Origin of the sequence: Nitrobacter sp. 62-23, assembly GCF_001897285.1 — a bacterium.
Classification (GTDB): Bacteria; Pseudomonadota; Alphaproteobacteria; order Rhizobiales; family Xanthobacteraceae; genus Nitrobacter.
This window is the reverse complement of sequence record NZ_MKSM01000134.1, coordinates 1-49,872: the sequence shown is the minus strand read 5'-3', so window position 1 is coordinate 49,872 and position 49,872 is coordinate 1. Positions and strand designations below refer to the sequence as shown.

The window sequence follows — 49,872 nt, the reverse complement described above, 5'->3', positions numbered from 1 at the left end:
TGTCGGATAGCCGGTGCCCGGCTTGGTCTCCACGTTGTTCCAGTACATGTACTCGGTGCCCTTGCGATCGGTCCAGATGTTCTTGCACGCAATGGTGCAGGTGTGGCAGCCGATGCACTTGTCCAGGTGAAAGACCATCGAAACTTGAGCTCGAATGTCCATGTGCGGTGCTCCTTCGTTCCTATAGCTCGTTGCTATGGCATCTGATTTTTGGTTTCTGATTTCGGTCTCTGATTGATTTTTTTATGCCTCATGCACGTGCGCTTATTGCGCTTATGCGACTGCGCTGCCGTCGGCCGTACTGTGCGAGCGGTAGCGAATTCACCAAAGCCAAGGCTGGCCCGTCCAGCATTGGCGCTGTGCCGCGCGGACGGCCCCCGGACCGTCGATCCGTCGATGCCGCGACTTGTCACGCTCTCGACGTGAGCGTTTCCAGTGGCGGCGTCGCTACACCGGCGCCCACCTATCGAACTTCTTGACGCGGACTAAGCAGGTTCGGCCAGACAGCGTGTCCACTAACTAAACAGCAGACTTGACCTTCTCCTCCCGAGTCTGATCCGCGGAGTTCCTCGGCAAAGCCGTCGTCGATACGCCATTCCGGAAATTGATCTGGAATGCTCCAGAATCCGCAGGCGTCGTCGCTTCGGAAAGCGATCGCTGCTTGTGAGCCGCCAAACGCCGGAATGACTGGGTCAACGCAAACGAAAGATCAGCGGTCTTGCCGCGAACCGCATCCCACAGCATCATCGTTTCCAGGCTCGGCACCCACATTCCCGGTCTGGCCGAAGCCCGATCCAGGGCGACCCGAGAATGGCGCGCGCGCTCACCATGCCCGACGTGCGCATGATCGTGGTCGTCGCGCTGTGCATTGATCGGCAACTGCAGCACCGTCGCGGTCTGGCCGGGAACGAGCTGCGCGACTTTGAGGATTTGTCCGTCCGGAAATTCCAGAGCGTCGTGCTGAACGTGCAGATTGTCCTCGTCAATCTTTCGGAAGCTCGCCACCTTATGATCCACCCGCGCCTTGCCCCAGAATCTCATGCCAAAAAAACGGAGCTGGCGCCTGAACCGAACATTTTCGTCGAAGGCAAGTTCCGTTCCCGGCAACAGGCAGACTGCCAGTTCGGGCGGACTGTCATGAATGACAAGCTTGGGACCGAGTTCCCCCACGGCAACGAAGCCGTGCACGTTTGATTTTCCAAGTTCCATCGTGACCAGCTTATCGGCGACCTTGGCAGGCCGAGAAGCAACGTGATGCAGACTGTAGTCGCACATATATGAGCTCCTCCAATACGACCGTGCGTTCTTTGGCCTCAACATCAACGTGCCCGCTCAGTTCCTCCTATTCCATGGAAGACGATCACTTTTTCGACAAGCGGGAACCGGGGCCGAATTAGCGGCGTGGCAGCCTACAAAAAACGACTGCAGATACGATTGCTGCTGATCTTGACGGGAACCGCGCGTCGAAGTTTGCGGGATCGAAAGGCGCGAACCCGATAACCTCCAGCCCGGTCTCCCGGTCAAGGAATTCAATCGCAGGTCTTGTCCGGCTACACGCTCCATCTCCGAGGGCTCTCTTTCGCCGAGAGAGTTATTTTCTCCGTTGGTTCGTCTTTGCGCGCGCAGGATCGCGTCGAGAACCGCCTCCTCCACATGCACATGCAGCAAACAAAAAAACCCACCAAACTGGTGGGTTCGAGGCAAGCGCGTGAGCGCATGGAAGGCTGTCTGGTACAAGCGCGCGCGCCCCGCGCAATTCTGCGCGGGGCGCGAGTTCGTACTCTTATGGCTGGTTATGCGTCGCGATGTCGCGCTACCATTCCAGCTTCTCCATCTTGCGCACGACAACGTGCGTGTCGCGCGTGAAGATGCCTGTCGGACCCCAGTAGTTCCAGCCATACGTGAACTGGGCATATCCACCCGCCAGGAACAGCGGGTTGATGCGAATGCGCGTCAGACTGTTGTGACCGCCGCCGCGCCACTGACGCTCCTGCGACTTCGGAATGTACACCGTACGCTCAACCGCGTGGTAGTACATGCAGATGCCCGGCTGAATTCGCCGGCTGACGTTGGCACGGGTGACGACCACACCGTTGTCGTTGTAGACCTCGACCCAGTCGTTATCCTCGATACCCACCTTCTCCGCATCCCGGTCATTGATCCACACTGGATCCATGCCACGAGACAGCATCAACATGCGGTGGTTGTCCTTGTAGGTGGAGTGAATGTTCCACTTACCATGCGGCGTGATGTAGTTCAGCACCAGCGAGCGGTCATCCACCAGGCTCTTCACGATATCGCCGGTCTTGCGCGGGTTGAGCCGCGGCTTGTAGGTCGGGATGTGCTCGCCGAAGTCGAGGTACCACTGGTGATCGAGGTACAACGATTGCCGGCCGGTCAATGTCCGCCACGGCACCAGCCGTTCGACGTTCATGCACCAGGCGGAGTAAGCACGGCCATCGTTGACCAAACCTGTCCAGCACGGGCTCGTGAGAATCCGTCTCGGCTGACGCGTCAGGTCGTAGAACGTCGACGAGACGCTTCGGGTGGGTTCGGCCAGATCAGCGAGCGGCAGACCGATGTGTTGCTCCTCGTTCAAGAAGCCCTGATAGCTCACCTCGCCGTTCGCTTCCGGCGCGCACAACAGCACGGTGTTGCAGGCATCGAGAACGTCTTCAAGGCTCGGGTAACGCTTGCCACCCCATTCCACGCACCGCATGTGTCTCGGATCCGGCATCGGCATGACCGGATTCTCGAGCATCTGGTCGTACTGTTTCCTGATCGGAATTTGCACGCCAACCGCAGAGACACCTTCCTCCCGCGCCTTGGGGCCGAACGAGATGAACTTGTTGTACAAGTTCGCGTAGTCACGCTCGACCACCCGCACGTGCGGAAAGGATTTGCCCGGCACCGGTTTGCACTCGCCCTCGGCCCAGTCCAGGATCTCCGGCTGCGACATCTCGTCGGGAGTATCGTGCATCAGCGGTTGAAGAACCACGTCACGTACCGGCTTGGAGAACGCCAGCGGCGCCATCTCGCTGACCTTCTTGGCGATCAGCTTGAAGATCTCCCAGTCGGTCTTCGATTCCCACACCGGCGGAACCGCCTGCCCCAGCACGTGCAGGAACGAGTGCAGGTCCGTCGTGTTCAGGTCGTTCTTCTCGTACCAGAACGCCGTCGGCAAGATGATGTCGGAGTATAGTCCTGTCGTGTTCATCCGGAAGTTGATGTCGACAACCAGGTCGTACTTTCCGCGCGGAGCGGTCTCGTGGTACTTGACGCTCGTCGACTTGCCCTTCGCACGATCTTCCGCGACCACGTTGTCATGCGCACCGAGATAGTGACGCAGGAAGAACTCGTGCCCCTTGGCGCTCGACTGGATCGCGTTGCCGCGCCAGATGAACCACACGCGTGGCCAGTTCTCCGCTGCGTCGGGATCGTCGATCGCCAAATTGACCTTCTTGCTGGCAACCTGGTCGACGACGTAAGTCGCAATATCTTCCGTGGTCTTCGCCCCACCACGCTCAGCGTCCGCCACAACCTCGATCGGATTGCGGTTGAAGTGCGGGGTGAACGGCATCCAGCCACAACGGATCGCCTTCGCCTGGAGGTCGATCGCGTGACCCTTGGCCCAGCGCGGGTTCGGCGCCGTCAGGCCATATTCGGTGAACTCCTGCTCATAACGCCACTGGCAGCTATGGGCATAGTGCCAGGTCGACGACTGCACAAGCCGAGGCGGCTTGGCCCAGTCGAGAGCCAAAGCAACCGTGGCCCACGGCGCAACCGGCGCAAGCTTTTCCTGGCCGACGTAGTGGTTGATGCCGCCGCCGTTGACGCCGCAGCAGCCGCACAGGATCAGGGCAACCGTCGCCGAGCGGTAACAGAGGTTATTGTAATAGAAGTGGTTGGCGCTGGCGCCCACGATTACCATGGACTTGCCATTGGTGAGTTCCGCGTTGGTCGCAAACTCACGCGCAAACCGGATCGCAGTTTCACGGCCGATACCGGTGTGACGCTCCTGCCAGGCCGGCGTGTAAGGTGCATCCTCGTCGTCGTAGCTGGTCGCAAACGAGCCTTCCAGCCCGCGGCTGTGACCGAACTGCGACATCATGATGTCGAAGCCGGTGGCGACCAGCACATCGCCCTTGTCCGTCGCGATCCGCTTCACCGGAACGCCGCGCGAAACAACACGACCGTTCGCAAAGTCGTCGAAGCCAACCTGAACCACTCCGTCAGATTTATCGATGAAGCTCAGCACCGGATCGATCGGGCTGTTGTCCAGCGTATCCTCCGCCGACAGGTTCCACTTGCCGTGCGTGGATCCCCAGCGATCGCCGACCTGACCCTTGAGCGCCCGGGGCTCGCCGCTCTTCTCGTCGATGACGAGCATCTTCCAGTCGGCGTTCTCGACGTCCTGATAACGCGCAATGCGCTTCGACCGCAGCAAGCGTCCGGTCTTGTAGGTATTCCCGTTGGGCTCCAGTTCGACAAGGAACGGAAGGTCGGTGTAGCGCTTGACGTAATCGATGAAGTACGGGACCTGGCGGTCGATGTAGTACTCCTTGAGGATGACGTGGTTGGCCGCCATCCACAGCGCCGTGTCCTGCCCCGCCTGGACCGGAATCCATTCGTCGCAATACTTGGCGACCATGCTGAAGTCCGGCGATAGAACCACGAACTTGGTTCCCTCGGTGCGCGCTTCGGAGATGAAGTGCACGTCCGGGGTGCGCGTCATGTTCAGGTTCGATGCCATCGAGACGATGAACTTCGAATTGTACCAGTCGGCGCTTTCGCACACGTCGGTCTGGTCGCCCCAGATTTCCGGGAACGATGTCGGCAGATCGGCGTACCAGTCGTAGAAGCTCATCGAACAGCCGCCGAAAAGCGACAGGAAGCGCGTGCCGGCCGCGAACGACAACATCGACATCGCAGGGATCGGCGAGAAGCCCATCACCCGGTCCGGCCCATGCTTGCGCGCGGTGTACAAACAAGCCGCCGCAATCATCTCACTCAATTCTTCCCACTTGGCGCGGCGAAAACCACCCTTGCCGCGCGCCTTCTGCATGCGCAGGCGCTTCTGGTCGTCTCCGACCAGCGAGGCCCAGGCCTGCACCGGATCCGGGAACGAGGCCTTCGCTTCCTTCCACATGTCGTAGAGCGGACCGCGGACGTAGGGATACTTGATCCGGATCGGGCTGTAGACGTACCAGGAGGCGGAGATGCCGCGCTGGCAGCCACGAGGCTCGTAAGGTGGCAGGCTGCGCTCAAGCAGCGGATAGTCCGTCTGCTGCATTTCCCAGGTGATGATTCCGTCCTTGACGTAGATCGCCCAGGAGCAGCCGCCGGTGCAGTTCACGCCATGCGTGCTGCGGAAGACGTTATCGTGGGACCAGCGGTTGCGATAGAACTCTTCCCACTTGCGCTCCCGTGGGTTAACGAGATCCAATATCCAGCTCATAAGCGTCTCCTCGGTGTGTTCGTCCGGCCGCGCGGCCGTCACTCACATTCTGTCACTTAGATTCTTTTATCTTGCCCATCCGGCCGTTGGCGTACTCATCCGTAAACCAACCGCCGTCGTACGGAGCCGTACTTCGTCCAGTCTCTGGTTCTCGCCTGGCCGCTATATCGACACCGCTCATCGCGCCTCTACCTTCTCCAACAGACTATCCTTCGCCGGGAGGTGTTATTCCTCCCGTCGTTCGTCGCGCGCAGGATCAGTCGCGGCGAGAGTCCGCCCGCTCATTTGCAGGCAAACGAAATCCACCACTCGGGTGGTGTTAGAGGTGAACACTTCCACCGCGGTCAAGACCGCAGTGGAAGTCATCAGCCTTGCGGCAGTTGGGTGGAATCTATCCCAGATGATGTTTTAACATAGACCGGAGTTTTTGGTTTTTGCAACGGCGCAACCCATGCGCGATGCGACGACCTCCTCTGCGGTAATCGCGACCGGTCGATCAACTACACAACATTGAGCACGCGCGATCGGTGATGCCGATGTCGATTGCGCACAGAGGCACTTCGTCGTCTTAGCAATTCAAACAGTCGTCTTGTTTAAGCATAAACGCTATTATTAGCGGGCAAATCCCAACACAAAAAACAGGATGGAGTTTGCTGCGAGCGCTGACGAGGCTGACGACTTCTGCTGACGGAAAGCGCAGCAGCATCTTATGTGATAACTAGATGACTAAGTTTGCAGCGCGCGCATTGTCATGGGCGGACTACGTGACTCCGTTTCGTAAAGGTTTCCTAAACAAGCCATTTGTCGTTGAGGCCGCCTGCCCGCGCACGAAACCGCCGCCAGCGCTTCTGCTTAGGCTGCAGAGACGAAGCGATACGATGTGGACTTACGAACTTTCACAGGATGCGCGAGTTGCGCGAAGGCGGCGCACTGCGCGGTTGCGTCAGGCTGAACACGTAGTCGAAGGCTGGTTGGCGTCCGACGCGCACGTCAAATGGTGTCGGTGAGGTGATGTCTTCCTGGTCGCAGAGGTAAAGGCATCTGCATTGCATCTTGAGAAAGGCAAAGAAACTTGCCCGTGGGTCGATCCTGTTAAAGCCGCCGACCTGTATATGTATGAGTGTTATATGTATGAGTGTTGGCGAAGACGCGGTGATTGTCCGCGGTTTCATCTTGCTATCATCACCCGCACGTCCACACCGGTCCGATCGGCGTTTGCGTCCAGCACGGGCCGATGCTGCCGCCGTTATAGCGGCCGCGGTAAAAGCCGGGGCGGCCGAAGTAATACGGCGTGCCGTCATACCAGTAGTAATACGGGGTCGGACCGATGAACCAATGGCGCCGCTCGCGGCGTGCGTTGCGCAGCACGACCGGCTCCTGCTTGAACAGCGGCGCGGCGTTGTTCAACGGCTGGCGATAGCCCGGCAGAAAGCCATAATTGTGCTGGCGCTGCACCTGCTTTTTGTGACGCGGCGCAGCTTCCGCCGCAACAGACGAGAGCGACAGGACGATGGCGATCGATAGGCACAGAAGTCGCGACATGGGCTGACCATAAACGGTCGACGACCGCAGGGCCATTCAAATTCCGACGAACGCGCGCGCCGAACCGGCGCGCCGTCCCTGAATCTATTTGTCATCGTCATCGCGCTTTTTCACGCTCAGACCTCGTAGGGTCGATGGCGCAAGCTCATCCGCCTCCCGCAAATGAAGGAAGAACGCGCTCCGCTATTGCGGCCCACGCTTAACACCACTTGCCCTTCCACAGCCGGAATCCGCCCTCGAACGCATCGGCGTTGTCACCGCGGCGCGATTTCGCCGGCAGCGTGTCGAGATGTTCGACATTACCGCCGCCGATCAGCACCTCGTCGGGCTCCAGCGCGGCGGTAAGTTGCCTGACGATATCGGTCACATGCTTGCGCCATTTTTTGTCGCCGCGACGCTCGCGCCCGGCCTCTCCGGCATAGTCCTCGTAAGTCTTGCCCTTCCGATACGGCAGGTGGCCCAACTCCATCGGCTCCAGTTCGCCATCGGCGATTATCGCGGAGCCAAGGCCGGTGCCGAGCCCGAGAAACAGCATCCGCCCTCCCCGGTAACCACCGAGCGCCTGCATCAGCGCATCGTTGACGACCCTGGTCGGTTTGCCGAACGCCTTCTGGAAGTCAAAACCCCTCCATCCCTTGCCTAGGTTGAAGGGATCGCGCAGCGGGCGATTGCCGGCGACAGGACCGGGATAGCCAATGGAGATGACGTCGCAGGACCAGTCCTTCGTCAGCGCCTTGACCTTGCGCACCATTTCTTTCGCGGTGAGGTCGGGTCCGGATTCGAACGCGCGTTTGACCCGATCCTTGCTGGTCATCACCTTGACGTGAGACCCGCCGACATCGATCGCGAGAATGGTCCGGGCGGATTTTGAGGTACGGCGTGTTTTCATCTTGGCTTTTCCGTCAACGTGCGACCTTCTTCATTCGTTCCGTCTCGCGCCCGTGTGCTTGCACGTTTGGCCATTCAGGTCTAACTGACCCCTCAAAAATCGCGCTTTTTTCCGGAGCTTCCTTGATGACCGATGCACCTTATACGCCGCCCAAAGTCTGGACGTTTGATAAGGAGAACGGCGGCAGATTTGCGTCCGTCAACCGCCCCACCGCGGGAACGACCCACGAAAAGGCGCTGCCCGTCGGCAAGCACCCCTTCCAGCTTTATTCGCGGGGAACGCCGAACGGCCAGAAGGTCACGATCATGTTCGAGGAGTTGCTCGCGCTTGGCCACACCGGCGCGGAGTATGACGCCTGGATGATCCGGATCGACGGCGAGCAGTTCGGCTCGGGTTTTGTCGAGATCAACCCGAACTCGAAGATTCCGGCGCTCATGGACCGCTCCGGACCTGAGCCGTTCCGCGTGTTTGAATCCGGCGCGATCCTTCTGCATCTTGCGGAGAAATTCGACGCCTTCATTCCGAAGACCCCGGCGGCGCGTGCCGAATGCCTGTCGTGGCTGTTCTGGCAGATGGGCAGCGCGCCCTATCTCGGCGGCGGCTTCGGCCATTTCTACAACTATGCGCCGGAGAAGATCGAATACGCCATCAACCGCTTCGCCATGGAGACCAAGCGGCAGATGGACGTGCTGGACCGCCGGCTCAAGGACAACGAATACCTTGCCGGCCCCGAATACACGATCGCGGATATCGCGGTATGGCCATGGTACGGCGGCCTCGCCCAGGGCCTGCTCTACGGCGACAGCGCCACCTTTCTCGACGTCCAGAGCTACAGAAACGTGCAGCGCTGGACCCGGCAGATCGGCGCGCGGCCCGCGGTGAAACGTGGCCGCATGGTCAACCGTTCCTCCGGCGATCCTGCGAGCCAACTCCACGAGCGCCACGACGCCTCCGATTTCGAGACGCGAACGCAGGACAAACTGGCGAAGCCGGCCTGACGCGCCCGCATCATCTGCCGTCGTTACCGACCTGGGAGACTCCTTCATGCACGGAAAAGTCGTCGTCATCACCGGAGCCTCTGGCGCGCTCGGCAAGGTCGTCGCGGATGCCGCCATCGCGTGCGGCGCGCGCGTGGCCTGCATCGACCGGACGGCGGCGGACGGCGACGCCACGACCAGCCGGATCCACCTCGGCGGCGTCGATCTGTCCGATGCGGCGCTGGCCATGAAGGCTATCGATGCGGCGGCTTCACATTTCGGCCGGCTCGACGTCCTCATCAATATCGCCGGCGCGTTCGCATTCGAAACCGTCGCTGATGGCGACCCAAGCACCTGGCAGCGCCTCTACGCGATCAACGTGGCCACGGCGCTCAACGCCTCGCGGGCCGCGATCCCGCATCTGCTTGCATCCGGCGCGGGGCGCATCATCAACATCGGCGCGATGGCGGCATTGCAGGCTGGCGCCGGCATGGGCGCCTATGCCGCCTCGAAAGCCGGGGTGCATCGTCTGACCGAAGCACTCGCCGCGGAACTGAAGGGCAAGGTCACCGTCAATGCCGTGCTGCCCACCATCATCGACACGCCCGCCAATCGCAAGGACATGCCCAAAGCAGACTTCGCGACCTGGGTAACGGCGGATGAACTGGCGAACGTCATCCTGTTTCTGGCAAGTGATGCGGCAAGTGCGGTGACCGGAGCACTGGTTCCCGTGCGTGGACGTATTTAGAACTTGACTACACGTTATATCATATTGAATACAACATCGCCGTAGTAACCCGATGTTAAGGCTCCCGTCCTTCAATCGAGCGGCACCGTCGCGGGTACCTTAATATCCCGGCCGGCAACTTAGAAATCGACCAATCTTGCTGTTGACCGTTTCCTTTTCCTCAGTGTTTCCTGCAGGATCAGCAACGCATGTTAAATCTCCGCAGCAGCTACGACTACGAGGATCTGCTGGCCTGCGGCCGGGGCGAAATGTTCGGCGCAGCGGAACCGAAACTCCCGCTGCCGCCGATGCTGATGTTCGACCGCATCACGGAGATCACGGAAAACGGCGGGCGGTACGGCCGCGGACTGGTGCGCACGGAACTCGATATCAAACCGGACCTTTGGTTTTTCCGCTGCCACTTTCACAACGATCCGGTGATGCCCGGCTGCCTTGGCCTCGACGGACTCTGGCAGATGGTGGGATTTTATCTGGTCTGGCTCGGCCGCGACCGGAACGTGCGGGCTCGTGCCCTTGGCGTCGGCAACCTGAAGTTCACGGGCCAGATCCAGCCGGACGTCAGCACGGTTTCCTACACCGTGGACATCAAGCGCGTCCTGCGTTCGAAACTGGTGATGGCGATTGCCGACGGCACAGTCTGCGCCGATGGCGAGGTGATCTATCGCGCCAGCGGTCTCAGGATGGGCCTGTTTAAGCACCTTCCCGACTCGTCAGTTGAAACGACTGTCTGATAACTTCAAGTCGTGAGTCGTCCGGAGTGCCGCAACGTGGAAACCGCTCTTTATCTTCCGGTTAAACGTCATCTTGAAAGCCTTGGTTTCACGGTCAAGGGCGAAGTCGGCGGCTGCGATCTGGTGGCGCTGAGCGGCGACGATCCGCCTCTTGTGGTGATCGGCGAATTGAAGCTCAGCTTCAATCTCGAATTGATCCTTCAAGGCGTCGAACGCGCCGGCGCCTGTGATGAGGTCTGGCTTGCCGCCAGGCTGTCAGCGCGCGGCAAAGGCCGCGAGAGCGATGCTCGCTATCGCAACCTGTGCCGGCGGCTCGGCTTCGGGATGCTCGGCGTAACTGACCATGGCGGCGTCGAAGTGCTGGTCGCGCCGGCCACCGTCAACCCGCGCCGGAATCCCAAAAAACGTTCCCGGCTGGTCACGGAACACCAGCGCCGCAAGGGCGATCCGGTTGCCGGTGGCACCTCACGGATGCCGATCATGACGGCCTACCGCCAGCAGGCGTTGAGCTGTGCGGCCGCAATGGCCGTGGGTCCGCGCCGCGTGCGGGAGCTGAGGCCGGAAAATCCGGATGCCGGAAAAATCCTTCTCCACAACGTCTACGGATGGTTCGACCGCGTCGACCGCGGAATCTATGCCCTGACCGACGCGGGCCATGCCGCGCTGAAACGATGGCCGCAGCATTTTCCCGAAGCGGCACCAGTCCCGGCTGACGATGAGCGGCGGATGAAGGCACCTGCTCCCGGCGCCGGGACGTCGAAATGCACAACCGAATCCGGCGGGAAAAGCCCACCGGCGCGTCAAAATGCATAGCTGTATTGCTACGGCAAATCCCGTATTGAGATGCAGCTTAGGATTTCCTGGGGCATGATTTCGACTCGAAGAGTCGCGCTCACGCAAAGTGGAAACCGAAGAGGCTGATTTAACGCAGGTGAATCGGACTCAAGCGATGGCGTTAGATTGAACGGTTCGCGCCGCTTTATGCGTAGGTTCCGATTTTGAATCGAATCAACGACGTTGTGTACGGAACAAGCGGAAGAAGCGGCGTTCTTTGAAAAGTCAGGCACGCGCTGAAGCGCGATGCTGTCAATGTCATTGAGGTGAATAGAGGCACATGATGAGTGAAGGCTGGCAGACGAAATATGGCATCCGGCGGGTTCGCCGCGATCCTCCCACGCTGGAGGAAGCTATCTTCGCGGCCACCGGGATCACCGATGATCTCGACTCGCAGGCCGAGATCGCGGCATCGCTGATCGGAATGCCGCTTCATATCGTTCACGCCGAGGTCAAGAAAACCGCCCGGACCGTCGCGCGATCGCCTACGACACGCGTGATCGCCGGCGAGCAAGGCGCGTTGCGCTCGGTCGTGGTCGAGCGCCGCATGGTCCGCAGATTCGGCAACGATAAACGAGTCTGATCCGGATCCTGCACCTGCCCGGTCGAGACATGATGGGAGGCCTGGATTGCCGGATATCCGCGACACGCTGCTTCTCGCGATCGGCGTGCTGATTGTTGCAGCGTCCGCAGCAAATGCCGCGCAAGTGTCGCGCGAAGCCGACATCGTCAATCTGCGGCTGGGCGAACGCATCCTTGTCGACGACGGGTCGTGCCCGGCTGGACAGATCAAGGAAATCTCGGGCGCAAAGCTCGCGCCGACCGGTGTCATTCCCGCGCGCAAGTGCATATCACGCACCGGCCCGAAGCGGTGAATGCCGATCGCAATCACCGCTCGCAAGTTCTGACCAAGCCTGTTTGGACAAGCCTATTTGGAAATGAAGTCCGCGCATTTCTGCACGTTCGTATCCGCGGCGCCCCATGGCATGATCGGCACCGAGGAGGTCGAATTCTGCGGTGAGCCCTCGATCAGCCGGTCCGAATAAACCATGTAGACCAGTGTGTTTCGTTTTGCGTCGCAGCCGCGCACGATCTGCATCTTCTTGAAGAACAACGAGCGCCGCTGCTGGAACATGTCCTCGCCCTGTTTCATCTTTCCCTTGAAATGGATCGGCCCGATCTGACGGCATGACAGCGAAATGTCCGAAACCTGCTCCGCCACTCCCAGCCAGCCCTTGATGCCACCCTTCTCCGGCACGGTAAAATGACACGCGACGCCCTCGACCTCCGGGTCATCGACGCCATAGGTCGCAAGCTTGTCATTCGGGGTCAGGAGATTGAATACCGTCGAGCGGCGAAAGATCAAATCGGGTTCTTCCGCCGCATGGGCATGAGTTCCGGCGAGCACAGCGACCGCCAGAATGGCGAAGACCCAGGGGGTCCAGGTCCTACGGTGCCTGTATTCAGTCTGACCTTGAAATGTCATCATTCGCTCCGTTTGCTGGGTCAGGCCAATGTAGGATCGCTAGGTTCCCGCGGAAAGATACCCCGACTGCCCAAAATGGCCGGCATCAGACTCATGTGAACGGATTCACACGGTTTAACCGGAGCGACGCCATCGATTTGCGCGCGGAGTAAACGTGTGATGGAGGGGCTGTCAGACGAACGTCCGAAAGGATTCGCTGGAAGCGAAGGCGCGAGCGAACATTGATCTTTGCGTCCAGCGCCAGGCGCTGGCACTCATCAGGTGTCCCGCCCGGGCTGTCCGCTCCTGCTGGCGAACCTCCGGACAGGGACCCGCGTTCGCGTTGAATCAAAAGGGCGGGATCAATCCCGCCCTTTTGATTCAGTCGTTTACCCGCCACGAGGTTCGTCCGGTCGCAGCGTCTTGGAGACTTCCCCGTTCCACGGAAACAGTACAAGTCTCCAGCTTCTTGATCAGACCCGTTTCACGAGTCCTCAAATCGGATGCTAGTGGAGTGAATTTGACATTTGCTACCCACTTTGCAGCAAACCCGTCAGGCGAATGTCAAATTCAAAACTCCACTAGAAACCTGATAGTTGCTAGTGGTCCTTTGATTCTAACATTTGCAGGAACTCCCTGCCGCAACGGGATGCAAATGTTAGAATTGGACCACTAGTGCGCCAGAACCGCCAGCAACAATAGCGCCACGATATTGGTGATCTTGATCATGGGATTGACCGCAGGGCCCGCCGTATCCTTGTAGGGATCGCCCACGGTGTCGCCGGTCACCGCCGCCTTGTGCGCGTCGGAGCCCTTCCCGCCGTGGTGGCCGTCCTCGATATACTTCTTGGCATTGTCCCAGGCGCCGCCGCCGGAGGTCATCGAGATGGCGACGAACAGACCCGTCACGATCACGCCGAGCAGCATGGCGCCCACCGCCGAGAACGCAGCGGACTTGCCGGCAGCACCGCCGCCGGCGATCGCGTAGATCGCGAAGTAGACAACGATCGGCGACAGCACCGGCAACAGCGACGGGATGATCATCTCCTTGATCGCGGCCTTCGTCAGCAGGTCCACGGCCTTGCCGTAGTCGGGCTTGTCGGTGCCTCGCATGATGCCGGGCTTCTCACGAAACTGGCGGCGCACCTCCTCGACGATCGCGCCCGCCGCGCGTCCCACCGCGGTCATGCCCATCGCGCCGAACAGATAAGGCAGCAAACCGCCGAACAGCAGGCCGACCACGACGTAGGGATTATTCAGGGAGAAATCCGGATTGACGCCCTGGAAGTAGGCGTGATTTGCGGCGTCGCCGATGAAGAACTTGAGGTCCTGATTATAGGCCGCGAACAGCACCAGCGCGCCGAGGCCGGCGGAGCCGATCGCGTAGCCCTTGGTGACGGCCTTCGTGGTATTGCCGACCGCGTCGAGCGCATCGGTCGCCTTGCGCACTTCCTTCGGCAGGCCGGCCATTTCGGCAATGCCGCCGGCATTGTCTGTGACCGGACCGAAGGCGTCCAGCGCCACGACCATGCCGGCCAGCGCCAGCATCGTTGTGGTGGCAATCGCGATGCCGAACAGGCCCGCGAGGCTGTGGGTGACGAGGATGCCGGCGATGATGACGATCGCCGGAAGCGCCGTGGCTTCCATCGAGATCGCAAGGCCCTGAATGACGTTGGTGCCGTGTCCGGTCACCGAGGCCTGCGCGATGGACTTCACCGGCCGATAGTCGGTGCCGGTATAGTATTCGGTGATCCAGATGATCAGCCCCGTGACGACCAGGCCGGCGACGCCGCAGGCGAACAGTTCGAGGCCGGTATAGCTGACGCCGTCCAGCGGGCCGAAGCCGACCAGCCAATAGATGGCGGCGCCGACCCCGATCAACGACAGGATGCCGGTGGCGATCAGGCCCTTGTAGAGCGCACCCATGATCGATTCGCTGGCGCCGAGCTTGACGAAGAACGTCCCGATGATCGAGGTGATGATGCAGATGCCGCCGATGGCGAGCGGCAGCGTCATCATGTTCACGAGCAGCGGCGACGTCGCGAAGAAGATCGCGGCCAGCACCATGGTGGCGACCGCCGTCACCGCGTAGGTTTCGAACAGGTCCGCGGCCATGCCGGCGCAGTCGCCGACGTTGTCGCCGACGTTGTCGGCAATCGTCGCCGGGTTGCGCGGATCGTCTTCCGGAATGCCGGCTTCCACCTTGCCGACGAGGTCGCCGCCGACGTCGGCGCCCTTGGTGAAGATTCCGCCGCCGAGACGGGCGAAGATCGAGATCAGCGACGCGCCGAAGCCGAGCGCGACCATCGCATCGACAACCGTGCGGCTGTTCGCGGCGTAGCCGGCGAAGTGAGTCAGATAGGCGAAATAGATCGTCACGCCGAGCAGCGCGAGGCCAGCGACCAGCATGCCCGTGATCGCGCCGGCCTTGAAGGCAAGCTCAAGCCCGCCCGCCAGCGATTTGGTCGCGGCCTGCGCGGTGCGCACGTTGGCGCGAACCGAAACGTTCATGCCGATGAAGCCGGCCGCTCCCGACAGGATCGCACCGATGGCGAAGCCGACGGCCACCAGCACGCCGAGGAAATAGGCGAGCAGTCCGAAGATCACGATGCCGACCATTCCGATCGTGGTGTACTGCCGGCGCAGATAGGCCTGCGCGCCCTCGCGCACCGCGGCGGCGATTTCCTGCATCCGCGGATTTCCCGCATCGGCCCCCAATACGGACGAGGTCGCCCAGATGGCATAAACGATCGAAAGCGCTCCGCAGAGCACGATCACTACTAGTGCTGTCATTGAATTTGCCTCGGAATCCCTGAAGTTGCCCCGACAAAGCCGCGAGCCCGCGAACGGACATACCGGAAAACGAAGTTCGCCTCGTTGCAAGGCGACCTTAAATCGGGCGGGACCATGCCAAAATCGAACCTCCGGCGCAACGCCGCCTTGCGGCTAAACCGCCGAATTCCGTAAGGAATTGCAATAAAATGCTGGCGCTTGCGGAGGACCGCAGAGCCTCAGGCCAGCCACCGCGCAATCCGCGCCACCGCCTCGCGCATCTCGGCTGCCGAGCGGGCATAGGAAAAGCGCACAAAGGAGCGGCCGCGCACCGGATCGAAATCGATGCCGGGGGTCGCGGCGACATGCGCCTCCTCCAGCATCTTCCGGGCAAACTCGTGGCTGTCGGAGGTAAACTTCGAGACGTCGGCGTAGAGGTAGAAGGCGCCGTCCGCCGGCAGGAATTCGCTCAATCCGGCCTGAGGTAAACCCGCGATCAGGAGGTTTCGGTTCGCCTCATAGCCGTGCTTGACGATCTCCATCTCCTGGCGACCCGAAAATGCCGCCTCGGCTGCGATCTGCGACAGCGTCGGCACCGAAATCGACAGGTTCTGCTGCAGCCGCTCGATCGGCCGCACCAGTTGCTCGGGCACCACCATCCAGCCCACCCGCCAGCCGGTCATGCAGAAATATTTCGAGAACGAATTGATCACCACCGCGTGCGGCGAAAGCTCGACGGCGGTCACCGCGGGAAACGCATAGTCGAGGCCGTGATAGATCTCGTCGGAAATAAAACGGATGCCTTCGCTTTCGGCGGCCGCCATCAGATGCGCCAACGCCTCGCGTGATATCATCGTGCCGGTCGGGTTGGCCGGACTTGCGACCAGCACGCCCTTCAGCGGCGTCCTGCGATGAGCGTCCAGCAATGCCTCTCCGGTCAGGGCGTGACGGTTCTCGCTCGACGTCTCGATCGGCACCGGCTCGCAGCCGAGCGCGGTCAGGATATGCCGATACGGCGGATAGCCGGGCACCGTCACCGCGACCCGGTCGCCCGGCTCGAACATCGCCAGGAACGCCAGGATGAAGCCGCCCGACGACCCCGTGGTCACGACAATGCGTTCAGGATCGACCGTGCAGCCATAGGCGTCGCGGTAGTGTTGCGCGATCCGCGTCCGCAGCGAGGCAATGCCGAGCGCGGAGGTGTAATCGATCCGGCCGCGATCGAGCGCGGCGCGGGCCGCATCCAGCGCGGTACGGGGCGCCGGCGCCGAGGGCTGGCCGACCTCCATGTGGATGACATTGCCACCCGCGGCCTCGATCCGCGCCGCCGCCGCCATCACGTCCATGACCATGAACGGCGGAACCCGGCTGCGGCCAGATGCCGCCAGCAAGCCTTTGGCCTGGTCTCTCAATGTCGCATCGAGCATGGAAATCTGTTAATGCGCTCTCGCTGCGCCCACGTCACTGAAGCCGCGTTACCGCCGTATTCGGCGGGTTGTTAGGACATATACCGTATTCGAACCAGGTCCAATGATTCCAAAAGCGGTTACCAAAGAAACGACGACCCGGCGGCCCCCTGCCCCCGCGCGTCGCGTCTTGTCAAAGCTCACTGCGCTGGTCACCGCCTGCGCGCTCGTGAGCGCCTCGCTGCCGGTTCGCGCCCAGCAGGCCAAGGGACCGCCGGTGCTGCGCGATACCGAGACCGAGCAACTGCTGCGCGACTATACGCGCCCGATCCTGCGCGCGGCGGGACTGGAGAAGCGGAATATCCAGATGGTCATCATCAACGACAAGACGTTCAACGCCTTCGTCGCCGACGGCCGCCGCATCTTCGTGAACTACGGCGCGATCATGCAATCGACGACGCCGAACCAGTTGATCGGCGTGCTCGCACATGAGACCGGGCATCTCGCCGGCGGGCATCTGTCCAAGTTCCGCGAGCAACTCGCCCGAACCCAGACCCAACTGATCATCGCCATGTTGCTCGGCGCCGGCGCCCTCGCCGCGGGAGCCGCCAACGGGGGCAGCAACAGCGCCGCCAGCAATATCGGCGCAGCCGCGATCAGCGCGCCGCAGGAGATCGCGCGCCGCAGCCTGTTGTCCTACCAGCGCCAGCAGGAGGAGAACGCCGACCGCGCCGGCGTGAAATTCCTGACCGCCACCGGTCAATCCGCGCGCGGCATGTACGAGACCTTCAAGCGCTTCACCGACGAAAGCCTGTTCGCCGCGCGCGGCGCCGATCCCTATGTGCAATCGCATCCGATGCCGGCTGACCGCGTCGCCGCGCTCGCCGAACTCGCCAGGACGAGTCCCAATTGGGACAAGAAGGACGATCCGGCCCTGCAAATGCGCCACGACATGGTGCGCGCCAAGATATCGGCATTCATGGAACGGCAGGACACCGTATACCGCCGCTATCCGCTGTCGGACACCAGCCTGCCCGCGCGCTACGCCCACGCCATCAGCACCTACCTGCACGGCGATCTTCGCGTGGCCATCGAACAGATCGACGCGCTGATCAAGCTGCAGCCGCAAAATCCCTATTTCCACGAGGTGCGCGGCCAGGCGCTGCTTGAGGGAGGCCGCCCGGCGGAAGCGATTGCGCCGCTGCGGCGGGCGGTCCAGTTGTCCCACAACGCCCCGCTCATCGAGATGCTGCTCGGGCAGGCGCTCGTGGCCTCGAACAATACGGCCAACACCGATGAAGCCATCGCAATCCTGCGCGCTGCGCTGGCTCGCGAGCCTGAAGCGCCGCTCGGATATATGCAGCTTGCAATGGCCTACGGCCGCAAGGGCGATTACGCCCAAGCCGACCTCGCGTCGGCGCAGGCTGCATTCCTGCGCGGCGACAACAAGACTGCGCGCGAGCTGGCATCGCGCGCAAAGACCCGTTTCGCCATCGGCACGCCCGGCTGGGTCAAGGCCGACGACATCGTTTCAGCTAAAATGCCCGACAAGAAAGACTAGTGTGGTGGTTCAGAAGTTCGCTTCAGTGCTCAATCAAGTCCGTCAAGCGAACTTCTGAACCTAAACCACACTAGAATCATAAAGTTGCTAGTGTCCCTTTGATTCCGAAGTTCGCATCAGTGGTTGCTGCAAGGGTATACGAACTTCGGAATGGGGACACTAGCGAAGTGGATTTGACATTCGCGACCCGCCTGCCGCGAGCCTCGCGACGCAAATGTCACGACCAGACCAACAGGCGGCGCCAAGCCGGCGCCTTCGAACAACGCAACGAGACTTGAATTGACCAAAGGATTTTGACAATGCAACCGCATCGGTTTCTCGCTTCTGCCCTCTTTGCGCTTGCGCTCGGAGCTGCACCCGTTTCGGCTTCGGCGCAGGGTTTCTCCGACAGCCAGCGCGGCGAGATCGAACAGATCGTCAAAAGCTATCTGCTCGCCCATCCCGAGGTTCTCGAGGAGGTCTCGGTCGAACTCAGCAAGCGCCAGGCGACGGCCGACGCACTCAAGCACGAGGCCGCGGTCACCGAGAACGCCGACGCCATCTTCAATTCGCCGCGCGGCGTCACCCTCGGCAACAAGGACGGCGACGTCACCCTCGTCGAATTCTTCGATTACAATTGCGGTTACTGCAAACGCGCGATGGCCGACATGCTCGATCTCCTGAAGGCGGATCCAAAGCTCAAGGTCGTCCTGAAGGAATTTCCGGTACTCGGCCCCGGTTCGGTCGAAGCCGCACAGGTCGCGGTGGCCGTGCGCATGCAGGATCCCGGCGGCAAGAAATATCTCGACTTTCATCAACGGTTGCTCGGCGGACGCGGCCAGGCCGACAAGGCGCGCGCCCTCGCCGCCGCCAAGGAAGCCGGTCTCGACATAGCGCGCATCGAGAAGGACATGAACAGTCCCGAAGTCCGGGCGACGCTGGAGGAGAATTTCAAACTTGCCGAAGCGATGGGCATGAACGGAACGCCGAGCTACGTGATCGGCAAACAGGTCGTTGTCGGCGCGGTCGGTCTTTCGACACTCAAGGAGAAGATCAACACGGCGCGCTGCGGCAAGGCGTCCTGCTGATCGCTCTGCTGTCGAACGAAAGGCCCCGCTCGCAGCGGGGCCTTTTTCGTTGGACGGCTTGAGATACTTTGCAGGACTGCCATGGGTTCGGGCAACAGCCGTTAATCCCGCGTTCAGAAAACAAATCCGGCGGAACCCGGATCGCATCGGAACATAGCTCCTTACTGCACCGTTGTCGGGCGGGCATGCAACAAGTGAGGAGACATCGATGACCAAACACTTTCTTCTTTCGACAGCGACTGCGGTGCTGATCGCGGGAACGGGATTCGCCTATGCGCAAGGAACCGGCATGGGCCGAGAGGGCGGCGGCAGTGGCGGATCGACCATGCAGCAAAACGCGCCATCGACGGAACAGGGCCGCGGCTCCGCGACCGCTCCGATGCGCAACGACGCTTCCAGCGGCATGTCGAATGAGGGCACGGGCCGCGGAAGCGCGTCCGGACAGCGTGCGCATGACACCCATCCCGGCAAGATGAAGAACGAAAGATCCGCCGAAGATCACGGAAAAGGCGGCGCGGGCAACGACCACTCCAAGGGCATGCGCTCGGAGCGCAACGAATCGGGCAAGCGGACCGAGGAGCGGCACCAGCGAACCGAGGACCGCAATGAAAAGACCATGGATCATCACCGCAACGCCGAAGAGCGCAACGGAATGAAGTCCGATTCCTCGCGGAACGCGGTCGACACCAACAGATCATCGACCACGACGACGGGTCAGGCAGGTTCCGGCGCCAAGCTTTCGACGGAACAGCGCACCAGGATCACGACCGTCATCAGGGACCAGCATGTGCAGCCGATGACGAACGTCAATTTCTCGGTCGCTGTCGGGACGCGGGTGCCGCGCACGGTGAGTTTCCATCCGTTGCCGTCCCAGATCGTCGACATCTACCCGAGCTGGCGCGGGTATGAATTCTTCCTGGTCCGTAATGAGATTGTTGTCGTCGATCCAAGGACCCTTGAGATCGTCGCGGTCCTTCCGGCCTGATCTGGAATCCTTCATAACAGCGCATAAGCGGGGCCGGTCCTGGCCCCGCGGCGCCTGGCGCGACCGGCCGAATCGCGCGGCAGGCCGCCGTCTTCCGCCCCCGGTCGCGGGTTCCGGCCTTTGGTTAACAAGCAATTTCCGTATGTTCTGCCTCGCATTTCGTGGAAAAAGCGAGGTTTTTGAAGCCGAATGCCAGAGCGTTCAGGCTTCCCCTTGGCTCTCTTGTTACATATAACGACCCGAAACCTCGGTGCATGGCGCCGGAACGACCGCTTTCGGGATTTCAGATGGCCAGGACTATTTACGTGCTCAACGGCCCGAACCTCAACATGCTCGGGACCCGTGAGCCGGAAATCTATGGCCGCGCCACCCTTGCCGATGTCGAAAAGCTCTGCGCCGCCACGGCTGCGGGCTTCGGACTGACCGCGGATTGCCGCCAGTCCAATGGCGAGGGCGAGCTGATCGACTTCATCCATGACGCACATGCGAAGCGGGCGGCCGGCATTGTCATCAATGCCGGCGGCTATTCTCATACCTCAATTGCGCTTCACGATGCGCTGGTCGCCGCGAATATCCCCACCGTCGAGGTTCACATCAGCAACATCCATGCGCGCGAGAGCTTCCGTCACCATTCCTTCACGGCAAGCGCCGCTTTTGCGAGCCTTTGCGGCTTCGGAATCGACGGCTACCGGCTCGCCATCGACGGTCTTGCCGCCAGGATCGGCGCGGTGAAGTCCGGCGAAAAAGTCAAACCCTGACGTAGCAGCGTCATCCCACAGAGAAAGTTTCGGATCGAGAACATGGCCCCGCAGCCTGGAGACGCAGCAAAGACCACAACCGGTGATGAACGACGCGAGGAAAGCGAGGTGATCCGCGAACTCGCCGCACTGCTGGACGAGACCAAGCTCACCGAAATCGAGATCGAACGCGACGGACTCCGGGTGCGGGTCGCCCGCAACGTGGGCACGGCAATGCCCGCGAACTATCAGGCCGCAGCGCCCATCCCTGCCGCAGCGCCGGCGTCCGGCGCCGCCGATGTCAGCAAGCATCCGGGCATGGTTCCCTCGCCGATGGTCGGCACCGCCTATTGGGCCTCGGAGCCCGGCGCCAAGCCTTTCATCGAGGTCGGCTCCAAGGTCACCGTGGGCCAGACACTGCTGATCGTTGAGGCCATGAAGACGATGAACCAGATTCCGTCGCCGCGGGCCGGCACGGTCACGCAGATTCTCGTCGAGGATGGCCAGCCGGTCGAGTTCGGCGAGCCGCTGGTCATCATCGAATGATGCAGGCCGCATCGCCAGACGTTTTCAAGCGTCCCGGGCGCGACTCCCGGCCTGGCGGCGCACCGCTCCGCTGCGCTGCGCGCTGCACCGCATCCGGGATACGGGTCAAAGATGTTCGATAAGATCCTGATAGCCAATCGCGGCGAGATCGCCCTTCGCATCCTGCGCGCCTGCAAGGAGCTTGGCATCGAGACCGTCGCGGTGCATTCCACCGCCGACGCCGACGCCATGCATGTGCGGCTTGCGGACGAAAGCGTCTGCATCGGACCGCCGCCGGCGAAGGACAGCTACCTCAACATTCCGGCGCTGCTGGCGGCCTGCGAGATCACCGGCGCCGACGCCGTGCATCCCGGCTACGGCTTTCTCTCCGAGAACGCCCGCTTCGCCGAAATCCTCGCCGACCACCGCCTGCATTTCATCGGTCCCAAGGCCGAACACATCCGCCTGATGGGCGACAAGATCGAGGCCAAGAAAACCGCGAAGCGGCTCGGCATCCCGGTGGTTCCGGGCTCCGACGGCGGCATCGGTCCGGACGACGACGCCATGGCGATCGCCAAGGCGATCGGATTTCCCGTGCTGGTGAAGGCGGCCGCCGGCGGCGGCGGACGCGGCATGAAAATCGTAAAAACGCCCGACGACCTGATGATGGCAATCTCGACCGCGGGCAACGAGGCCAGGGCGGCGTTCGGCGATGCGTCCGTCTATCTGGAGAAATACCTGCAGAAGCCGCGCCACATCGAAATCCAGGTGCTCGGCGACGGCCGCGGCGGCGCCATCCATCTCGGAGAACGCGACTGCTCGCTGCAACGCCGCCACCAGAAGGTCTGGGAAGAAGGCCCCTCGCCCGCCCTGACAGCCGCCGCCCGCAACAAGATCGGCGAAACCGTCGCCAAGGCGATGCGCGAGATCAAATATCTCGGCGTCGGCACCGTCGAATTCCTTTACGAGGACGGCAAGTTCTATTTCATCGAAATGAACACCCGCATCCAGGTCGAGCATCCCGTCACCGAGATGATTACCGACATCGATCTGGTGCTGGAGCAGATCCGCATCGCCGCCGGCGGCGACCTTCCCGCGACGCAGAAGGAAGTCGTCGTGAACGGCCATGCGATCGAATGCCGGATCAACGCGGAGAATCCCGTCACCTTCCGCCCCTCGCCTGGCAAGATCGTGCGATTTCATCCGCCCGGCGGGCTCGGCGTGCGGATCGATTCCGCCGTTTATCAGGGTTATGTCATCCCGCCCTATTACGACTCGCTGGTCGGCAAGCTGATCGTCCACGGCAAGACTCGCGCCGAATGCCTGATGAGGCTGCGGCGGGCGCTGGACGAGATGGTGGTGGACGGCGTCGAGACCACCCTGCCGCTGTTCCGGGCTCTGGTCCGCGAGTCCGGCATTATCGACGGCGACTACCACATCCACTGGCTGGAGCAGTACCTCGCCAGCGGCGACATGACGGGAACTTGAATCCGCCCTCCGCCGGTCCGTATCCGTGGAGAACTCGCGACCGACGGCTGCGACATCGGCTGTCGATCGACGGTGACGGCGCGCCGTGCACTCCGGCAGATTATCGGCGCGGCTGCGCTTCGGTTCTGCTATAAGACGCACGATGTCACGCGAGACCGCAGCTTCCGAGATCACGCCCGAGTTGCTGCTGCGCGCCTATGCCTGCGGCATCTTCCCGATGGCGGAGAGCGTCGACGATCCGACGCTGTTCTGGGTCGAGCCGAAGTTGCGCGGCGTGATTCCGCTCGAAGGTTTTCGAATCCCCTCGCGGCTCGCGCGCACGGTGCGATCGGACAGTTTCACCGTAACGGTCGATACCGCATTCAAGGCGGTTATCGACGGCTGCGCCGCACCACAGCCTGGCCGTGACAATACCTGGATCAACCGCCGCATCCGCGAACTCTATATCGCCCTGCACGAACTCGGCCATTGCCACAGCATCGAGGTCTGGCAGGACAATCAACTCGCGGGCGGCCTTTACGGCGTCAGGCTCGGCCGCGCGTTTTTCGGCGAGAGCATGTTTCATGTCGTGCGGGACGCGTCGAAGGTCGCGCTTGTGCATCTGGTCGCCCGATTGATCGCAGGCGGCTTCGTGCTGCTCGATACGCAATTCGTGACCGATCACCTGCGCGGGTTCGGCGCGATCGAAATCCCGCGCAGGCGTTACCGGGCGCTGCTGGATGCCGCGCTGGAAGGCGTCGGCGATTTCGGGGCGCTACCGTTTGACCGGCCGGTGCCGGGCGCGGACGTGCTCGGCGTGATCATCGGCCGCGCGTAAGGCGAGCTCGCTTCTGATTCCATCAGAAGCGAGAGACCCTATAGCGTTTTCGAGCGAAGTGGATACCGGTTCGCGTGAAGAAAACGCGTCTAGGGTCAATCAAAATTGCTCAGCAGGGCCTTCCTGATTTTGTCGTCCGGATTACCAAAGAAATTGTAACCCACCTTTCTGGATGGAAACGCGATCGTGCGCTGGGCCATCCAGATGTCGTATGTCTTTGGATCTGCCAGAATACTGATGCTGTTGTCCTGACAGTTGTGCGGTTCGCACGACCTGTCTTTTATAAGATCTTGTCCATCTATGCTCACGAACTTGACCGCAGACCGAAGGCCGCTCAATCGTGGAATCCATTTATCGTAAGGCCCAAATGTGTGATCGCTGACAAGCTTCGACCAGCTTTCTTTGAACCCCGGACTTTTTACCAATTCGGAGAAATAGACGTCCTTGGCGAACGCCGGGTTTATAAAAATCAATAGTAGAACAATGAAAATCCGCATTACCCCCTACCCTTGCCTCTCGCTGGAGCAGCGAGCAGCGTAGCGGTTCGGATGTGACAATCAAGTTTGAAACAGATGTTTTTGGAGAGCGGGATGCGCGCCCTGTTCATAGTCCTTGTTGCCCTTACCCTTCCAGCAGTTACGGCCATCGCCCAAGGCATCCCGGAGGACGCCATGGAAGTCCAGCGCTGCATCTGGCGTTGCGGCCATGAGACCGGCAGGAAGAACCCGGGCTATGACCAATGCATTCTTCGTGAATGCAACGACGCGCCGACCGACAAGAAGCCCGCACCTGTCAGTTCGACGAAGCCATCGGCTCAACCGGGCGCACCAGGCTGGATATTCGGTGACCACCCCGTTCTGGGCCGTTCCGCGCACATCGAAACATCGGACGGAGCGATTGGACTGGCCTGCGCCTATTTTGGCGACAGCGTAGCGATGACGCATGTTCTGGCTCTGCGGGTAACCCCCGGCCTTGCACACGACAACCAATTGGCTGTGGTGTTCGATCCGACGTTCCGCTCAGGAGGAGTCACCTTGCAGTCCAAGGGAGCATATCTCGAACATCCCGACGACACCTGCTCGGTCTTTCTGGACGATTTCAAGCGATCCAGGTCCCTGCTCGTCGTTGACGGGACGTACGGTGGATTTGATTATACAAACGGCAACAACGCGATCACCGTTGTTCAAGACGGCCGCAAGACCGAACTCCATTCGGTGGACGAGGTCCGCCAGAAGCTTCGCTTCCGGACATTTCCGCTCGATGGTTCAGGCGCCGCGATCAACCGTCTCATCGCTTCATGCAAAGCTGCCCAGAGAGACATCAAGTACAACTGTGGTCGGGATTAAACCCGAAACCAGAGAGCCTGACCCGACCGCGCTCGACAACTGCTTCATCGAGCCGGGTACGCCCGGCCTGCCTGTTACCCTTACAGCAATCCCAGATCGCGCAACTCGCGTCGCAGCTGCTCGGGCATCGCGGCAACGCTCGCCGCATTGCCGCCGAGGTCCGGAGGCGCATCGGCGGCAGACAGATAGCGCCAACCCTGAAACGGGCGCATCGGGCGCGGCCTGACGGCGATCACCCGCGGTTGCATGACAATGCGGCACCGGCCGATCCCGTCGGAATCGCGGAAGGGCTCGATGCCGATCAGCTTCTCACGGGCAGCGACTTCACCCCTGATAACCCAATAGAGCGAGCCGCCCGCGAGCAGCTCGTCGTTGCGCTTGGGTGTCATCCGGGTGACGTGGATGTGGTGACGCGGCAGGCCCTTTCGCCTGGCCTGCTTCATGCGATCAGCGATCCAGTCCCTGAGATCTTTCACGGAGTCGCAACCGACCGCCAGCTTGACGAGATTAAGGTGCATGTCAGCAAAGCCTTCGAACAGTCCGCTAATCCTGCTGGGGGTTCGCCGAGGGCGGTTCAGGCGTCAGGCGAACCGGCGCCACCGCGTGCGCCTTGGGGGCCGCCGGCTTTTTCACCGGCGCCGGACGGGGCTTCGGGACCGCTTGTTGCGTGGCTGCCAAAGGGGAAGCCGGTGACGGCGCGGCGGCTCCGGTCGGCGGCTCGGGCGTCATGATGCTGACCGGCGGAATGGATGCGGCCGACGGAAACTCGGCTGTCGTCGGCTTGCCCGTCGGCTCCGATCCAAGCGCCGGCATCAGCGGCATGCCGGGCCTCTGGGTATCGGCCATTTCCGCATGCGCGTTCCACGACGGCGCGTAACGCGCCACCAGTTTCTCGTAGGTCCCCGCCTCCATGTTCGCCGCGATCCGGCTGCGATCGGTCAGCACCTGAAACGCGGCGCAATCCGATGGCCGGCAATGGTCGCGGACCGCCAGCACGTGGGCGACCAGGCCATAGCGGTCACGCTCGATCGCCCGCCGCAGCGCCTGCAACTCCGGCGACATGGCGCCGTCGGCGCCGGCGACCTCGCCGAACGACCTCAGCCGGCTGAGCTTCGACGCGGCGTAGGAAACGGCGGCGGCCGCCGCATCCGGCGTCGCGAACAACGCCTTCTCGCAAGCGACCTCGACCACATCGCCGGCAAGGCCGTCGATGCAGGCCAACGCCGGCATCGCAACATTGAGCGGAACAGCCGGGTTTTTCGACTCGAACGCCCGACCGCCGCCAGGACTGATGGTGACGGCCGCCGCTATTCCGATCGCGAGCAACGCGATGACGGTCAGGACGACGTTCGCAACCGACTTGTCGGCGCGAACCAGCGTCAGAAACACGAGGACCGCGAGAAGTGACGCCAGCGCCAGCGTCAGCCACATCGGGAACGGCGACGAACTCCAGACTCCATCGAGCGTTGTTACCGGCGTCCAGCTCATGCGCGATTGTTCCTCATGCCGAGTGGGAGCAGCATAAAACGCAATCGACGAATGCCAATGCAGATTCCCCTGTTATTCACTGACCGGGGAATGCGGCAAAATCAGCCCGCACCGAAGGGTTGAGTCCCCTTGCTCAGAGAGAGCCTGGCAAAATCACGGCGGAGAGTGGTCCGATTCTACATTTGCATCCGGTCCGGCAGATGCCCGCGCAAACGCTGGAATCAAAGAACCACCAGCAACGTTCTGCAGCTTTGACATTCGCTTTCCGGATCAGGCTGCGATGTGGGAAGCGGGTGCGGGAAGCGAATGTCAATTCGCCCCACACCGGTGTCTTCGAGCGAAGCATGTCCTCGGGCTTGACCTGAGGATGGGATCCGGTTTGCGTGAAGAAGACGCGTCACATCAAGAATTTAGAGTTTGTCACCGTTTCCCGGAAACGGCGAAAATCTAGCCGGCAGCGAGTTGACTTTCCTTCGCGACGCGCTCGAAAGCTTCGGCCGAATTCTTGATACGATACTGACAGTCGTCGCCGTCGGTAGGAAGTAAACGGATCACCTCATAAGTGCCGCTCGCAGCCGGCCGCGCCACGTTGCTCGCGGTGAAATAGACCGTTTCTCCAACGAGAAATTTATGCTTCAACGCCTTCTCCATCACACAACGCCAATACTCGCCTGCCCGCGTTCCGTGCGGCTTTGCGGCCAGTCAAGATGCCAAGATTTTGCTAGGTATAGCATGCGGTCGGGACCTTTGGCCAGCCATAAACGACATGACCGAACTGCGGATTTTGCAGATTTTCCAGTGATGTAACTCGTTTCCGGGTTGCCAGAAACAAGACACTGCGAGTTTTGGTTGTGGGCGATCCCGTGGCCCCCGAAATCAGCTTGGCCACCGCTCGCCCTGCCCGGCGGAATACGAACGGCGGCGTTCAACCGCCCTCCAACCTCTCGATCACGCCGGTTTCCGCGAGCCCCTGTTCGGTCCACTGCTGAAACGCCGGCAGCGACATCATGGCCTCCATGTACGCCCGCATCAGTGGCGTCACATCGACCGCATAGGTGCGGAAGCGATAGACCACCGGGCCGTACATGGCGTCGGCCGCGCTGAAGGCACCGAACAGGAACGGCCCGCCCTTCGCAAACCGCTGACGGCAATCGGTCCAGATCTCCCCGATGCGGGCGATGTCGGCCCGCGCATTGTCGGAAAGCACTTTCGCGCCGACCGGTCGATGCAGGTTCATCCCGCATTCGCTTCGCAGCGCCGCGAAGCCTGAATGCATTTCCGCCGAGATCGAGCGCGCATGCGCGCGCTCGGCCGGGTCCGCCGGCCACAGACCCGCCTCCGGAAACCGTTCAGCGATGTATTCGATGATCGCGAGCGAATCCCAGACCGTCACGTCGCCATCGATCAGCGCCGGAACCTTGCCGGACGGACTCACGTCCAGAATGCGCTTTTTGTCAGCCGCGCCGGTGTAAAGCGGAATTGACCTCTCTTCGAATGCTATGCCGCCAGCCTTGAGCGCCAGCCAGGGCCGCATCGACCATGACGAATAATTCTTGTTCCCGATCACCAGCGTCAGCGTCATCCCGGTTCACTCCTATATCGTTTCACTCCCATGCCCTTTCACTTTCATGTCGTTTCGCTCTCATGCCGGTTTCATTCTCGCGCCGCAGGCAGAAGCTCACGTATTGGACACTTGCTCTTGCAGAGCAATTCTCATTGCGTCATGGCATCAGCCCATGACCGCACAAGATTCGCAGCCGGCGCTCTCCCTCGAAGACAGCATTCTCAAGGTCCTGACGCGCGATGTCACCAGAACGCTGAGCGCGCCGGAGATCGCGCAGGCGATTGCCGCCGGATCCGACTGGCACGCTCTGCTGATGCCAATCCGGCGCGCGGCCGTGGCTTTGGCGCAATCCGGGCGCCTCGTGATCTATCGCAAAGGCAAGCCGGCCGATCCGCTGGACTTCCGCGGCGTCTACCGGTTGGGCTTGCCGCGGCAGGATTGAGCACGCGAACCGCCTAATCGGGGCGCGGCGACGGCAACAACGCATCGCTGCGCCCGGTCAGCCAATAAGCGACCAGACCAGCCCATTCATGCACGGCGGTGTCGCTGGAGGCGAGGCCCGCGCTCAGCCTGTCGAACGGCACCCAGGCATCGACCCAACCGCGCGTGCGCCAATCAACCGGATAGGCTTCGACGTCGAACCCCGCCTTGCGGAACACGCCGATCGATCGCGGCATGTGATACGCCGACGTCACCAGCAGCCAGCGTTCGCCGGGTTTCGGCGAAACCATCTTGCGGGTGAAACGCGCGTTCTCGTCGGTGGTGCGGGAGTCGCTTTCCAGGATGATGCGCTCGGGCGATATCCCAAGTGTCTCCATGAGCCGACCGGCGATCGGCGCCTCGGGAACAAGGTCCGCGACCAGATTTCCGGTTCCGCCGCTGTAGACGATACGTGCCTTGGGAAACCGCCGCGCCAATTCGAGCGCCGCGATCAGCCGTTCCGCGGAGCCATTGGTCTCCACGGCGCCGCGAGCGGCCGATATCCCGGCATCGATAGCGCCGCCGAGGATGATAATCCCGTCCGGATCGCGGCCGCCGTACTGCCATGCGGGGAAGCGATCCGACAATGTCAGCAGCAGCACATTCCCGGCCGGTGAATATCCGAACACCAACAGCGAGACGATGCCGACCGTCAGCAGGCTTGCGCCGGCGCGGCGACGTTTGAGTAACAGCAGGCACAGGCCCAGACCGCAGACGATCGCGATCGCGTTCGACGGCAGCGCGACAAATCCGAAGATTTTGGAGAGCAGGAAGAACATGGGATCATCCGGCAAGCGGAAGGGCGACATCCATGAGCGAGCGGCGCGCCGAAATCAACCACCGCGGTTCATCGCTGTGAGCTAATCCCATTTCGGAGCGAAGCCGAAATCCGTCAGCCGACCCCCGGCGCTGCCCATCGCCGAGATCCGCGCCATCTCGGCATCGCCCAGCGTGAAGTCGAAAATATCGATGTTCTCCGACAGTCGTTCTATCCGCGAGGTGCGCGGGATCGCCGCAACGTTTTGCTGGACCAGCCAGCGCAGGCAAACCTGTGCCGCGGTCTTGCCGTGAGCGGCCCCTATCCGGCTCAGCACGTCATCGGTCTTGATGCGCCCCTTGGCGATGGGACTGTAGGCCACCAGCGCCATGTCGTGGCGTCGGCACGCTTCCAGCACTTTGGCCTGATCGAGATAGGGATGATATTCGACCTGATCGCAAACCAGCGGCTCCGGACAGAGTGCGACCGCCTCCTCGATCAACGCGACGGTGAAATTCGACACGCCGATGTGGCGCGCCATGCCGAGCCGCCTGACGTTGGCAAGCGCACCCAACGTCTCGGACAGCGGAATGCGCGGATTGGGCCAGTGCAGCAATACGAGATCGACCTGGGCGAGCCGCAGTTGCCTGAGACTTTCCTTCACCGAGCGTTCGAGATCGTTAGGCGCGAAATGCGTGGTCCAGACCTTGGTGGTGACGAAAACAGCGTCGCGATCGATGCCGGATGCGCGCAGGCCGTCGCCGACTTCGCGTTCGTTCTCATACATCTGCGCGGTATCGATATGGCGGTAGCCGAGCCGGAGCGCCTGCTCGACGAGACGCGCGCAGGCGCGGCCGCGAAGCTCCCACGTGCCGAGTCCGATGGCCGGAATGCGCGCGCCATTGGCTTCAACGTACTGCATCGCAAATCTCCTGCGGCGATGTCACCGAGGGTAAGCCGATCTTTGCGCAAACATTATGCCGCTGGAGCCGCCAGGCGCGGCCGAATGCCTAGCCGCCCGGGCGTCCGTCGAGAGCAGCGAACACGGTTTCGGGCGCGTGCGCAATGACGGCAAGGAGGGCGCGCGCAGGCCCGCGCGGCATCCGCTTGCCCTGCTCCCAGTTCCGGATGGTTTCAACGGGGACGCCCAGCCGCGCCGCGAATTCGACCTGGGTCAGACCCGCCCGCCGACGCAGGCTTCTGACCTCGGGTTCTGCATCGGGAGGTATTCCTGCCACCGCAGACCCGGCAACGAGAGGGGCCGAAGCGGAACTCGCAGTCGCGACGGATATCGACGGCGCCAGCGGAAACTCCCGCCCGTCGCGGATCTCCACGATCCGTCCGTCCGCCTTCAGTCGCAACCGCTGCATGACCACCCCACGATTCGGACGATGGTCGATGATGCGCGTTAAGGCCCGGTGAACAGTTGGAGCGTGTGGCTGCGAATAAGCTATACTCGACACGGATACACACGTGATGAGCCGTCGCATGATGGGCAAGTTGAAGGTCGCGCTTCTCGTTCTTGTTGCATGGACCGTCCCGGCATGGGCCGGCGACTGCCCGCGCCCCGGAACGCTCGGTACATCGCGCATCCTTGAGGTCGATGCCGCCAGGTATCCGCGTGTCGGCCTCAAGAGCTTTCCCCAGACGCTCCCGCTCGACGACAAGGAAGTGGTCCTCACTTTCGATGATGGTCCAGCGGCGCCAACGCCGCGCATTCTGGCCGCGCTCGCGCGCGAATGCGTGCTTGCGACGTTTTTCCAGGTCGGCAGGAATTCGCAGGCGTTGCCGGGCATGGTCAGAAAAGCCGCGGCGCTCGGCCATACGCTGGGGCACCACTCCTGGTCGCACCCGCACCTCAACGCGCTGAGCTTTGAAGCCGCCAAGGACAATATCGATCGCGGCATCGCGGCGGACGAGGCCGCCCTCAACGGGAAGGCGACCACTATCCCGGGCACGCCGTTTTTTCGCTTTCCATACTTCGAGTCCACGCCTGAACTTCTCGCAATGCTTCAAGCGAGGGGAATCGTCGTGTTCGGAGCCGATTTCTGGGCCAGCGACTGGCTGCCGATGACCCCGCAGGATGAATTGAAACTGGTCACCGGACGGCTCAAGGCCGCGCGGAAGGGCATCATCCTGTTTCACGACATTCGCGCGCAAACCGCTGCCATGCTGCCCGATTTTCTCAAATACATGCGGGTCAACGGCTACCGTGTGGTGCATGTCGTCCCCAAGCCAAAAAGCGCCGACAAGCATGCGAACGCCGATGGCAGCCCGAACCATTCCGCCAGATCACGATGATTTTGGACCAAATCGATCAAAAATCGTGAATGATCGATTTCGATGGTCCGGAGCGGGCGGGCGGGAAACCGCTAGACGTTTTTTCTCCTGCCGCTCCAGCCGACAAGTTAAGGCGGCATTCATAGCCCGGCGAGTAGTTTCGGACCGAAACTGGCGGCGCGAAGGTGTTTTCGAATGGCAAAGATATTCAATGGAGCCTGGCTGAGGCCACAACGGATTCTTTGCGTCGGCCTGTTCGCCGCCGTCCTGGAACTGACGGCATCTCCCGTCTTGGCCGGCGATTGCCCCGGCAATCCGGATGCGCTCGGAACCTCGCGGACGCTGGTCGTGGACCCGCGCGAACACCCCCGTATCGGCGGCATGCAATACCCGGAAACATTGCCCCTTAGGGATCACGAGGTGGTGTTGACCTTCGACGACGGTCCCCTGCCGCCGCACAGCCTCCAGGTGCTCGATATCCTCGCGCGGGAATGCGTGAAGGCGACCTTCTTTACCATCGGCAGCATGGCGCACGCCTATCCGCAAGACCTGCGCCGCGTGCTGGCGGCGGGTCATTCCATCGGCACCCATTCGCAAACCCATCCGCTCAGCATGAACCGGATGCCGATCGAACGGGCGCGAAAGGAAATCGACGACGGCATCGCTTCCGCGACGGCGGCATTGGGCGATCCTGCGGCTGTGGCGCCCTTCATGCGCATTCCCGGTCTGCTGCGGGCGAAAGAGGTCGAGGATTACCTCGCGTCGAAAGGCATTCAGGTCTGGAGCGCCGATTTCCCGGCGGACGACTGGCGTCACATCTCGGCCGATCGTGTCTACCAGCTCGCGATCAGCCGGATCGAGGCCAAGGGCAAAGGCATCCTGCTGCTGCACGACATCCAGGCAAGGACGGTCGCCGCGCTGCCAAGGATTCTCCGCACGCTGAAGGAGCGCGGCTATCGCATCGTCCATGTGGTGGCGGCCACGCCCGATCGGCCAGCGACCCCGACATCGCCGCGGGACTGGCAGGTGCATCCGGCGTCTGGCGCGGTCGCTTCGGCGCGTTGGCCCAAAGTGCCGCGTTTCAGATTTGCAAACACCAAAACCTTCCCCGCTCCGGCGGTATCGGATTCCGGCTTGCGCGACGGCAAGCTGCTTCTGTTGCCGGAGGCGTTCAGCGGTTCGCGCCGTTTCGTGCATGGCGCCGTACCGCTGCCGGACGAATCACCCTGGCCGCGCCAATCCGCGGTGGCGATCGGCAACAGCGCCGACACGTTTCCCGTGCCGGCACCGACTGTATTCGCGGTCCAGGAAAAATCCGCCGTGCCGCTCAAGGTCGTCGTTCCCCTGCAGCGCCACGCCAAGCCAATCGTCAGGGCAAGTCGCCACACCAACGAGGTCGATGATAACGTACAATCGATTTCCGTCGATGCGAGCGCGGCGAAACGCACCATTCCCGGAAGCCCGCTGGTGCTGCGACCCGGTTTTCATTAGAGCTGGAGCGTTTTCGAGCGAAGTGGATACAGGTTCGCTTGAAGCGTTGTAACCAGCTTTCCGCCTCCGACGGGATCAGAAGCAGGCCCTGCAAAGTTGTGAAAGCCCTTCATCAAGCGGCCTGCTGAGCCTGGTTCGTCCATCAGTGCCGGTCGCGCGTAGCGCGGAGCCGGACGATTTCTTCGGCTTCCAGCTGCGCCATGTCGAGCAGGTAGCCGAGAGTTTCCAGGCCGTGGCGCCGGGCAATCAATCCGAGATCGGCGACCGCTGTCGCCAGGTAGCGCACTGCCTCATCCGGCCCGCCGTCGCCAGCGGGTTCGTCCGCGCCGGTATCGGGACCACGAGACTCCACGTTCCGGTCCGGTCTCCCTCTCATCCCGGCCGCTCCTCTCATCATGACCAGCCCCATCATGCCAGAGTGAAAGCTGTGTTTTGCTACACTACCCTTCATGAGTGCACAACTATAGGTTATGCAACACGATAAATACAATCATTATGAGGTCATGGAATCCCCGCCTCTCACACAAGTCTATTTGACTTAAGGGCGCGCTGCACCCATGTTCGCCCCGAAACAGCCGGGGCGTTCCTGCGGGAACCAGCTTCGGGCTTTTACGTAAACTATTGGAATAACATGAATATCGTCATTGTCGAGTCGCCCGCCAAGGCCAAGACGATCAACAAGTATCTCGGCGCGTCATATGAGGTATTGGCCTCGTTCGGCCACGTTCGCGACCTCCCTGCCAAGAACGGATCAGTCGATCCGGACGCCAATTTCCAGATGATCTGGGAGGTCGATCCGAAGGCCGTCAGCCGACTCAACGACATCGCCAAATCGCTCAAGGGCGCCGACAAGCTCATCCTCGCCACCGACCCTGATCGCGAGGGCGAGGCGATCTCCTGGCATGTGCTGGAGGTGATGAAACAGAAGCGCGCGCTCAAGGACCAGAAGATCGAGCGCGTCGTCTTCAACGCCATCACCAAGCAGGCGGTCACCGACGCGATGAAAAACCCGCGCCAGATCGACGGCGCGCTGGTCGACGCCTACATGGCGCGCCGCGCGCTCGACTATCTGGTCGGCTTCACCCTCTCCCCGGTGCTATGGCGCAAACTGCCCGGCGCGCGCTCGGCCGGCCGGGTGCAGTCGGTCGCCCTGCGGCTGGTCTGCGACCGCGAACTCGAGATCGAGAAATTCGTGCCCCGCGAATACTGGTCGCTGATCGCGACGCTGGCGACGCCGCGCGGCGAAACCTTCGAGGCGCGCCTCGTCGGCGCCGACGGCAGGAAAATCCAGCGGCTCGACATCGGCAGCGGCACTGAGGCCGAGGACTTCAGGAAGGCGATCGAGGCCGCCCGCTTCACCGTCTCGACCGTCGAGGCCAAGCCGGCGCGCCGCAATCCGCATGCGCCGTTCACCACCTCGACGCTGCAGCAGGAGGCGAGCCGCAAGCTCGGCTTCGCGCCCGCGCACACGATGCCGATCGCGCAACGGCTCTATGAAGGCATCGACATCGGCGGCGAGACCACCGGCCTCATTACTTACATGCGAACCGACGGCGTGCAGATCGATCCGTCGGCGATCACGCAGGCGCGCAAGGTAATCGGCGAGGATTACGGCAATGCCTACGTGCCGGACGCGCCGCGCCAGTACCAGACCAAGGCCAAGAACGCGCAGGAGGCCCATGAGGCGATCCGCCCGACCGACCTGTCGCGTCGCCCCGCGGACATGAAGCGGCGTCTCGATTCCGATCAGGCAAGGCTCTATGAGCTGATCTGGACCCGCACCATCGCCAGCCAGATGGAATCGGCCGAACTGGAGCGTACGACCGTCGACATCGCGGCCAAGGCTGGATCGCGCATGCTGGAGCTGCGCGCCAGCGGCCAGGTCATCAAGTTCGACGGCTTCCTGGCGCTCTATCAGGAAGGCCGCGACGATGAGGAAGACGACGACAGCCGCCGCCTTCCCGCCATGAGCGAAGGCGAATCACTCAAGCGCGAGAACCTCAGCGTCACCCAGCATTTCACCGAGCCGCCGCCGCGCTTCTCGGAAGCCTCGCTGGTCAAGCGCATGGAGGAACTCGGCATCGGCCGGCCCTCGACCTACGCCTCGATCCTGCAGGTGCTCAAGGATCGCGGTTACGTCAAGCTCGAGAAGAAGCGGCTCTACGGCGAAGACAAGGGCCGCGTCGTCGTCGCGTTCCTGGAAAACTTCTTCGCGCGCTATGTCGAATACGACTTCACCGCCAACCTCGAGGAGCAGCTCGATCGCATCTCGAACAACGAGGTGTCGTGGCAGCAGGTCCTGAAGGATTTCTGGGACGACTTCATCGGCGTGGTCAATGACATCAAGGACGTGCGCGTTTCCGAAGTGCTCGACGTGCTCGACAACATGCTCGGGCCGCACATCTATGCGCCGCGCGAGGACGGCGGCGACCCGCGCCAGTGCCCGACCTGCGGCACCGGTAAGCTGAACCTCAAGGCCGGAAAATTCGGCGCATTCGTCGGCTGCTCCAACTACCCGGAGTGCCGCTATACCCGGCCGCTGGCCGCCGACGGCGATGCGGGCGGCGACCGCGTTCTCGGCAAGGATCCGCAGAGCGGTCTCGACGTGGCGGTGAAGTCCGGCCGCTTCGGCCCCTACATCCAGCTCGGCGAGCCCAGCGATTATGCCGAGGGCGAAAAGCCGAAACGCGCGGGCATTCCGAAAAACACCTCGCCCGCCGACATGGAACTGGACCTCGCGGTGAAGCTCCTTTCGTTGCCGCGCGAGATCGGCAAGCATCCGGAGACCGGCGAGCCGATTACCGCAGGCATCGGCCGCTTCGGTCCGTTCGTCCGGCACGAGAAAACCTACGCGAGTCTTGAAGCCGGCGACGAGGTGTTCGACATCGGTCTCAACCGCGCGGTGACGCTGATCGCGGAAAAAATCGCGAAAGGGCCGAGCCGGCGCTTTGGCGCCGATCCCGGCAAGCCGCTCGGAGACCACCCGACGCTCGGCGCGGTGGCGGTCAAGAGCGGGCGATACGGCGCCTATGTGACCGCGGGCGGCGTCAACGCCACCCTTCCGAGCGACAAGACGCCGGATACCATCACCCTCCCCGAAGCCATCGCGCTGATCGACGAACGCGCAGCCAAGGGCGGCGGCAAGACCAAACGCGCGGCGAAGAAGGCCAAGCCCGCCAAAACTGAAAAGGCTGCTGATGGGGATGCCGCGGCGAGGAAGCCGGCCAAAAAGCCAGCCAAGAAGGCGGCCGCGAAACCGGCCTCCGCCAAGCCGAAGTCCGACGCGGTGAGCAAGGCGCGAGGCCCTGTCGCGGCGGCCAAACCACCCGCCACGACCGCGAAGCCGCCTGCCAAGAAGAGCGCCGGCAACGGCTAACGTGGACAAACCGCGCGACAGGCGTTTCCCGGATCGCGAGACCATCGTCGCCTTCATTCGCACGCATCCCGGACAAGCCGGCACGCGCGAGATCGCCCGCGCGTTCAACTTGAAAAACGCCGATCGCGTCGAACTCAAGAAAATCCTGCGCGATCTCGCGAATGACGGCACGATCGTCAAGCGAGGCCGCAAGATGCGTCAGGCGGAGGAAACGCTGCCGCCGACGCTGATGGCCGACATCACCGGCCGCGACAGCGACGGCGAACTGCTCGCGACGCCGACCGAGTGGGACGAGGAAGCAGGCACTCCGCCGAAAATCCGCATTCACGTCCCGCGGCGCGCGAAGCCCGGCACCACTGCCGGCATCGGCGACCGCGCGCTGCTTCGCATCGAGGCGACGGAGCCCGACGACTCCGCGCCTTATCGCGCCCGCGTCATCAAGGTGATCGATCACACCCGCTCGCGCATCCTCGGCATCTACCGCGTCCTGCCGCAGGGCGGCGGTCGCCTCGTGCCGGTCGACAAGAAGCAGGCCGGCCGTGAATTGAACATCGCGAAGGCCGACAGCGCCGGCGCGGAGGACGGCGATCTGGTCAGCGCCGAGCTTGTGCGCACCCGCGGTTTCGGTCTTGCGTCAGGCAGGGTGAAGGAGCGGCTCGGTTCGCTCGCGACCGAAAAGGCCATCAGCCTGATCGCGATCCACGCCCATGACATTCCGCAAGTCTTTGCGCCGGCCGCCTTGCGCGAAGCGGAGGCGGCGAAGCCCGCGGCCCTTCGGGGCCGCGAGGACTGGCGCGCGCTGCCGCTCGTGACCATCGATCCGCCCGACGCCAAGGATCACGACGATGCGGTTCACGCCGCGCCCGACGACGATCCGAACAACGAGGGCGGCGCTGTCGTCACTGTCGCCATCGCCGACGTCGCCTATTACGTACGGCCTGAATCGGCGCTGGATCATGACGCGCTGAAGCGCGGCAATTCGGTCTATTTCCCCGATCGCGTGGTGCCGATGCTGCCGGAGCGCATCTCCAACGATCTCTGCTCGCTGGTGCCGGGGCAGGCGCGAGGCGCGCTCGCCGTGCGGCTGGTGATCGGTCCCGACGGCCGCAAGCGCTCGCATACGTTTCATCGCATCCTGATGCGCTCGGCCGCGAAGCTGAACTACGCGCAGGCGCAGGCCGCGATCGACGGCAATCCCGACGACCTAACAAGCCCCCTGCTCGCGCCGGTCCTGAAGCCGCTTTATGCGGCCTACGCGCTGGTGAAACGCGCGCGCGACGAGCGCGATCCCCTCGATCTCGAACTGCCGGAGCGCAAGATCCTGCTGAACCAGGACGGCACGGTTGAGCGCGTCATCGTGCCGGAGCGGCTCGACGCGCACCGGCTGATCGAGGAATTCATGATCCTCGCCAACGTCGCCGCCGCCGAGACGCTGGAGAAGAAAGACCTGCCGCTGATCTATCGCGTCCATGACGAGCCGACGGTGGAGAAGGTTCACAACCTTCGCGAATTCCTGAGGACGCTGGACATATCGTTTGCCAAAAGCGGCGCGCTGAGACCCGAATTGTTCAACCGCGTGCTCGATCATGTCAAAGGCCACGACTCCGAATCGCTGGTGAACGAGGTGGTGCTTCGCTCGCAGGCGCAGGCCGAATATTCCGCCGAGAACTACGGCCACTTCGGCCTCAACCTGCGCCGCTACGCGCATTTCACCTCCCCGATCCGGCGATACGCGGACCTAATTGTGCACCGCGCCCTGATCCGGGCGCTCGGCCTTGGCGACGGCGCCCTGCCTGCGACCGAGACCGCCGAGACGCTGGCGGAGGTCGCCGCGCAGATTTCCGTCACCGAACGCCGCGCCATGAAGGCGGAACGCGAGACCTCCGACCGCCTGATCGCGCATTTTCTCGCCGACCGTATCGGAAATATCTTCGAGGGCCGGATTTCGGGGGTAACCCGCGCCGGCCTGTTCGTGAAGCTGACCGATACCGGCGCCGACGGGCTGATCCCGATCAGGACCCTGGGCACGGAATATTTCAGCTATGACGAGAGCCGCCATGCGCTGGTCGGTTCACGAACCGGTTCCATGCACAAGCTGGGTGACGTGGTGGAGGTTCGTCTGGTAGAAGCGATACCCTTGGCAGGCGCTCTCCGTTTCGAACTCCTATCGGGAGGGAATTCCGGGTCACGCGACCCTCGCCCGCGCGAGGGACGAAACAGGAAGGGGACGCGCGGACCGCAGGGAGCGCGGCGTCCCAAAGTCCATTCGAAAGCCCATCCGGGCCGCAAATCGCGCAAGACGTCACGCAAGCCGGGCAGGAGCAAGGCCGGCAAACCGAAGAAGGGCAAATCATGACGGCACCTCGGCCCGATCCCGCGGCCACCGAAGTCTGGACCCGCGAATCCGCAATGGGCGGGAAACGCAACGCCTGGGCCGCGGTGAGACGCGGCCTTTTCTGCCGCTGCCCGAGATGCGGCGAAGGCAAGCTGTTTCGCGCCTTCCTGAAAACCGCTGACAAGTGTTCCGAATGCGGACTCGATTTTACGCCGCACCGCGCCGATGACCTTCCGGCCTATCTCGTCATCGTCGTCGTCGGCCACATCGTGGTCCCGCTGGCCCTGATGATCGAGAAAGAGTTCGCACCGCCGCTCATGCTGCAGTGGGCGATTTATCTGCCGATGACGCTGCTCCTGGCGCTATGGCTGATTCAGCCGATCAAGGGCGGGGTTGTCGGTCTCCAGTGGGCTCTCCGCATGCATGGTTTTGACGAGAATTTCGTCGACGACCACGTCTGATCCGGCGGTTCGGCCGGATCATCGAGTCGTCCGTACCGACATGCGCGAGACCGCCTCCACGAGCCGTCACCCCTATCGCCGGCCGAAGGACGCCGCCACGCTGATCCTGATCGACCGCAGCGCAGCCACGCCGAGGGTGCTGCTCGGCAAGCGCCACGACAATGTGGTCTTCATGCCGGGCAAGTTCGTCTTTCCCGGCGGCAGCGTCGAAAAGACCGACAACAGGGTGCCCGTCGCCGCGCCGATCCCGAAAGAGCTCGAAGCCAACCTGCTCAAGGGCAGTCCGAAAATTCAATCGTCGCGCGCCCGCTCGCTGGCGCTCGCCGCGATCCGCGAGGTTTGCGAGGAAACCGGGCTTTGCCTGGGACGCAAGACCGCGGACGCCCCCGCAAGACTGACCGGAGCGTGGCAACCGTTCAGCGATGCCGGATTGCTGCCGGATCCCTCGAGTCTTTACCTGATCGCGCGCGCCATCACCCCGCCCGGTTGCGTGCGCCGTTTCGATACCCGTTTCTTCAGCGCGGATGCATCCGCCATCGCCCACCGCGTCGAGGGCGTGGTCCACGCCGACGCCGAACTGGTCGAACTTGTCTGGGTCGAGATGGATGCGAAACCTCTCGCCGAGCTTCATTCCATCACCCGGAGCGTGCTCGGCGAACTCGAAAGACGTCTTGCCGCCGGTCCGCTGCGACATGATGCCGACGTGCCGTTTTTCCATTTCTGCGGCGGCAGGATGCAAAGAGATATTTTGCCGGGCACGGCTTGAATCATCATTTCCGCAATGCCGGCGGCGCGCGACCGCTCCTTGCGGCAGCCGGCCGAGAAAATGGCCATTTTGCACCAAACACCGATTTCAAGCCCTCGACAGCCTCGAAATCCTTGACTTTGAGCGTTTCACGGCTAGTTTGCCGGCCAACGCGGGCCTGACGCTGGGCCGGCTTTCCAGATTCCTGACATCGAAGGATTGCACATGGCCAAGGCGGTCACCATCAAGGTCAAGCTGGTTTCCAGCGCCGACACCGGCTTCTACTACGTCGCTAAGAAGAATTCGCGCACCATGACCGACAAGATGGTCAAGAAGAAGTATGATCCGGTGGCGCGCAAGCACGTCGAATTCCGCGAGGCCAAGATCAAGTGACCATCAAGTAACCGCGCTTCGTCGGCGGTGAATTGAACGGGGCCTTGTGGCCCCGTTTTGCATTGGTCCGATGCCGCCTTCGGCATCACGGCTGGATTTTTACGATCAGGGTAAGTGCTTATTCACGCTCGGAACAATTTCGGGCGGACACCGCAGGTAGGTTTAACTGGAACTGGATGGATTTCGTGCAAAAAGCTCGCACCTAATATTCATCCTCAGGAGAGTTCCCTGCCTATTCGCGGCGACATCGACACGGCGACGACCAACCAGTTCTCGTCCGTCCTCTTATTTGTAGGGACGTTTATCCGTTACGGATTTTACTTCGTAGCCGCAGTCGTTCTCGGCATGATCGGCCTCGTGTTGATCTGGATATTGAACACTCGCGTCAAAACCGTCGACGGCAAACCGGCTTTTCATCTCGCTGACAGCAGTATCGCAAAACTGCCCGTCAGCAGTCAGATCTTCACCGGCGGCACAGTCGGCCGCGTGGAGATGATTCACTACGGAACACCACATAATCGTTCCACCGATCTGACCATCGCCATGGTTCTTCCGCCAATCGGCGTCGTGGCCGAATCTCAGCTTGGCGTGAGCCTGCGGGGAACCGGCCTGCTGGGCAACATACGCTCCGTCATGTTGCCGAATTTTTACGACCTCGAAACCCGCTTTGGCCCGGTGCGCGCAATGGAGATGCGGATTGACGCAGACGGGCTCTGGAAACAATGCCTCGCATTTCAATCGCGCTTCGATAATCCTGCCGTCTATTTGACGGGCTGGAGTTGTGACGCCACCGGGTCTCAGCCGAGCGCCAGCGCCCTCGCCTGTACGCTCGACACCTTCAGAACGGACGGGAACCTCGCTTCCACCGAAGCAGATTCTTTCATGCGTGCGCGCATGAACCAGCCCGCTAATTGTTCGGCGCAGCCGGTTTCGCAAACATACGACACGCGCGTTCATCGCGTCTCGCCACCGTCACGCTGGTCGCGCCCGACGGCCAGGACACATTTATAATAAAGAAGAAACGCTACGATTGCCGATCGTTGGTGCGACGACGGCAGCACATGCGGGATCATCGCATTAGAAAATTACTACGCCGCCTCCGCGACGACGCGATTTCGGCCGTCGTGCTTGGCGCGGTAGAGCGCCAGATCGGCGCGCTTGAGCACGTTGGCGACCGGTTCGCCCTTGCGCTCCAGCATCGACAGTCCGATCGAGATCGTCACCTCGATCCGCTTCGCGCCGTTGTGAACGGCGAACGGTTCGCCGGCGATTGAACGGCGCAGCCGCTCGGCGACGATGCCGGCGACTTTCAGGTCGGTTTCCGGCATCACGATCACGAACTCCTCGCCGCCATAGCGGCAGGCGAGATCGATGCCGCGGATGGATTTGCGTACCCGCACCGCGAATTCGCGCAGGACATCGTCGCCGGCGTCGTGGCCGTAGCCGTCGTTGATCGACTTGAAATAGTCGATATCGAGCATCATCAACGCCAGCGGCTTGCCGCGCATCGAGGCCTGCTCGGCCAGCGTGACCAGATGGCTTTCCATGTAGCGGCGGTTGTGCAAGCCGGTCAGCCCGTCGGTCACCGCCATTTCGATCGAGTTCTGCACGTTGTCGCGCAGGTGATCGGTATAACGGCGGCGGCGAACCTGCGTGCGGACACGGGCGAGCAACTCGTTTTTATCGACCGGTCGCAGCAGGTAATCGGTGACGCCGATCTCCAGACCACGAAGCAATCGCGTATTGCTGTTGGCATCGGCGATGGCAAGGATCGGAACGTGCCGCGTGCGCTCCAGCGAGCGCGTCTGGCTGCACAGCCGCAAGCCGTCGAAATTTTCCAGCCCGAGCGACACGATGAGAAGATCGTAATTGTTCTCGGCGGCATGAAACAGCGCCTCGGACGGATCGGTTTCGACATCGACGGCGTGTTCGGCGCTCAGCACCGCCGCCAGCCTCTCATACGACGAGGCGCGGTCGTCCACCAGCAGGATGCGACCGCCCTTCCCGGCGTCGGCAACCGCGTCGCGCTCCGGAGCCTGCATGCCGATTTCGAGCGAGGTGGCGGCGCGCAGGCGCAGTTCGTCAGTCATCATTTTCAGGCGCGTCAGCGAGCGCACCCGCGCGATCAGCACCACGTCCGACACCGGCTTGGTCAGGAAGTCATCGGCGCCGGCCTCAAGCCCGCGCACGCGATCGGACGGACTGTCCAGCGCCGTGATCATCACCACGGGAACGAAGTGGGTGGCCGGGCTGGTCTTCAGCCGGCGGCAGACCTCAAAGCCATCCATGTCCGGCATCATGACGTCGAGCAGGACGATATCGCACCTGGCGCGCGCGCAGATCTCCAGCGCCTGCGCACCGCTGGAGGCGGTCACGACGTCGAAATACTCCGCCGATAATCGCGCTTCCAGCAATTTGACGTTGGCGGGAACATCATCGACGACCAAAACACGCGCAGACACCGCTATCTCCTCAACCCACAAACCGTCGGACGGTCTCGATAAACTTGCCGACCGAAATCGGCTTGGACAAATAGGCTTCGCAACCACCCTCACGGATGCGCTCTTCGTCGCCCTTCATCGCGAATGCCGTCACCGCAACCACGGGAATCGCACGCAGTTCGGGATCGTCCTTGATCCAGCGCGTGACATCGAGGCCGGAAACCTGCGGCAATTGAATATCCATGAGAACGAGGTCGGGGCGAAGCCTGCGGACCAGATCGAGCGCCTCGAAGCCGTTGCTGGTCCCAGACGTCTGGTAACCGTGAGCCTCCAACAGATCGCGGAAGAGCTTCATGTTAAGCTCGTTGTCTTCCACGATCAGGACCGTCTTGGCCACCCTGACCTCCAGTCGATACACCCACCCACCTTGGTGAGTGAAACATGCACAAGCATCACAAAACTTGTCCGTAAACTGGATTTAGATTTGCACTAGAATTCGCTCCAAAGCCGTTAAGGCGCAGGCCCGTCTTTTTGCGAGCGGATTAGCACTTGCTTGAACACGTTTCCCGGACTCGGGCATGATAATCCCAAAGTAGAGGCGATATATTACGGAAAGGCAAACACCCGCGATGACAAAGCGTGTGCATAAACCGCGAGAAGTCGCTGAAATCGTGGCGATTCAGGCGCTTTCCTTTATTGCGGCCGACGGTGAAAGGCTTGGCCGGTTCCTGGCGGAAACCGGGATCGGCCCGGAGACCCTGCGCGCCTCCGCCTCCGATCCCCACTTTCTTGCCGGCGTGCTCGATTTCGTGCTGCGCGATGACGCGACCGTCAGCGCTTTTTCGGAATCCTCCGGTCATCATCCCACCACCATCGCCGCCGCCCGGATGGCGCTCGGCGATTCTCTCCCGGAGCGCGAAACCCCGTGACCGGGGGACCGCCGGATGGTCCATCGTGCTTCTGCCGGGATTGTTTTGGCGATCTCAACTTTCCCGCGATCCGTTGCAGCGCATGCGGCTCGCCCCGCCTGGTGCGCCACCACACCCTGCCCGCGCTCACGCTCGCCCATATTGATTGCGACGCGTTCTACGCCACGGTCGAGAAGCGCGACAATCCGGCGCTGGCGGACAAACCCGTCATCGTCGGCGGCGGCCGGCGCGGCGTGGTGTTGACCGCCTGCTACATCGCCCGGACGTATGGCGTGCGCTCCGCCATGCCGATGTTCAAGGCGCGCGCGCTCTGTCCCTCAGCTGCCGTCGTTCCGCCGGATATGGCGAAATATATCCGGGTCGGCCGCGAGGTGCGCCACGCCATGCAGGCGCTGACGCCGCTGGTGGAGCCGCTGTCGATCGACGAGGCCTTCCTCGATCTCGGCGGCACCCGGCGTCTCCACGGCATGATTCCGGCCAAGGTGCTGGCAATGTTCGCGGGCGAGGTCGAACGCAACATCGGCATCACGGTGTCGATCGGACTGTCCTGCAACAAGTTCCTCGCCAAGATCGCCTCCGACCTCGACAAGCCGCGCGGTTTCGCGGTGCTGGACCAGGATGAGGCGCGCGTCATGCTCGCCGACAAGCCGGTCGGCTTCATTTTCGGCGTCGGCCCGGCCACCCGGGAACGGCTGGCGCAGCGCGGCTTTCGAACCATCGGCGATCTGCAGCGCGCCGACGAGATCGACATGATGAAGCAATTTCCGACCGAGGGCCGCCGATTGTGGCGGCTGGCGCGCGGCATCGACGAGCGGCGGGTCATCGCGGATCGCGGCGCCAAGACCATCTCCAGCGAAACGACGTTCGAAACCGATATCCGCGACTTCGCCACGCTCGAACGAATCCTGTGGCAATTGTCGGAGAAGGTATCGTCGCGGCTGAAGACGGGCGGCCTCGCCGGATCGACCATCACCTTGAAGCTCAAGACCGCCGACTTCCGGCAGCGGACCCGCTCGCGATCGGTTGCCATTCCGACCCAGCTCGCGTCGAAGATTTTTGTAACCTGCCGCGACATGCTGGCGAAGGAAATCGACGGCACCGCCTTTCGCCTGATGGGAGCCGGCGTCAGCGCGCTGCGGCCAGGGTCACAGGCCGGCGATACCGACATGCTGGATCGCCGCGCCGCTCACGCCGAGCGGGCGGTTGACGATCTGCGCAGGAAGTACGGAAGCGCGGCCGTCATCCGGGGCATAGCCTATGACGGTCCCGGGAAACCGCGTCAATAAAGCCAGGCAGATGATTGGCCAGGCTTACTTTTTTTCGGCGTTGCAAGGCTCGGCTTTTTTGACGTCGCCGACGTCGAATTTGCCCAGCGTCCCGGAAATCACGAAGTCGTTGTAGTCGAGCACCAGGGCCCGCGACACGCCATCCTCGAACAGCTCGAACGACATGGTGTAAACCGGGGTCTGCTCGCCGCTTTTTGCCTTGGCATCGCGATCGTAGTAGCTGACGGTGACCGGCCACCGGGTCAACGTCTTCGTCTGATCGTTGGTGGTCGACGGATCCGGCGTCGATCCCGGCTTATCGCCCCGCATCGGTTTCCCGATCACCGAAAACGTATCATATATCTTCTCGCCGTTGTCGGAACCGTCATACACGGTCAGTTCAAGCAGCGATTTGCCCTGTTTCGCGGCCGCGATGATGCGCTGGATCTGTTCGGTCGGAAACACGGCCTTGCCGTCGATGGTGAACGTCTTGGCGACCGGTTGCTTCAGCTTCACCGTGATCCTGTCACCGGTCCGTTCAGCGACGCCGTCAACCTCGCTCTGATCGCTGTCGTTGAGGCGGGTCACGACCTTGAACCGGAAACTCCTGCCCTCCGCATCCTCCCAGTTCACGGCTTGCATATCGCTCAGCGTGCTCTTTCCTTCCCCGCTGTCCATCTCCGAAATTTGCCTGAAATCCGAGGTGTAACCCTCGCAGGCGTTTCCGGAAAACTTGTACACAATTCGTCCGCGGGCACTGTCCAGCGACGTGCCGCCGCGCGACTTCAGGAGGCTCAGATCGTACCGCGCCTCATGGGGAAGAAACGGAACAACGGCCGTGGCGCGCGCGACGCTCGCGAGCGGCAGCGACCATGCCGCAGCCACAACCAGCGTCAGACACCCCGACCGGAATCGCAAGCTCAAGCAATCGAAATGGTCGCGCATATCACCTCTCGATGCGGCCGAAGCCGAACATAGTCACCGGCCTGTTGCACCGCAACCAGGGCGCTGCGGCGGCACGTCGCGATTGATAGTCCATGATTTGGTCTCGTTCACCGAGGCATTTCGCAACATCTGGTCCGGTTCGCCATCACTTGCATGTGACATGACGATGCGCGAGATAGAACCCTGAGCCGGTTTCGGGCGGAACAACAATGCATCACGGGGGCAGACATGGCAGGAACGATCGAGCAGAAGCTGGCGGCGCAAGGCATCACCCTGCATGACCCGGCATCGCCTGTGGCGAATTATGTCGGTTTCGTCCGCTCCGGCAATCTGCTGTTCGTATCCGGGCAGCTCTGCTTCAATGCGGACGGCGCGTTGATCGCCAAGGGCAAGCTCGGCGCCGGCGTCACCGTCGAACAGGGCAGCGCCGCGGCGCGCGGCTGCGCCCTCAACCTGCTGGCGCAGGTGAAGGCCGCGCTCGGGGACCTCGACAAGGTGGTCCGCGTCGTCAGGCTGGGCGGCTTTATCAACTCCGCGCCCGATTTCCTCGACGGACCCAAGGTGATGAACGGCGCATCCGATCTGATGGTTGAGGCGTTCGGCGACAAAGGCCGCCATTCCCGTTCGACCGTCGGCGTTGCCTCCCTTCCCGCCGATGCGGCGGTCGAAGTGGAAGGTCTGTTCGAAGTCGCCTGACGCCGATGCGCGCGCCCGACTGGCTGACGGCCCGCCCGGTCGCCCACCGCGGCCTGCATGACGACGACCGTGGCATCGTCGAGAACATGCCGGCGGCGGCCAGAGCGGCGATGGCCGGAAACTTCAGCATCGAACTCGATATCCAGCTCACCGCCGACGGCGAGGCCATGGTTCATCATGACGACGACCTCGGCCGCCTGACCGAAGGTTCAGGCCCCCTGCGGGCCAGAACCGCCGCCGAACTGAGGCAGGTTGTCTTCAGGAACACGTCTGAGCGGATGATGTCGCTTGCGGATCTCTGCGGCCTGGTCGCCGGCCGCGTGCCATTGATGATCGAGGTCAAAAGCCAATTCGACGGCGATCGCCGGCTCGTGCAACGCATGGCCGACGTGCTGTCCTCCTACGACGGACCTGCGGCCGGCATGTCGTTCGATCCGGATCAGGTGCTGGCTCTGCGCGAACTGATCCCGGCGCGTCCGCGCGGCATCGTGGCACAGCGGACCTATACCGCGGCCGAATGGCCCGGCACGACGCCTGAACAGCGCGCGGGCATGACCTATCTGCGTCACGCCTTCCGCACCCAGCCACATTTTGTCGCTTATTGGGTGGACGAACTTCCAGACATAGCACCCTGGATTGCAAGAAACATTTTTGGATGTTCCCTGCTGACATGGACGGTGCGAACCGCGGGCCAACGCACCCGCGCCGACAGATACGCCGACCAGATGATCTTCGAGGGTTTCCACCCGGACGGCTAGCTCCGGCTTTTGATGGAATCAAAGCTGGGCCCCCGCTTTTTGTTCTGACGCGTTTTCTTTACGCGAACCGGTACCCACTTCGCGGGAAAACGCTATAACCCCCGCGACTTGACGGCCCCGGCGCCGTGCCCAATCTCTGCGTGGTTCAAATGAAACCGCCACATAGCGGACATCTCCACGTGCAATGGCTGATCGCAGGCTCAACTCCTCGATGACGTCATCCGACATATCGCTCGAAGCTATCGACTCGGTCGGCCAGATTCCGGCCGCGGACTGGGACGCCTGCGCGAATCCACCAATCGCACACCACCGACCGGCGGCACCCGTGGATGGAGCCCCGGCGCATTCGATTTCCAGTTCAAATGAGACATACAACCCTTTCGTCTCACATGCCTTTTTCACGGCGCTCGAAGCATCGCATTCGGCTTGCGCGCGCACCGGATGGAAACCGTGCCATTTGATCGCCCGCCGCGACGGAACGGTCGCCGGCGTCGTGCCGTGCTATCTGAAGTCGCACTCGCAGGGTGAGTATGTCTTCGATCACGGCTGGGCGGACGCCTATGAAAGGGCCGGCGGACGCTATTATCCCAAGCTCCTGGCTTCGGTTCCGTTTACGCCCGCCACCGGTCCGCGGCTCCTGATCCGCCCGGGCAACGACGAAGCGGGCGTCCGCGCTGCGCTTGCCCGCGGCCTCATCGGACTTTGCGATGCGACGCAGGCCTCGTCGGTTCACGTCACCTTCGCCCGCGAGGAGGAATGGACGTTTCTCGCCGGAAACGGATTCCTCCAGCGCACCGATCAGCAGTTTCACTGGCGCAACGAAGGCTATTCGAGCTTCGAGGACTTCCTCGCCAGCCTCAATTCGCGCCACCGCAAGGCGATCCGCCGCGAGCGCCGCGACGCGCTCGCCGACGGCATCACCATCCATGTCCTCACCGGCAGCGATCTCACGGAAGACGCCTGGGACGCCTTCTTCCGGTTCTACATGGAGACCGGATCACGCAAGTGGGGCCGGCCTTACCTGACCCGGTCCTTCTATTCCATGATCGGCGCGAGCATGAGCCGGGACATCGCGTTGATCATGGCCCGGCGCGAGGGCCGCTGGATCGCCGGCGCCATCAACTTCATCGGTTCGGACACGCTGTTCGGCCGGCACTGGGGCGCGATCGAACATCATCCCTTCCTGCATTTCGAGGTCTGCTATTATCAGGCGATCGAATTCGCGATCCGCCATCGCCTAAAAACGGTGGAGGCCGGCGCGCAGGGCGAGCACAAGATCGCGCGCGGATATCTGCCGCAAACCACCTACTCCGCGCATTATATCGCCGACCCTGCCCTGCGCCGCGCGGTAGGCGATTATCTCAAGCGGGAACGGCAATACGTCGCGGAAGCTGGCCGCGAGCTGACCGAAGCCGGCCCGTTTCGCAAGGCGGGCGACGACGGCGTCTCCTGACGCGAACCGGATTCCGCCTCGCTCGAAAACGCCATAAAGCAACCCTGCCCTACGTCATCGCCTGATCGAGGTCGGCCATCAGATCTTCCTTGTCCTCGATGCCGATCGAGAGGCGGACGATGTCGGGCCCGGCGCCCGCTCGCGTCTTGGCCGCGTCGTCGAGCTGGCTGTGCGTGGTCGAGGCCGGATGGATCACGAGCGAGCGGGTGTCGCCGATATTGGCGAGGTGCGAGAACAGCCGGAGTTTCGACACCAGCTTGACGCCGGCGTCGTATCCGCCCTTCAGGCTGAACGTGAACACCGCGCCCGCGCCCTTCGGCGAATATTTGCGGGCGAGCGCGTTGTACTTGTCGCTCGGCAATCCGGCGTAGTTGACGGCGGCGACCGCGGGATGCGCGGCCAGCCATTCGGCGATCGCCTGGGCATTCTCGCAATGCCTCTGCATCCGCAGCGGCAGCGTTTCGATGCCGGTCAGGATCATGAAGGCGTTGAACGGCGACAGCGCCGGGCCGAGATCGCGCAGACCCAGCACGCGGCAGGCGATCGCGAATGAGAAATTGCCGAACGTCTCCTGCATCCGGATGCCGTGATATTCCGGACGCGGCTCGCTCAGCATCGGATACTTGTTGTCCTTCGACCAGTCGAACGTGCCGGCGTCGACGATGAT

Annotated in this window: 49 protein-coding genes; 29 read left to right on the top strand and 20 right to left on the bottom strand. The window is 62.3% G+C overall.

Going from position 1 to position 49,872, the window contains the following annotated elements:
* The coding region (locus tag BGO16_RS16605) for a 4Fe-4S binding protein (protein WP_292620166.1) at positions 1-162 on the bottom strand (162 nt) is incomplete at its 3' end.
* A 648-nt stretch (positions 163-810) separates the two neighbouring features.
* Here BGO16_RS16605 and BGO16_RS16600 point away from each other — a divergent pair.
* Complete coding sequence (locus tag BGO16_RS16600; protein ID WP_292620161.1) at positions 811-1,194, top strand: hypothetical protein; 384 nt, start codon at positions 811-813, stop codon at positions 1,192-1,194.
* A 619-nt stretch (positions 1,195-1,813) separates the two neighbouring features.
* Here the strand turns inward: BGO16_RS16600 and BGO16_RS16595 are convergent.
* The 3 genes from BGO16_RS16595 to BGO16_RS16585 form a co-directional block, all read right to left on the bottom strand.
* Positions 1,814-5,458, bottom strand: coding sequence for a nitrate reductase subunit alpha (locus BGO16_RS16595; RefSeq protein ID WP_292620159.1), 3,645 nt, complete (start codon positions 5,456-5,458; stop codon positions 1,814-1,816).
* A 1,182-nt stretch (positions 5,459-6,640) separates the two neighbouring features.
* The gene (locus tag BGO16_RS16590; RefSeq protein WP_292620157.1) at positions 6,641-7,036 is read right to left on the bottom strand and encodes a hypothetical protein; all 396 of its coding nucleotides are present in this window, start codon (positions 7,034-7,036) and stop codon (positions 6,641-6,643) included.
* Between the two features lie 163 nt (positions 7,037-7,199).
* Complete coding sequence (locus BGO16_RS16585; RefSeq protein WP_292620155.1) at positions 7,200-7,889, bottom strand: ROK family protein; 690 nt, start codon at positions 7,887-7,889, stop codon at positions 7,200-7,202.
* 125 nt (positions 7,890-8,014) lie between these two features.
* Here BGO16_RS16585 and yghU point away from each other — a divergent pair, with 125 nt between their 5' ends.
* The 6 genes from yghU to BGO16_RS16555 all read left to right on the top strand — a co-directional run bounded on the left by yghU (position 8,015) and on the right by BGO16_RS16555 (position 12,054).
* Complete coding sequence (yghU, locus tag BGO16_RS16580) at positions 8,015-8,887, top strand: glutathione-dependent disulfide-bond oxidoreductase (protein WP_292620153.1); 873 nt, start codon at positions 8,015-8,017, stop codon at positions 8,885-8,887.
* A 46-nt stretch (positions 8,888-8,933) separates the two neighbouring features.
* Entirely contained in the window at positions 8,934-9,614 is a 681-nt protein-coding gene (fabG, locus tag BGO16_RS16575; RefSeq protein WP_292620151.1) for a 3-oxoacyl-ACP reductase FabG, read from the top strand.
* Between the two features lie 188 nt (positions 9,615-9,802).
* Positions 9,803-10,345 (top strand): bifunctional 3-hydroxydecanoyl-ACP dehydratase/trans-2-decenoyl-ACP isomerase, encoded by a 543-nt coding sequence (gene fabA / locus BGO16_RS16570; RefSeq protein ID WP_292620149.1) that lies wholly within the window; start codon positions 9,803-9,805, stop codon positions 10,343-10,345.
* A 36-nt stretch (positions 10,346-10,381) separates the two neighbouring features.
* Positions 10,382-11,158, top strand: coding sequence for a DUF2161 family putative PD-(D/E)XK-type phosphodiesterase (locus tag BGO16_RS16565; RefSeq protein WP_292620147.1), 777 nt, complete (start codon positions 10,382-10,384; stop codon positions 11,156-11,158).
* 304 nt (positions 11,159-11,462) lie between these two features.
* Positions 11,463-11,762: a hypothetical protein gene (locus tag BGO16_RS16560; protein ID WP_292620145.1), complete on the top strand. Its 300-nt coding sequence runs from the start codon at positions 11,463-11,465 to the stop codon at positions 11,760-11,762.
* A 46-nt stretch (positions 11,763-11,808) separates the two neighbouring features.
* A complete protein-coding gene (locus BGO16_RS16555; protein ID WP_292620143.1) occupies positions 11,809-12,054 on the top strand; it encodes a DUF6719 family protein in 246 nt (81 codons plus the stop codon).
* 53 nt (positions 12,055-12,107) lie between these two features.
* On the opposite strand, the gene BGO16_RS16550 is transcribed toward BGO16_RS16555, so the two are convergent.
* The 3 genes from BGO16_RS16550 to BGO16_RS16540 form a co-directional block, all read right to left on the bottom strand.
* Complete coding sequence (locus tag BGO16_RS16550; RefSeq protein ID WP_292620141.1) at positions 12,108-12,665, bottom strand: CreA family protein; 558 nt, start codon at positions 12,663-12,665, stop codon at positions 12,108-12,110.
* A 651-nt stretch (positions 12,666-13,316) separates the two neighbouring features.
* The gene (locus tag BGO16_RS16545; protein ID WP_292620139.1) at positions 13,317-15,437 is read right to left on the bottom strand and encodes a sodium-translocating pyrophosphatase; all 2,121 of its coding nucleotides are present in this window, start codon (positions 15,435-15,437) and stop codon (positions 13,317-13,319) included.
* Between the two features lie 218 nt (positions 15,438-15,655).
* Positions 15,656-16,843, bottom strand: a complete 1,188-nt coding sequence (locus BGO16_RS16540; RefSeq protein WP_292620137.1) for an aminotransferase class I/II-fold pyridoxal phosphate-dependent enzyme — start codon at positions 16,841-16,843, stop codon at positions 15,656-15,658.
* 103 nt (positions 16,844-16,946) lie between these two features.
* Here BGO16_RS16540 and BGO16_RS16535 point away from each other — a divergent pair, with 103 nt between their 5' ends.
* The 7 genes from BGO16_RS16535 to aat all read left to right on the top strand — a co-directional run bounded on the left by BGO16_RS16535 (position 16,947) and on the right by aat (position 24,002).
* Positions 16,947-18,383 (top strand): M48 family metalloprotease, encoded by a 1,437-nt coding sequence (locus BGO16_RS16535; RefSeq protein WP_292620135.1) that lies wholly within the window; start codon positions 16,947-16,949, stop codon positions 18,381-18,383.
* A 299-nt stretch (positions 18,384-18,682) separates the two neighbouring features.
* A complete protein-coding gene (locus BGO16_RS16530) occupies positions 18,683-19,450 on the top strand; it encodes a DsbA family protein (RefSeq protein WP_292620133.1) in 768 nt (255 codons plus the stop codon).
* Between the two features lie 208 nt (positions 19,451-19,658).
* Positions 19,659-20,435: a DUF1236 domain-containing protein gene (locus BGO16_RS16525; RefSeq protein ID WP_292620131.1), complete on the top strand. Its 777-nt coding sequence runs from the start codon at positions 19,659-19,661 to the stop codon at positions 20,433-20,435.
* Between the two features lie 287 nt (positions 20,436-20,722).
* The gene (gene aroQ, locus BGO16_RS16520; protein WP_292620128.1) at positions 20,723-21,193 is read left to right on the top strand and encodes a type II 3-dehydroquinate dehydratase; all 471 of its coding nucleotides are present in this window, start codon (positions 20,723-20,725) and stop codon (positions 21,191-21,193) included.
* A 42-nt stretch (positions 21,194-21,235) separates the two neighbouring features.
* A complete protein-coding gene (gene accB, locus BGO16_RS16515; RefSeq protein WP_292620126.1) occupies positions 21,236-21,718 on the top strand; it encodes an acetyl-CoA carboxylase biotin carboxyl carrier protein in 483 nt (160 codons plus the stop codon).
* A gap of 111 nt (positions 21,719-21,829) precedes the next feature.
* On the top strand, positions 21,830-23,185 hold the full coding sequence (gene accC, locus BGO16_RS16510) for an acetyl-CoA carboxylase biotin carboxylase subunit (RefSeq protein ID WP_292620124.1): 1,356 nt from the start codon (positions 21,830-21,832) through the stop codon (positions 23,183-23,185).
* A gap of 142 nt (positions 23,186-23,327) precedes the next feature.
* Positions 23,328-24,002, top strand: coding sequence for a leucyl/phenylalanyl-tRNA--protein transferase (gene aat, locus BGO16_RS16505; RefSeq protein WP_292620122.1), 675 nt, complete (start codon positions 23,328-23,330; stop codon positions 24,000-24,002).
* A gap of 95 nt (positions 24,003-24,097) precedes the next feature.
* Here the strand turns inward: aat and BGO16_RS16500 are convergent, their stop codons facing one another.
* Positions 24,098-24,499, bottom strand: coding sequence for an Ivy family c-type lysozyme inhibitor (locus tag BGO16_RS16500; protein ID WP_292620120.1), 402 nt, complete (start codon positions 24,497-24,499; stop codon positions 24,098-24,100).
* A gap of 93 nt (positions 24,500-24,592) precedes the next feature.
* Here BGO16_RS16500 and BGO16_RS16495 point away from each other — a divergent pair, with 93 nt between their 5' ends.
* A complete protein-coding gene (locus BGO16_RS16495) occupies positions 24,593-25,348 on the top strand; it encodes a hypothetical protein (RefSeq protein WP_292620118.1) in 756 nt (251 codons plus the stop codon).
* 80 nt (positions 25,349-25,428) lie between these two features.
* Here BGO16_RS16495 and BGO16_RS16490 read toward each other — a convergent pair whose 3' ends face one another.
* The 4 genes from BGO16_RS16490 to BGO16_RS16475 all read right to left on the bottom strand — a co-directional run bounded on the left by BGO16_RS16490 (position 25,429) and on the right by BGO16_RS16475 (position 28,418).
* Complete coding sequence (locus BGO16_RS16490; RefSeq protein ID WP_292620116.1) at positions 25,429-25,866, bottom strand: DUF1489 domain-containing protein; 438 nt, start codon at positions 25,864-25,866, stop codon at positions 25,429-25,431.
* Positions 25,867-25,891: 25 nt separating this feature from the next.
* Complete coding sequence (locus BGO16_RS16485) at positions 25,892-26,836, bottom strand: hypothetical protein (RefSeq protein ID WP_292620114.1); 945 nt, start codon at positions 26,834-26,836, stop codon at positions 25,892-25,894.
* Between the two features lie 447 nt (positions 26,837-27,283).
* Positions 27,284-27,487 carry a hypothetical protein gene (locus BGO16_RS16480; protein ID WP_292611554.1) on the bottom strand — a complete coding sequence of 68 codons (204 nt, stop codon included), beginning with the start codon at positions 27,485-27,487 and terminating at the stop codon, positions 27,284-27,286.
* Between the two features lie 274 nt (positions 27,488-27,761).
* Positions 27,762-28,418 carry a glutathione S-transferase family protein gene (locus tag BGO16_RS16475; RefSeq protein ID WP_292620113.1) on the bottom strand — a complete coding sequence of 219 codons (657 nt, stop codon included), beginning with the start codon at positions 28,416-28,418 and terminating at the stop codon, positions 27,762-27,764.
* 154 nt (positions 28,419-28,572) lie between these two features.
* Here BGO16_RS16475 and BGO16_RS16470 point away from each other — a divergent pair, with 154 nt between their 5' ends.
* Positions 28,573-28,842 (top strand): DUF3253 domain-containing protein, encoded by a 270-nt coding sequence (locus BGO16_RS16470; RefSeq protein WP_292620111.1) that lies wholly within the window; start codon positions 28,573-28,575, stop codon positions 28,840-28,842.
* Between the two features lie 13 nt (positions 28,843-28,855).
* Here the strand turns inward: BGO16_RS16470 and BGO16_RS16465 are convergent, their stop codons facing one another.
* The 3 genes from BGO16_RS16465 to BGO16_RS16455 form a co-directional block, all read right to left on the bottom strand.
* Entirely contained in the window at positions 28,856-29,659 is an 804-nt protein-coding gene (locus BGO16_RS16465) for a YdcF family protein (RefSeq protein ID WP_292620110.1), read from the bottom strand.
* A gap of 81 nt (positions 29,660-29,740) precedes the next feature.
* Positions 29,741-30,559 (bottom strand): aldo/keto reductase, encoded by an 819-nt coding sequence (locus BGO16_RS16460; protein WP_292620109.1) that lies wholly within the window; start codon positions 30,557-30,559, stop codon positions 29,741-29,743.
* 88 nt (positions 30,560-30,647) lie between these two features.
* On the bottom strand, positions 30,648-31,007 hold the full coding sequence (locus BGO16_RS16455) for a helix-turn-helix domain-containing protein (RefSeq protein WP_292620108.1): 360 nt from the start codon (positions 31,005-31,007) through the stop codon (positions 30,648-30,650).
* Between the two features lie 106 nt (positions 31,008-31,113).
* On the opposite strand from BGO16_RS16455, the gene BGO16_RS16450 reads away from it, so the two are divergent.
* Entirely contained in the window at positions 31,114-31,938 is an 825-nt protein-coding gene (locus BGO16_RS16450) for a polysaccharide deacetylase family protein (RefSeq protein WP_292620106.1), read from the top strand.
* Positions 31,939-32,112: 174 nt separating this feature from the next.
* Complete coding sequence (locus tag BGO16_RS16445) at positions 32,113-33,408, top strand: polysaccharide deacetylase family protein (RefSeq protein WP_292620105.1); 1,296 nt, start codon at positions 32,113-32,115, stop codon at positions 33,406-33,408.
* Positions 33,409-33,550: 142 nt separating this feature from the next.
* Here BGO16_RS16445 and BGO16_RS16440 read toward each other — a convergent pair whose 3' ends face one another.
* Complete coding sequence (locus BGO16_RS16440) at positions 33,551-33,784, bottom strand: hypothetical protein (RefSeq protein WP_292620103.1); 234 nt, start codon at positions 33,782-33,784, stop codon at positions 33,551-33,553.
* 255 nt (positions 33,785-34,039) lie between these two features.
* Here BGO16_RS16440 and topA point away from each other — a divergent pair, with 255 nt between their 5' ends.
* From topA to BGO16_RS16410, 6 genes are all read left to right on the top strand, one after another.
* Positions 34,040-36,784 carry a type I DNA topoisomerase gene (gene topA / locus BGO16_RS16435; RefSeq protein ID WP_292620102.1) on the top strand — a complete coding sequence of 915 codons (2,745 nt, stop codon included), beginning with the start codon at positions 34,040-34,042 and terminating at the stop codon, positions 36,782-36,784.
* 1 nt (position 36,785) lies between these two features.
* The gene (gene rnr / locus BGO16_RS16430) at positions 36,786-39,140 is read left to right on the top strand and encodes a ribonuclease R (protein WP_292620101.1); all 2,355 of its coding nucleotides are present in this window, start codon (positions 36,786-36,788) and stop codon (positions 39,138-39,140) included.
* Positions 39,137-39,580: a DUF983 domain-containing protein gene (locus BGO16_RS16425; RefSeq protein ID WP_292620100.1), complete on the top strand. Its 444-nt coding sequence runs from the start codon at positions 39,137-39,139 to the stop codon at positions 39,578-39,580. Before rnr ends, BGO16_RS16425 begins: the two co-directional genes overlap by 4 nt.
* Before the next feature lie 40 nt (positions 39,581-39,620).
* Positions 39,621-40,346, top strand: coding sequence for an NUDIX hydrolase (locus BGO16_RS16420; protein WP_292620099.1), 726 nt, complete (start codon positions 39,621-39,623; stop codon positions 40,344-40,346).
* A 204-nt stretch (positions 40,347-40,550) separates the two neighbouring features.
* Positions 40,551-40,718, top strand: coding sequence for a 50S ribosomal protein L33 (gene rpmG, locus BGO16_RS16415; RefSeq protein WP_006611239.1), 168 nt, complete (start codon positions 40,551-40,553; stop codon positions 40,716-40,718).
* A gap of 114 nt (positions 40,719-40,832) precedes the next feature.
* On the top strand, positions 40,833-41,729 hold the full coding sequence (locus tag BGO16_RS16410; protein WP_292620098.1) for a hypothetical protein: 897 nt from the start codon (positions 40,833-40,835) through the stop codon (positions 41,727-41,729).
* 77 nt (positions 41,730-41,806) lie between these two features.
* On the opposite strand, the gene BGO16_RS16405 is transcribed toward BGO16_RS16410, so the two are convergent.
* Together BGO16_RS16405 and BGO16_RS16400 are read right to left on the bottom strand one after the other, a co-directional pair.
* A complete protein-coding gene (locus BGO16_RS16405; protein WP_292620097.1) occupies positions 41,807-43,180 on the bottom strand; it encodes a PleD family two-component system response regulator in 1,374 nt (457 codons plus the stop codon).
* 10 nt (positions 43,181-43,190) lie between these two features.
* Positions 43,191-43,556, bottom strand: coding sequence for a response regulator (locus BGO16_RS16400; protein WP_292620096.1), 366 nt, complete (start codon positions 43,554-43,556; stop codon positions 43,191-43,193).
* Between the two features lie 232 nt (positions 43,557-43,788).
* On the opposite strand from BGO16_RS16400, the gene BGO16_RS16395 reads away from it, so the two are divergent.
* Positions 43,789-44,088, top strand: a complete 300-nt coding sequence (locus BGO16_RS16395; RefSeq protein ID WP_292620094.1) for a DUF3572 domain-containing protein — start codon at positions 43,789-43,791, stop codon at positions 44,086-44,088.
* On the top strand, positions 44,085-45,374 hold the full coding sequence (locus BGO16_RS16390) for a DNA polymerase IV (RefSeq protein WP_292620093.1): 1,290 nt from the start codon (positions 44,085-44,087) through the stop codon (positions 45,372-45,374). Before BGO16_RS16395 ends, BGO16_RS16390 begins: the two co-directional genes overlap by 4 nt.
* A 24-nt stretch (positions 45,375-45,398) precedes the next feature.
* Here the strand turns inward: BGO16_RS16390 and BGO16_RS16385 are convergent, their stop codons facing one another.
* On the bottom strand, positions 45,399-46,298 hold the full coding sequence (locus BGO16_RS16385; protein WP_292620092.1) for a cell envelope integrity EipB family protein: 900 nt from the start codon (positions 46,296-46,298) through the stop codon (positions 45,399-45,401).
* 228 nt (positions 46,299-46,526) lie between these two features.
* On the opposite strand from BGO16_RS16385, the gene BGO16_RS16380 reads away from it, so the two are divergent.
* The 3 genes from BGO16_RS16380 (at position 46,527) to BGO16_RS16370 (ending at position 49,205) form a co-directional block, all read left to right on the top strand.
* Positions 46,527-46,994, top strand: coding sequence for a RidA family protein (locus tag BGO16_RS16380; RefSeq protein WP_292620091.1), 468 nt, complete (start codon positions 46,527-46,529; stop codon positions 46,992-46,994).
* Between the two features lie 5 nt (positions 46,995-46,999).
* Complete coding sequence (locus tag BGO16_RS16375; protein ID WP_292620090.1) at positions 47,000-47,752, top strand: glycerophosphodiester phosphodiesterase family protein; 753 nt, start codon at positions 47,000-47,002, stop codon at positions 47,750-47,752.
* A 211-nt stretch (positions 47,753-47,963) separates the two neighbouring features.
* The gene (locus BGO16_RS16370) at positions 47,964-49,205 is read left to right on the top strand and encodes a GNAT family N-acetyltransferase (protein ID WP_292620163.1); all 1,242 of its coding nucleotides are present in this window, start codon (positions 47,964-47,966) and stop codon (positions 49,203-49,205) included.
* Between the two features lie 49 nt (positions 49,206-49,254).
* Here the strand turns inward: BGO16_RS16370 and BGO16_RS16365 are convergent.
* On the bottom strand, positions 49,255-49,872 hold a 618-nt coding region (locus tag BGO16_RS16365; protein WP_292620089.1), incomplete at its 5' end, for a PLP-dependent transferase.

Excerpts from the sequence above, each read along its gene's own strand:
- BGO16_RS16600 (WP_292620161.1), top strand. The coding sequence starts at position 811 with ATGGCGCGCGCGCTCACCATGCCCGACGTGCGCATGATCGTGGTCGTC.
- BGO16_RS16595 (WP_292620159.1), bottom strand. The coding sequence starts at position 5,458 with ATGAGCTGGATATTGGATCTCGTTAACCCACGGGAGCGCAAGTGGGAA.
- BGO16_RS16590 (WP_292620157.1), bottom strand. The coding sequence starts at position 7,036 with ATGGCCCTGCGGTCGTCGACCGTTTATGGTCAGCCCATGTCGCGACTT.
- BGO16_RS16585 (WP_292620155.1), bottom strand. The coding sequence starts at position 7,889 with ATGAAAACACGCCGTACCTCAAAATCCGCCCGGACCATTCTCGCGATC.
- yghU (WP_292620153.1), top strand. The coding sequence starts at position 8,015 with ATGACCGATGCACCTTATACGCCGCCCAAAGTCTGGACGTTTGATAAG.
- fabG (WP_292620151.1), top strand. The coding sequence starts at position 8,934 with ATGCACGGAAAAGTCGTCGTCATCACCGGAGCCTCTGGCGCGCTCGGC.
- fabA (WP_292620149.1), top strand. The coding sequence starts at position 9,803 with ATGTTAAATCTCCGCAGCAGCTACGACTACGAGGATCTGCTGGCCTGC.
- BGO16_RS16560 (WP_292620145.1), top strand. The coding sequence starts at position 11,463 with ATGAGTGAAGGCTGGCAGACGAAATATGGCATCCGGCGGGTTCGCCGC.
- BGO16_RS16550 (WP_292620141.1), bottom strand. The coding sequence starts at position 12,665 with ATGACATTTCAAGGTCAGACTGAATACAGGCACCGTAGGACCTGGACC.
- BGO16_RS16545 (WP_292620139.1), bottom strand. The coding sequence starts at position 15,437 with ATGACAGCACTAGTAGTGATCGTGCTCTGCGGAGCGCTTTCGATCGTT.
- BGO16_RS16540 (WP_292620137.1), bottom strand. The coding sequence starts at position 16,843 with ATGCTCGATGCGACATTGAGAGACCAGGCCAAAGGCTTGCTGGCGGCA.
- BGO16_RS16535 (WP_292620135.1), top strand. The coding sequence starts at position 16,947 with ATGATTCCAAAAGCGGTTACCAAAGAAACGACGACCCGGCGGCCCCCT.
- BGO16_RS16530 (WP_292620133.1), top strand. The coding sequence starts at position 18,683 with ATGCAACCGCATCGGTTTCTCGCTTCTGCCCTCTTTGCGCTTGCGCTC.
- BGO16_RS16525 (WP_292620131.1), top strand. The coding sequence starts at position 19,659 with ATGACCAAACACTTTCTTCTTTCGACAGCGACTGCGGTGCTGATCGCG.
- aroQ (WP_292620128.1), top strand. The coding sequence starts at position 20,723 with ATGGCCAGGACTATTTACGTGCTCAACGGCCCGAACCTCAACATGCTC.
- accB (WP_292620126.1), top strand. The coding sequence starts at position 21,236 with ATGGCCCCGCAGCCTGGAGACGCAGCAAAGACCACAACCGGTGATGAA.
- accC (WP_292620124.1), top strand. The coding sequence starts at position 21,830 with ATGTTCGATAAGATCCTGATAGCCAATCGCGGCGAGATCGCCCTTCGC.
- aat (WP_292620122.1), top strand. The coding sequence starts at position 23,328 with ATGTCACGCGAGACCGCAGCTTCCGAGATCACGCCCGAGTTGCTGCTG.
- BGO16_RS16500 (WP_292620120.1), bottom strand. The coding sequence starts at position 24,499 with ATGCGGATTTTCATTGTTCTACTATTGATTTTTATAAACCCGGCGTTC.
- BGO16_RS16495 (WP_292620118.1), top strand. The coding sequence starts at position 24,593 with ATGCGCGCCCTGTTCATAGTCCTTGTTGCCCTTACCCTTCCAGCAGTT.
- BGO16_RS16490 (WP_292620116.1), bottom strand. The coding sequence starts at position 25,866 with ATGCACCTTAATCTCGTCAAGCTGGCGGTCGGTTGCGACTCCGTGAAA.
- BGO16_RS16485 (WP_292620114.1), bottom strand. The coding sequence starts at position 26,836 with ATGAGCTGGACGCCGGTAACAACGCTCGATGGAGTCTGGAGTTCGTCG.
- BGO16_RS16480 (WP_292611554.1), bottom strand. The coding sequence starts at position 27,487 with ATGGAGAAGGCGTTGAAGCATAAATTTCTCGTTGGAGAAACGGTCTAT.
- BGO16_RS16475 (WP_292620113.1), bottom strand. The coding sequence starts at position 28,418 with ATGACGCTGACGCTGGTGATCGGGAACAAGAATTATTCGTCATGGTCG.
- BGO16_RS16470 (WP_292620111.1), top strand. The coding sequence starts at position 28,573 with ATGACCGCACAAGATTCGCAGCCGGCGCTCTCCCTCGAAGACAGCATT.
- BGO16_RS16465 (WP_292620110.1), bottom strand. The coding sequence starts at position 29,659 with ATGTTCTTCCTGCTCTCCAAAATCTTCGGATTTGTCGCGCTGCCGTCG.
- BGO16_RS16460 (WP_292620109.1), bottom strand. The coding sequence starts at position 30,559 with ATGCAGTACGTTGAAGCCAATGGCGCGCGCATTCCGGCCATCGGACTC.
- BGO16_RS16455 (WP_292620108.1), bottom strand. The coding sequence starts at position 31,007 with ATGCAGCGGTTGCGACTGAAGGCGGACGGACGGATCGTGGAGATCCGC.
- BGO16_RS16450 (WP_292620106.1), top strand. The coding sequence starts at position 31,114 with ATGAGCCGTCGCATGATGGGCAAGTTGAAGGTCGCGCTTCTCGTTCTT.
- BGO16_RS16445 (WP_292620105.1), top strand. The coding sequence starts at position 32,113 with ATGGCAAAGATATTCAATGGAGCCTGGCTGAGGCCACAACGGATTCTT.
- BGO16_RS16440 (WP_292620103.1), bottom strand. The coding sequence starts at position 33,784 with ATGAGAGGGAGACCGGACCGGAACGTGGAGTCTCGTGGTCCCGATACC.
- topA (WP_292620102.1), top strand. The coding sequence starts at position 34,040 with ATGAATATCGTCATTGTCGAGTCGCCCGCCAAGGCCAAGACGATCAAC.
- BGO16_RS16425 (WP_292620100.1), top strand. The coding sequence starts at position 39,137 with ATGACGGCACCTCGGCCCGATCCCGCGGCCACCGAAGTCTGGACCCGC.
- BGO16_RS16420 (WP_292620099.1), top strand. The coding sequence starts at position 39,621 with ATGCGCGAGACCGCCTCCACGAGCCGTCACCCCTATCGCCGGCCGAAG.
- rpmG (WP_006611239.1), top strand. The coding sequence starts at position 40,551 with ATGGCCAAGGCGGTCACCATCAAGGTCAAGCTGGTTTCCAGCGCCGAC.
- BGO16_RS16395 (WP_292620094.1), top strand. The coding sequence starts at position 43,789 with ATGACAAAGCGTGTGCATAAACCGCGAGAAGTCGCTGAAATCGTGGCG.
- BGO16_RS16385 (WP_292620092.1), bottom strand. The coding sequence starts at position 46,298 with ATGCGCGACCATTTCGATTGCTTGAGCTTGCGATTCCGGTCGGGGTGT.
- BGO16_RS16380 (WP_292620091.1), top strand. The coding sequence starts at position 46,527 with ATGGCAGGAACGATCGAGCAGAAGCTGGCGGCGCAAGGCATCACCCTG.
- BGO16_RS16375 (WP_292620090.1), top strand. The coding sequence starts at position 47,000 with ATGCGCGCGCCCGACTGGCTGACGGCCCGCCCGGTCGCCCACCGCGGC.
- BGO16_RS16370 (WP_292620163.1), top strand. The coding sequence starts at position 47,964 with ATGACGTCATCCGACATATCGCTCGAAGCTATCGACTCGGTCGGCCAG.